58 protein-coding genes and 1 pseudogene (1 of these 59 running past the window's edge) are annotated in these 57,671 nt (G+C 34.0%); 19 read left to right on the top strand and 40 right to left on the bottom strand.

Translation table 11 applies throughout. The features are described from left to right. From WAX74_RS15150 to WAX74_RS15135, 4 genes are all read left to right on the top strand, one after another. On the top strand, positions 1-201 hold the 3' portion of the coding sequence (locus WAX74_RS15150) for a hypothetical protein (RefSeq protein ID WP_336498506.1). It extends 162 nt beyond the left edge of the window; the window shows 201 of its 363 coding nt (coding positions 163-363); its start codon lies off the left edge, out of view; the stop codon is at positions 199-201. A 36-nt stretch (positions 202-237) separates the two neighbouring features. Beyond that, positions 238-624, top strand: coding sequence for a hypothetical protein (locus WAX74_RS15145; RefSeq protein WP_336498505.1), 387 nt, complete (start codon positions 238-240; stop codon positions 622-624). A gap of 343 nt (positions 625-967) precedes the next feature. After that, positions 968-1,732, top strand: coding sequence for a hypothetical protein (locus WAX74_RS21050; protein ID WP_413788980.1), 765 nt, complete (start codon positions 968-970; stop codon positions 1,730-1,732). A gap of 259 nt (positions 1,733-1,991) precedes the next feature. Next, positions 1,992-2,399 (top strand): hypothetical protein, encoded by a 408-nt coding sequence (locus tag WAX74_RS15135; protein WP_336498504.1) that lies wholly within the window; start codon positions 1,992-1,994, stop codon positions 2,397-2,399. Between the two features lie 467 nt (positions 2,400-2,866). Here the strand turns inward: WAX74_RS15135 and WAX74_RS15130 are convergent, their stop codons facing one another. The 5 genes from WAX74_RS15130 to WAX74_RS15110 all read right to left on the bottom strand — a co-directional run bounded on the left by WAX74_RS15130 (position 2,867) and on the right by WAX74_RS15110 (position 6,615). Next, the gene (locus WAX74_RS15130) at positions 2,867-3,445 is read right to left on the bottom strand and encodes a histidine phosphatase family protein (protein WP_336498537.1); all 579 of its coding nucleotides are present in this window, start codon (positions 3,443-3,445) and stop codon (positions 2,867-2,869) included. A gap of 150 nt (positions 3,446-3,595) precedes the next feature. Continuing rightward, on the bottom strand, positions 3,596-4,096 hold the full coding sequence (locus tag WAX74_RS15125) for a fructose-bisphosphate aldolase (RefSeq protein WP_336498503.1): 501 nt from the start codon (positions 4,094-4,096) through the stop codon (positions 3,596-3,598). Positions 4,097-4,347: 251 nt separating this feature from the next. Beyond that, positions 4,348-4,776, bottom strand: a complete 429-nt coding sequence (locus WAX74_RS15120) for a hypothetical protein (RefSeq protein WP_336498501.1) — start codon at positions 4,774-4,776, stop codon at positions 4,348-4,350. 244 nt (positions 4,777-5,020) lie between these two features. After that, on the bottom strand, positions 5,021-5,521 hold the full coding sequence (locus WAX74_RS15115) for a hypothetical protein (protein WP_336498500.1): 501 nt from the start codon (positions 5,519-5,521) through the stop codon (positions 5,021-5,023). Positions 5,522-5,574: 53 nt separating this feature from the next. After that, positions 5,575-6,615, bottom strand: coding sequence for a leucine-rich repeat domain-containing protein (locus tag WAX74_RS15110; protein WP_336498499.1), 1,041 nt, complete (start codon positions 6,613-6,615; stop codon positions 5,575-5,577). Between the two features lie 483 nt (positions 6,616-7,098). On the opposite strand from WAX74_RS15110, the gene WAX74_RS15105 reads away from it, so the two are divergent. Continuing rightward, positions 7,099-8,652 carry an IS200/IS605 family accessory protein TnpB-related protein gene (locus tag WAX74_RS15105; RefSeq protein ID WP_336498498.1) on the top strand — a complete coding sequence of 518 codons (1,554 nt, stop codon included), beginning with the start codon at positions 7,099-7,101 and terminating at the stop codon, positions 8,650-8,652. A gap of 530 nt (positions 8,653-9,182) precedes the next feature. Further along, positions 9,183-9,650 (top strand): hypothetical protein, encoded by a 468-nt coding sequence (locus tag WAX74_RS15100; protein ID WP_336498497.1) that lies wholly within the window; start codon positions 9,183-9,185, stop codon positions 9,648-9,650. Between the two features lie 188 nt (positions 9,651-9,838). Here WAX74_RS15100 and WAX74_RS15095 read toward each other — a convergent pair whose 3' ends face one another. From WAX74_RS15095 to WAX74_RS15090, 3 genes are all read right to left on the bottom strand, one after another. Then, the gene (locus tag WAX74_RS15095) at positions 9,839-10,111 is read right to left on the bottom strand and encodes a hypothetical protein (protein WP_336498496.1); all 273 of its coding nucleotides are present in this window, start codon (positions 10,109-10,111) and stop codon (positions 9,839-9,841) included. 462 nt (positions 10,112-10,573) lie between these two features. Next, positions 10,574-10,861 carry a TIGR04104 family putative zinc finger protein gene (locus tag WAX74_RS21045; RefSeq protein WP_413788979.1) on the bottom strand — a complete coding sequence of 96 codons (288 nt, stop codon included), beginning with the start codon at positions 10,859-10,861 and terminating at the stop codon, positions 10,574-10,576. A gap of 79 nt (positions 10,862-10,940) precedes the next feature. Beyond that, positions 10,941-12,584: an SbcC/MukB-like Walker B domain-containing protein gene (locus WAX74_RS15090; RefSeq protein WP_336498495.1), complete on the bottom strand. Its 1,644-nt coding sequence runs from the start codon at positions 12,582-12,584 to the stop codon at positions 10,941-10,943. A gap of 604 nt (positions 12,585-13,188) precedes the next feature. Here WAX74_RS15090 and WAX74_RS15085 point away from each other — a divergent pair. Further along, entirely contained in the window at positions 13,189-14,079 is an 891-nt protein-coding gene (locus WAX74_RS15085) for a hypothetical protein (RefSeq protein ID WP_336498494.1), read from the top strand. 515 nt (positions 14,080-14,594) lie between these two features. Here WAX74_RS15085 and WAX74_RS15080 read toward each other — a convergent pair. From WAX74_RS15080 to comGA, 12 genes and pseudogenes are all read right to left on the bottom strand, one after another. Continuing rightward, a complete protein-coding gene (locus tag WAX74_RS15080) occupies positions 14,595-15,365 on the bottom strand; it encodes a VanZ family protein (RefSeq protein WP_336498493.1) in 771 nt (256 codons plus the stop codon). Continuing rightward, a complete protein-coding gene (locus WAX74_RS15075; protein WP_336498492.1) occupies positions 15,326-15,688 on the bottom strand; it encodes a PadR family transcriptional regulator in 363 nt (120 codons plus the stop codon). Before WAX74_RS15075 ends, WAX74_RS15080 begins: the two co-directional genes overlap by 40 nt. A 628-nt stretch (positions 15,689-16,316) precedes the next feature. After that, positions 16,317-17,150 (bottom strand): annotated as a pseudogene (locus WAX74_RS15070) (DUF4037 domain-containing protein). 179 nt (positions 17,151-17,329) lie between these two features. Then, on the bottom strand, positions 17,330-17,878 hold the full coding sequence (locus tag WAX74_RS15060) for an ATP-binding protein (protein WP_336498489.1): 549 nt from the start codon (positions 17,876-17,878) through the stop codon (positions 17,330-17,332). A gap of 380 nt (positions 17,879-18,258) precedes the next feature. Then, entirely contained in the window at positions 18,259-19,149 is an 891-nt protein-coding gene (locus WAX74_RS15055) for a hypothetical protein (protein WP_336498488.1), read from the bottom strand. 242 nt (positions 19,150-19,391) lie between these two features. After that, entirely contained in the window at positions 19,392-22,457 is a 3,066-nt protein-coding gene (locus WAX74_RS15050; protein WP_336498487.1) for a metallophosphoesterase, read from the bottom strand. A gap of 339 nt (positions 22,458-22,796) precedes the next feature. Further along, the gene (locus WAX74_RS15045; protein WP_336498485.1) at positions 22,797-23,153 is read right to left on the bottom strand and encodes a hypothetical protein; all 357 of its coding nucleotides are present in this window, start codon (positions 23,151-23,153) and stop codon (positions 22,797-22,799) included. A 590-nt stretch (positions 23,154-23,743) separates the two neighbouring features. After that, on the bottom strand, positions 23,744-24,562 hold the full coding sequence (locus tag WAX74_RS15040; protein ID WP_336498484.1) for an NYN domain-containing protein: 819 nt from the start codon (positions 24,560-24,562) through the stop codon (positions 23,744-23,746). 842 nt (positions 24,563-25,404) lie between these two features. Continuing rightward, positions 25,405-26,523, bottom strand: a complete 1,119-nt coding sequence (locus WAX74_RS15035) for an SAVED domain-containing protein (RefSeq protein ID WP_336498483.1) — start codon at positions 26,521-26,523, stop codon at positions 25,405-25,407. Positions 26,524-26,571: 48 nt separating this feature from the next. After that, positions 26,572-27,018: a hypothetical protein gene (locus WAX74_RS15030; protein ID WP_336498482.1), complete on the bottom strand. Its 447-nt coding sequence runs from the start codon at positions 27,016-27,018 to the stop codon at positions 26,572-26,574. Further along, entirely contained in the window at positions 26,993-28,135 is a 1,143-nt protein-coding gene (locus tag WAX74_RS15025) for a nucleotidyltransferase domain-containing protein (RefSeq protein ID WP_336498481.1), read from the bottom strand. The genes WAX74_RS15030 and WAX74_RS15025 overlap by 26 nt, the downstream gene beginning before the upstream one ends. A 644-nt stretch (positions 28,136-28,779) precedes the next feature. Further along, on the bottom strand, positions 28,780-29,706 hold the full coding sequence (gene comGA, locus WAX74_RS15020; RefSeq protein WP_413788978.1) for a competence type IV pilus ATPase ComGA: 927 nt from the start codon (positions 29,704-29,706) through the stop codon (positions 28,780-28,782). A gap of 211 nt (positions 29,707-29,917) precedes the next feature. Here comGA and WAX74_RS15015 point away from each other — a divergent pair, with 211 nt between their 5' ends. Beyond that, positions 29,918-30,595, top strand: coding sequence for a helix-turn-helix transcriptional regulator (locus WAX74_RS15015; protein ID WP_336498479.1), 678 nt, complete (start codon positions 29,918-29,920; stop codon positions 30,593-30,595). A gap of 187 nt (positions 30,596-30,782) precedes the next feature. Beyond that, positions 30,783-31,025 (top strand): DUF2626 domain-containing protein, encoded by a 243-nt coding sequence (locus WAX74_RS15010; protein ID WP_053588888.1) that lies wholly within the window; start codon positions 30,783-30,785, stop codon positions 31,023-31,025. 49 nt (positions 31,026-31,074) lie between these two features. On the opposite strand, the gene WAX74_RS15005 is transcribed toward WAX74_RS15010, so the two are convergent. Further along, the gene (locus WAX74_RS15005; RefSeq protein WP_336498536.1) at positions 31,075-31,713 is read right to left on the bottom strand and encodes an MBL fold metallo-hydrolase; all 639 of its coding nucleotides are present in this window, start codon (positions 31,711-31,713) and stop codon (positions 31,075-31,077) included. A 152-nt stretch (positions 31,714-31,865) separates the two neighbouring features. Here WAX74_RS15005 and WAX74_RS15000 point away from each other — a divergent pair, with 152 nt between their 5' ends. Next, positions 31,866-32,045, top strand: coding sequence for a DUF2759 domain-containing protein (locus WAX74_RS15000; protein ID WP_336498478.1), 180 nt, complete (start codon positions 31,866-31,868; stop codon positions 32,043-32,045). A gap of 46 nt (positions 32,046-32,091) precedes the next feature. Here the strand turns inward: WAX74_RS15000 and WAX74_RS14995 are convergent, their stop codons facing one another. From WAX74_RS14995 to rpmG, 5 genes are all read right to left on the bottom strand, one after another. Beyond that, positions 32,092-33,198, bottom strand: coding sequence for a YqgU-like beta propeller domain-containing protein (locus tag WAX74_RS14995; RefSeq protein ID WP_336498477.1), 1,107 nt, complete (start codon positions 33,196-33,198; stop codon positions 32,092-32,094). Positions 33,199-33,292: 94 nt separating this feature from the next. After that, positions 33,293-35,197 (bottom strand): LTA synthase family protein, encoded by a 1,905-nt coding sequence (locus WAX74_RS14990; RefSeq protein WP_336498475.1) that lies wholly within the window; start codon positions 35,195-35,197, stop codon positions 33,293-33,295. Positions 35,198-35,561: 364 nt separating this feature from the next. Beyond that, entirely contained in the window at positions 35,562-35,753 is a 192-nt protein-coding gene (locus WAX74_RS14985) for a YqgQ family protein (RefSeq protein ID WP_336498474.1), read from the bottom strand. A 2-nt stretch (positions 35,754-35,755) separates the two neighbouring features. Then, positions 35,756-36,343 carry a 5-formyltetrahydrofolate cyclo-ligase gene (locus WAX74_RS14980; protein ID WP_336498472.1) on the bottom strand — a complete coding sequence of 196 codons (588 nt, stop codon included), beginning with the start codon at positions 36,341-36,343 and terminating at the stop codon, positions 35,756-35,758. 64 nt (positions 36,344-36,407) lie between these two features. Further along, positions 36,408-36,557, bottom strand: a complete 150-nt coding sequence (gene rpmG / locus WAX74_RS14975; protein WP_053588882.1) for a 50S ribosomal protein L33 — start codon at positions 36,555-36,557, stop codon at positions 36,408-36,410. Positions 36,558-36,732: 175 nt separating this feature from the next. On the opposite strand from rpmG, the gene WAX74_RS14970 reads away from it, so the two are divergent. Next, positions 36,733-37,083: a hypothetical protein gene (locus WAX74_RS14970; RefSeq protein WP_336498471.1), complete on the top strand. Its 351-nt coding sequence runs from the start codon at positions 36,733-36,735 to the stop codon at positions 37,081-37,083. A gap of 1 nt (position 37,084) precedes the next feature. After that, positions 37,085-37,576, top strand: coding sequence for a hypothetical protein (locus WAX74_RS14965; protein ID WP_336498470.1), 492 nt, complete (start codon positions 37,085-37,087; stop codon positions 37,574-37,576). A gap of 63 nt (positions 37,577-37,639) precedes the next feature. Here WAX74_RS14965 and phoU read toward each other — a convergent pair whose 3' ends face one another. The 9 genes from phoU to WAX74_RS14920 all read right to left on the bottom strand — a co-directional run bounded on the left by phoU (position 37,640) and on the right by WAX74_RS14920 (position 47,519). After that, positions 37,640-38,299 (bottom strand): phosphate signaling complex protein PhoU, encoded by a 660-nt coding sequence (gene phoU, locus WAX74_RS14960; protein WP_336498469.1) that lies wholly within the window; start codon positions 38,297-38,299, stop codon positions 37,640-37,642. Positions 38,300-38,317: 18 nt separating this feature from the next. Beyond that, a complete protein-coding gene (gene pstB / locus WAX74_RS14955) occupies positions 38,318-39,121 on the bottom strand; it encodes a phosphate ABC transporter ATP-binding protein PstB (RefSeq protein WP_413788977.1) in 804 nt (267 codons plus the stop codon). A gap of 25 nt (positions 39,122-39,146) precedes the next feature. Then, a complete protein-coding gene (gene pstA / locus WAX74_RS14950; RefSeq protein ID WP_336498468.1) occupies positions 39,147-40,025 on the bottom strand; it encodes a phosphate ABC transporter permease PstA in 879 nt (292 codons plus the stop codon). A 1-nt stretch (position 40,026) separates the two neighbouring features. Next, positions 40,027-40,974, bottom strand: a complete 948-nt coding sequence (pstC, locus tag WAX74_RS14945) for a phosphate ABC transporter permease subunit PstC (protein ID WP_336498467.1) — start codon at positions 40,972-40,974, stop codon at positions 40,027-40,029. Positions 40,975-41,052: 78 nt separating this feature from the next. Next, a complete protein-coding gene (locus WAX74_RS14940; RefSeq protein ID WP_336498466.1) occupies positions 41,053-42,015 on the bottom strand; it encodes a PstS family phosphate ABC transporter substrate-binding protein in 963 nt (320 codons plus the stop codon). Between the two features lie 213 nt (positions 42,016-42,228). Beyond that, a complete protein-coding gene (locus WAX74_RS14935; RefSeq protein WP_336498465.1) occupies positions 42,229-44,439 on the bottom strand; it encodes a peptidoglycan D,D-transpeptidase FtsI family protein in 2,211 nt (736 codons plus the stop codon). Between the two features lie 244 nt (positions 44,440-44,683). Further along, positions 44,684-45,292, bottom strand: coding sequence for a superoxide dismutase (locus WAX74_RS14930; RefSeq protein ID WP_336498464.1), 609 nt, complete (start codon positions 45,290-45,292; stop codon positions 44,684-44,686). A 116-nt stretch (positions 45,293-45,408) separates the two neighbouring features. After that, positions 45,409-45,888 carry a DUF456 domain-containing protein gene (locus tag WAX74_RS14925; RefSeq protein ID WP_336498534.1) on the bottom strand — a complete coding sequence of 160 codons (480 nt, stop codon included), beginning with the start codon at positions 45,886-45,888 and terminating at the stop codon, positions 45,409-45,411. Continuing rightward, positions 45,888-47,519: a Na/Pi cotransporter family protein gene (locus WAX74_RS14920; protein ID WP_336498463.1), complete on the bottom strand. Its 1,632-nt coding sequence runs from the start codon at positions 47,517-47,519 to the stop codon at positions 45,888-45,890. Before WAX74_RS14920 ends, WAX74_RS14925 begins: the two co-directional genes overlap by 1 nt. Positions 47,520-48,010: 491 nt before the next feature. Here WAX74_RS14920 and WAX74_RS14915 point away from each other — a divergent pair, with 491 nt between their 5' ends. From WAX74_RS14915 to WAX74_RS14900, 4 genes are all read left to right on the top strand, one after another. Then, the gene (locus WAX74_RS14915) at positions 48,011-48,511 is read left to right on the top strand and encodes a DUF1189 family protein (RefSeq protein ID WP_336498462.1); all 501 of its coding nucleotides are present in this window, start codon (positions 48,011-48,013) and stop codon (positions 48,509-48,511) included. Between the two features lie 47 nt (positions 48,512-48,558). Next, positions 48,559-48,885 carry a hypothetical protein gene (locus WAX74_RS14910; protein WP_336498461.1) on the top strand — a complete coding sequence of 109 codons (327 nt, stop codon included), beginning with the start codon at positions 48,559-48,561 and terminating at the stop codon, positions 48,883-48,885. Positions 48,886-48,969: 84 nt separating this feature from the next. After that, complete coding sequence (ispG, locus tag WAX74_RS14905) at positions 48,970-50,091, top strand: flavodoxin-dependent (E)-4-hydroxy-3-methylbut-2-enyl-diphosphate synthase (protein WP_336498460.1); 1,122 nt, start codon at positions 48,970-48,972, stop codon at positions 50,089-50,091. A 13-nt stretch (positions 50,092-50,104) separates the two neighbouring features. Further along, positions 50,105-50,683 (top strand): 5' nucleotidase, NT5C type, encoded by a 579-nt coding sequence (locus tag WAX74_RS14900; RefSeq protein ID WP_336498459.1) that lies wholly within the window; start codon positions 50,105-50,107, stop codon positions 50,681-50,683. Between the two features lie 545 nt (positions 50,684-51,228). Here the strand turns inward: WAX74_RS14900 and WAX74_RS14895 are convergent. Genes WAX74_RS14895 through WAX74_RS14885 form a run of 3 tightly spaced genes read right to left on the bottom strand, consistent with a single transcriptional unit; the run spans position 51,229 to position 53,248 of the window. After that, positions 51,229-51,639 carry a Fur family transcriptional regulator gene (locus WAX74_RS14895; RefSeq protein ID WP_336498458.1) on the bottom strand — a complete coding sequence of 137 codons (411 nt, stop codon included), beginning with the start codon at positions 51,637-51,639 and terminating at the stop codon, positions 51,229-51,231. Next, complete coding sequence (locus WAX74_RS14890; protein ID WP_336498457.1) at positions 51,636-52,484, bottom strand: metal ABC transporter permease; 849 nt, start codon at positions 52,482-52,484, stop codon at positions 51,636-51,638. The genes WAX74_RS14895 and WAX74_RS14890 overlap by 4 nt, the downstream gene beginning before the upstream one ends. Further along, on the bottom strand, positions 52,481-53,248 hold the full coding sequence (locus tag WAX74_RS14885; RefSeq protein WP_336498456.1) for a metal ABC transporter ATP-binding protein: 768 nt from the start codon (positions 53,246-53,248) through the stop codon (positions 52,481-52,483). Before WAX74_RS14885 ends, WAX74_RS14890 begins: the two co-directional genes overlap by 4 nt. Before the next feature lie 103 nt (positions 53,249-53,351). On the opposite strand from WAX74_RS14885, the gene WAX74_RS14880 reads away from it, so the two are divergent. Further along, the gene (locus tag WAX74_RS14880; RefSeq protein WP_336498455.1) at positions 53,352-53,618 is read left to right on the top strand and encodes a hypothetical protein; all 267 of its coding nucleotides are present in this window, start codon (positions 53,352-53,354) and stop codon (positions 53,616-53,618) included. Between the two features lie 26 nt (positions 53,619-53,644). On the opposite strand, the gene WAX74_RS14875 is transcribed toward WAX74_RS14880, so the two are convergent. Together WAX74_RS14875 and WAX74_RS14870 are read right to left on the bottom strand one after the other, a co-directional pair. Further along, positions 53,645-54,529: a deoxyribonuclease IV gene (locus WAX74_RS14875; RefSeq protein ID WP_336498454.1), complete on the bottom strand. Its 885-nt coding sequence runs from the start codon at positions 54,527-54,529 to the stop codon at positions 53,645-53,647. A gap of 13 nt (positions 54,530-54,542) precedes the next feature. Then, positions 54,543-55,841 carry a DEAD/DEAH box helicase gene (locus tag WAX74_RS14870; RefSeq protein WP_336498453.1) on the bottom strand — a complete coding sequence of 433 codons (1,299 nt, stop codon included), beginning with the start codon at positions 55,839-55,841 and terminating at the stop codon, positions 54,543-54,545. Positions 55,842-55,943: 102 nt separating this feature from the next. Between WAX74_RS14870 and vrrA the strand changes: the two genes are divergently transcribed. Then, positions 55,944-56,495, top strand: a complete 552-nt coding sequence (vrrA, locus tag WAX74_RS14865) for a VrrA/YqfQ family protein (RefSeq protein WP_336498452.1) — start codon at positions 55,944-55,946, stop codon at positions 56,493-56,495. A gap of 69 nt (positions 56,496-56,564) precedes the next feature. Further along, on the top strand, positions 56,565-57,545 hold the full coding sequence (locus tag WAX74_RS14860) for a 4-hydroxy-3-methylbut-2-enyl diphosphate reductase (RefSeq protein WP_336498451.1): 981 nt from the start codon (positions 56,565-56,567) through the stop codon (positions 57,543-57,545). Positions 57,546-57,671: the final 126 nt, after the last annotated feature.

Here is a 57,671-nt window from a genome sequence, read left to right as displayed (position 1 = left end):
GGTGAAACTGGGAACATGGACAGTGTAATTGCGTATTTTTACTCAGTGAGTAAACCAGGCACACTAATTTTTAAAATTAAAGAGTCTTCCAACAGTTCGTGGAATTCAAGTGAAAAGTTGAATTTATCTTATTTAACAAAAACACAAAAAAATATGTTTATAAAAAAATATGAAGTACATGAAAGTTATGCTTTAGCTTAAGTTTACATCGCAAACCCAAAAGATGCAGCACTTGTCATGTTAACTACTCAAAATGGTGAGTATGGTCAAGATCCATTTGAGTATGAAGTGGTTTATGTGGAAGATAAAGACTTAACGAAAGAAACATCTCCTACAACTCAACCATCAGTTGCAAAGAAAATTTATTGGGATGGAATTGAACTACGTAAAGGTCAAATCGGTAAAATCAACGTAAATAAACCGATTAATGTATGGAAACGAGATGGCGGTAAGTTGGTTGTCGAACGTGTATTGAAAAAAGGTGAACAATATCGTGTATACACATATGATTCAGGTTACGGAGGACAATATGGATTAGGAGGCGGATTGTTTGTGACTAAAATGAGTTCTCATATTACTTATAAAACTCCACCAAAATCTAAGCTATTACAATTAAATAATTAAGTAAGGATACCTACTATACCATTCAGACGCTATCAGAACGGAAAAAGCTTTTATCTTTAATCGTCCCTTGTTAAAAAATTTTACCGTATGGACTTAGCCTCTTTTGAGTATTAATTAACATATGCACTTCAATTACGACGTTATCTCAAGAACCCAGAATATCGGTATTCTCCGATTTTCTGGGTTCTCATTTTGGTTCTATCCTTTAAAAATTTATATAGAATACCGATATAACTTCTGAGTAATTAAACTAAGAGCTAACACCGAATCCAAGTTTTATGTGGATTATATTGGTTGATAATGGTGTAAACACTCAAATAAATTTTCCAAGGGGCATAACCACATGTTTAAAAAATTTAGCATATCAGTATTAATAGTAACCTTTGTAATATTACCACTTAATTTTGCCAATAATTTGTTCGACACTACTGTACTTGTTGCGGAAGCCGCGGCCTCCGATTTTAATTCGGGGAAAAAGATTGATTATGTAGAAAAAGTTCGAACTGGAGAAACAGGAAATTACGATAGCGTTCAAGCGGATAGTTATTCTCAAAGTCAAGCAGGTACAGTAATATTCAAAATTAAACCATCCGAAAATTCGACTTGGAACTCAACAAAGAAATTAAATTTATATACGAGTTCATTTGTTGATAAGAAAACAGCAGTAGTTAAACAAGAACCGTTTGAAGGCTATGTATTAGCTTATGTGTATGTTCAAGATCCTAAAAAAGCTATGCTAGTACGATTATTTACTCAAGACGGTGAATATGGACAAGATCCATTTGATTACGAAGCAGCTTTTGTTTCGGGTAAAGATTTAACCAAGCCATCCAATACTAAGAAAGTATATTGGGATGGAATCGAATTACGTAAGGGACAAATCGGTAAAATCAACGTAAATAAACCGATTAATGTATGGAAACGAGATGACGGAAAATTAGTATTCGAACGTGTGTTGAAAAAAGGTGACCAATATCGTGTATACACGTATGATTCAGCATACGGAGGTCAATATGGTTTAGGCGGAGGATTATTTGTAACGAAAATGAGTTCTCATATTACTTATAAAACTCCACCAAAATCTAAGCTTTTAGAATTAAATAATTAAGAAAGCATACCTCCTATACCAAATAGGGGGTTTTCTCATGTCGAATATTCATTGTGAAATACAACGAGTTAAGAATCAATACCCATAGCGGTGATTTAATCAATGAAAAGCGCTCATCAACATTTTTTTTTACCCGTCAAAATAGATCGAGGTAGTTAAATGATGATGTACTATTTAATAAAGCTATTTACAACCTTATAATGAATTAAAGAAGTAATAGAATAATTAAAAATATAATTGATAAGACGGTGATGATATTTTGAGAGAGTTTTTAGTTATAGCTGCATTACTATTATTACTAGCAGGATGTCAAACGGATGAAGATGACCTCAATTTTAGCGGCTCGGGCGAAAACTGGTCAGTGGAACTAACTTTTAGTGTCATAAATGGATCTGACAATAACGAAATTGAAATTAAATATAATGGAAAAGATTTAGATTTAGTTGAACCCTTTAATTACTATGTTGAAAACACTAAAAGCGGGACAAATTTTGGAGCAGATAACCTTACCTTAAATAGAAATGGTATTTACACAAACGATGACTTGAGTTCCAATAGCCCCACAACCACGTCAGAAGATACGTTTGATTTTACAGTGGAGCGGAATGGAACTAGTGAAAGTTTTGTATTGAAAAAAAATGAATTCTTATTACCTCTTCATCATTAGTTCTTACTACGGACTAGATACAATCAATTATACTTTTAAATATGTCTTCGAGGGTGGTCACAATAAAGGTGAATACTTAAAAAAAGTATGGTTCAATCAGCCAAAAAACTGCTACAACACTAACTAAGTTTGAGCATAAGAACATTAGAGACGAAGACCTGGCTAAAGATAAATTTAACCAAAACATGAGCTGGGAAATGTATCTTCAAGCTCAATGTCTTTTGATGTCCTTTTTTTTACTAAAGCACCCGTTAGCCATCCATGCAGCACAAAATAGTGCTGCACCACAGAGAATGAAAATGGTTAGTGGAGCCAATACTAATAGTCTACCGAAAACATTAGACTTATTTATGTCCGCTATCCTCTTTTTTTTAACGATTAAGTAGGGGTCTTCTTAAGTATTGTCTTTTTTCTTTTCTTGAAGAAATTAATTTTCATGGTAGTTGAATAAAAAAAGCATCCCTGCTTTAAATGTACTTAGAAAGATGAGAAATTTGATTGAAGTCTTTTATTCGCCATTTATCTTGATGTAAGTAAATATTGCTGATACAAGCATTTATTAAATTGGTTTTCCCCGAACCTATCTTACCATTAGATAAAACAGCTAAAATTGCATTGATTACTGCACCATGTGCAACAAGCAATATTTTATTGTCTCCATACCTTTGATTTATCTTCTCGATGCCTTCTATTACCCTCTTATTAAGGGATGCTCTTTCTTCTTGATTCGGGTATATATTATCTGGAAACTTAGATATTCTTTCCTCGTATGTCATTCCCTCAGCATCCCCATAATCTCTTTCCAAAAACTCTTCCATCTCAACAACAGGTACAATGACATTTTTGTTTATAATTTTCGCTGTTTGTTTAGCTCTTTTTAGTGGGCTCGTTATGATTACATCCCATTGTGATGTTTTAAGGAACTCACTACATTCCTCAGCTTGTAGAATACCAGTCTCATTTAATGGGATATCAGTTCTTCCTTGAAGCTTTCCTATTACATTCCAATCAGTTTCTCCATGTCTAATCAAGCATATTATAGTAATTTTAATCCACCCCTTTAAGTTACATCTTTATTAAATTCTTTATAAGCATTTGAATTCCCTCTTAAAGTAAACTGCACCTTTAGTTGAACAAGAAAAAGGCTTTACTCCTTCTTGAAGTAAAGCACCCGTTAGTAGTTGTATAAGACCTTCTTATTCGTTACTAAACTCTATTAAATCTCCTATTTTGTACTGTTTTTCTATTTGTTCATTATCATTATCATTCCACGCCACTGTAATCTTTGAATTACTAAACGCTTTCTTAATATCCTCTTCAGATAATCCTTTTGCGTAAAAAACAATTTCTTGTTGATATTCAGCAAAATTTTCAGATGCATTATCTTGTGATGAAGCACTTCCATACCAATAACGGTCAATTTCATCTATGCTATTTAGCGTTTTTCTCCAATCTTCAAAAATCTCAATTTGTCGATTTGTTACAGCATCTGTGTGTTTCATATTAAATGTAAATTCAAGTACCTTAAAATCCTCTTGCATTGGTTCGGTTATATCTTTAGTGGCACCAACATTACTGTATTCATCATCACTGATTGAAGAAAATTTCACTTCAATTTCTATTAAAGGTTCTTCATTATTACAGGCTGTTAATAATAGAAAAAATAAACCTACTAATAACAAACTAAATTTTTTCATACCTACATCTCCTCCCTCGAATACATCTATTTGATTATAAGTTTATTTAACTATTCAACATAAAAAAACAATACCTTTATATACACTTTTTTTTAACTAACCTACTGCGCTAGTTTCACTCTTTCACAAACTTTTTATATTTCAACTTATATATTCAGTTTTTGTTTAGATATAAGGTAGTTGCCATAATATTATTTTAGAAAAAACAGCCTATACCTTTAATATAGGAATAAAAAATTGGAGTTTTTTTATTACTTCAACTTGCTTAAAATACCAAAAAAATCATTATCATTTTCCATTGTATAAGCTTCATCTGTATCAGTAATAAATAGTGATTTTTTTTCTGAATCAAGGAACATCGCATAGCCTGTATTTAGTGTAATCTTGATTCTGTAATCGTAATCAAGTGAGGGTAAATCTGTTATTTTTTTAAACTTTGCATTTTTAAAAGCCTTTATAAGTTCTTGTTGCGTTTCTTTTGGAATTTTAATTTCTGTAATTAGACCCTCTTTGTCATAATCGATGCTATGAATGCTTACAGATGGGTTTTCTGCACTAAAATTAACGTTTTCTAAAACATCTGATGCGGTATAAGTTGTTTCGTTAAATACATATAAATATATTCCAGCTAAAATGACTATAACAATGCTGATTGTTACCAAAACTTTTCGTTTACTCATAAACTCCCCCACTTTCTTCATGGCAATCCACTTTTGAACTAACCTGTCTTCCCAAGCCCCCCTATCCCCCAATTTTTCTCCAAAAAATCAACATATTGAACTAACCTATCCTCTTTAGCTTTATTAAGGTCAACATAAAAGTGTCAATCCTCCTTGGAATAATGCGGCCGTTAAGACGATTAGAAGTTAAACAATTATAAAATAAAAACACAGCGTATCTGACTTCCGATATGCTGCGTTCTATTTATTCACCACCAACAAATATGAATTCAAATTTCATGTCCTTATCAAATGACACATTAATTAAATGTCTTTTTTCATTCTCTAGATCATCAACAAAATAATTAATATCTGTTCCTTCAGGGAATTTAGATAAGCTTGCGATAAACATCGGATTCCCAGCTAACTCAATAGGAAAAGATGAATTGGATTCTGGTACGCCAAAATCGATTGCACCATCCTTTACTTCAAATTCGATATTGTATTCCTTCTTCAACTCGTCAAACTCACTTTCTGAAATAAAACGCATAATTCTCCTGGATTCGTAATCTGCTTGCTGTAAATTACTACTATAATCAGCATATTCCGTTTCAAGTTGTTTGATTTCTTTTTTCAATTCCTGGATTTCCTCTTGTTGATTTCCAATTTGACTTTCGTATTTAGCCATTAATACATTCATTTCATCTTTATTCGAACATCCTGCAAGACACAGCAAGATTAATATGAATGCCCAAATTTTCTTCACCTAATCACATCTTTCAAATTTGTTTTGAAATATTTACTTATCTCCCTAATTTTTTACTCCGCTAATATAACTGTTTCCGAAATACGTAAACCAGCTTTGTTTTCTAGCGACTTCCAATCCTTAACCTTATCTTTATTCAGTAGTAATATATGCAAACTCTCTAGTTCTCTCAGTGCTTTAATCGAGGTCACATTTGTATTGCGAATATCTAAATAGCTTAGACTCTTTAAATTTACTAGAGATGATAAATCAGATACCTCTGTATCACTAATTTGCAAACGCTCTAGTTTATTCAACTCTTGCACGAATTCAATCGAATCAATAGGTATTCCATTGATAGAAAGAAAAAGAAGAGAGCTCAATTTTCCAATTGGTGTAGCATCCTTAATCGGGTTATTGTCTAATGAAAGACTATGGAGATTCATAAGGTTTTCCAATGGCGAAAGTGATGTAATTTGATTGTTGGTGATATCAAGAACTTCAAGAGAAGTCAAATTTTCTATTGGAGCTAAATCTTGTACTTGATTATTAACTAAAGATAAACTTTCTAATTTTTTGAGCGTAGGAAACTCTTTCAAATCCTCAATCCCACTGTTTTGTATATCTAAAGTGTTTAATTGTTCATGTGATGTTAAAAAATCAAACTTTGTTATTGGATAGTTCATGTTCATGAGATACAAATATTTTAAGTTGTTCAATTCACTTATAGAACTAATATCAATAGGAGCAGACACGTAAAGGCTTTCTAAATTTTTCATTTCAGATAGAGCGGAGACATCATCATTATTTTGACTAGTAATATTTATAGATTTTACTTTTAACAAATCCCCCTCTGTAATGTCTTCAATCGGAACACTAATTTGCTGAGAAATTTCATTGAGAAGTGATGCAGGGATATTGGTATTTTCTGCTATTTCAACTTCTTCCTGAATGTCGCTTTGTGTTTGATCCTTATTCTGTTTGGAAACGTCCATTTCATTTTGACATCCTACTAATACAAAAGTAAGGAATAACAATAAGTAATTTTTTTTCATCATTAACCTCTTATCAGTGCTTATTTTTCTGAAGAATTCACACTCTTCAAGTTCTGCCAAACTTATTTAAGTTAATTAATTCTACATTTCTCAAAATATACCTTCTTACTCTACTAATTTGCACGGTTTTTTATAAACGCACCTTCTCTTCTGTACTCACTATGTTTCAAACTAAGTATCAAGAAAATAATATGTATAAATTTATGCCTTCAGCTCAAGTTAACAAGAAAGCGAAGGATAATAGTGTTCTACAATTGGCATATCACTACAATGAATCTGTATGACCTATCTTAATTTGTTTCTATTGCTAGCTAAGTAGATCGATACAATATGGTGTCAAATAGACCATCCGTCAGTCTGACTCCAAGGATCTCGGTACATCACACACTGTTGCGCCCTTTATCGGTGGTAATTACGGTTGATTAATCCTACTCACGCTAATAATTTGAACAGTACCATTGCATTTCCAGTTTTTCCAGGCTACACGGTTCGCGTAGTAAAAAAACAAAGAAGTACAAAAAAAGATCGAGGAGGCGATTATTGATGTTCCAAACGTATCAAACGAAACTGAAGAACGAGATGATCGTCCTTCCAAGTAAAAAAACAGCAACAGTCTTTACTTATTTGAATCATTACGCACAGTTTTTTGGCATGTTGGAGCGTAAATTATTTGTTGACCTTTATATACGGAAGAAAAACTCGAATGAGTTGAAGAAACGCTATTGTGCCGTTTATGAAATCACATCAAGGCAATATAACAGTATTAAAAATCAATTAGACGGACTTGTGAAATCTTTAGTAGGAAAAAGAAAGTTCGATATCGAGGAATTAAAAGACAAAATCAAGAGTACAGAAGAATTGATTCAAAAGAAAATGGTACCAAAAGAAAAGGCACACGCTTCTTTATTAAAAATGAAGGGCAACGAAGTAACATTTTTAAAGAAAGTAAAAAACTATCGAAGTCTACGGAATTATATTCATCAGAAGAAACGGAAACTCTACCGCATGCAGTTAAAATTAGAAAAACTTATGCAGGATGCATCGCATGGGATTATACGTTTATGTTTTGGCTCCAGCAAACTGTTTCATAAACAATTTCATTTAACCCAAAACAACCTAACTTTTGATCAATGGAAAATGCGATGGCGGGAAGCAAGAGCTTCTCAGTTCACATTCATCGGCTCAAAAGACGAGACATTCGGCAACCAAACCTGCACCTATGATACGAACAATAATTTACGGATCCGTGTGAGTGCCAAAGATGAAAAGGTATTTGGAAAATATGTCGTCATTTCACATGTATCGTTTCCTTACGGACAAGAAAAATTAGATATTGCAAAAATTCCTACTATCGGATACAGCAAAGGAAAAGGGAAAAAGACAACGTACTACCGAGCATTGACTTCTAAGTTTATACGCAAAGAGGGCAAGTGGTATTTATATATGACTGTGGATGTTGATATGCCTACTATTCAAACAGTAGGTAACAATGGGTATATCGGGGTCGATTTCAACGTAAATTTCTTGGCTGTCACAGAGGTAGACCGTTTCGGCAACTATCTTCACTCCTTCCATGTTCCGTTCCAGGCATATCATGTGTCGAGTGAACAAGCAAAGCAGAGTCTCAGCAATGCCCTTAAAGTCGTAGTGGATTATGCGCTTGCAAAACAAAAACCGATCGCACGCGAGGAGTTAAATTTCCAAAAGAAAAAACTCCAATTAAAACAACTATCGAAAAAACAAGCAAAAATGTTAAGTGGATTTCCTTATTCCAATTACAAAGAGATGCTCAATGCCAAATGCAAAAAAGCAGGTGTCGACATTAAAGCGATAAACCCTGCTTATACGAGTCAAATCGGGCAACATAAGTTCATGAAGATGTATGGTATAAGCTCTCATCAAAGTGCAGCGATGGTCATCGCAAGAAAAGCAATGCGTTTTAATAAGCTAGAAAAAGTTCCAGCAAGTCATCTCTTGACTGGGAACAAAAGAAAAATCGTGTCTAAAAAACGTTTTCTTCAATGGAAAGAAGTAACGAAACAATGGAAAAAGTACTCGTTTCATCAAAAAAATTATTTGTTATATAAAACATCTTAACCTGTTGCTTTGCGGTGGCAATGCCATACTGAACCTGCAAGGAAGAAAGTATGCCCATGAAATCGTAGCTTTTGGCAACAAATGATTTACCTTAGTTGGTGTTGGATCGCCCGTCAGGTAGGATAATTCTATCCTCAGAAGTTCCTAGACTCGTTTAGAGATGACTGTGTGATGTGCCTTTGCACACTTGATGTGAAAGTGAAATTCTTTCAAACGAATCGTAAGAGTTGTTCCGTTCTTGCTCTTACGTGAATGTACACGAATGTATACATTCGTTCGAAAGGTTTGTGTTTGATACTATAATAAGTAACTTCACACACCTTGGCAATAAGAACGACTCCCGTTTGGTTTACTCTTTTTTTTGAGTGTTGACCTTGGAGAAAATAGTCCCTTGGGTTTATCACTTCATTTTCCCCCTCGAATTTTATCATCCTTTTTTAAGAAATGCCCTACTCAAAAAATTATTGAGGATAAAGAAAATAAATAGGGCAAATATATGGCTAACTTACAAAATTGAGGTGAATTTAAAAATGAAAACGATGTTACTAACATTATTTATATTATCTAACTTTCTATATCAACCATCTCCACATTCTGAAACAAATCAAAGTGCCACTGCTACTGAAATCTCATCTCCCAAGTTAGAATATCCAGATAATCAAAGAAAATCTTTTGTTGAAGTAGATGCATTTTATAAAAAATTAGATAAAGATATCTATGAAGAGTATAAAAATGCTACTTTCAGTATGCGTAAAAAGGTTTCTTTTAAAGAAGTGCCAGATGTAGAACTCACGTTTAAGATAAAAACTAAACTTGACAATAAAAAAATGAATCCAATTGATTCCACTATCCATCCTAATCGGCAAGTATATTTTTTGGCATCTTTTCATCAAAATGAAAAGGAAGAATTTCATAAATATGTGGTCATAGATGCAGAGACAAAAACTGTGCTTCTGAAAGGAAATCATTATCACCTTTACGAGAATCCTTACAAATAAAGTAACTAAACCACCAACAAAATTGGTGGTTTTAGTTTAATCATCTTATTCCTTATACAATTCTTATCTTTTTGATTTTATTAATGAATACAAGTCCTGTGGCATTCTCCTCTATTATGGATATCCAAATCTCACTTAGTGTAGCTGTTCATTTTATAAAATGTTCTTCCAAATCTTCTTAGAACAGCTCATTCTGTCCCTAACAAGATTTCACGTTTGCTTTTAGTTGGGTTGAAATTATACACGTAATGTAGTGACGGGGACTTGTCTTTCGCGATGTAGTGTACAGCAACCCGTTCGGATGTCTGCAAAAATTCGTTTTCATCTTCCACAACCTCACCGAGCCTTCCACTAGTGGTATCTTTAACAAAGACCTTGACCCCTCTTTTATCTACTTCGATAATCTTGTGGCAAAGGTAAGCAGGAGCTATTTTATACGATGGAAATAATTTTTTTGTCATGAATTATTCTCCTCTTTGATATAATGGGTAACCAAATCTTACTCTTTGGTGTAACTTCAATCATTTAAATAAAAATGTTCTTCTATTAATTTAAATGGACTATCGAACCCTTCTTTCAATATAGCGCTTATCATTCTCCTTTCGTTTGAACTTCGCTATTATTTCTGCTATTCATTAATTCGTTCTTTATACATTATATTATCTTTTACAGAATATGGTATTTATTCTTATCTTTTAACAAGTGAAAGTAGTTTACTGTCAATGTTAGTTCTAGTGTTTATTTTTCCTCAGAAATTTAAGTAATGTTGATTTGGTGTTAATACCTAAAACTAATATAAAAAGGGCTCGTATCGACGATTTCTTCTCGTCAACCGAACCCGTTTCCCTATAAAAAATTTCTACTTTCACATAAACTCGCTCTCCACCTAAAGACCGTTAACATAAACTTTCATATGTACTGATTTAAGTTCTCTTAAACTTTACTAGAAAAGGAGTAAACAAAGAACCCATAAAAGCAACGCTGATACTTATCATTATTGTTGCAAAATCATTGTAGGATGACAAAATATACGCGACTATTAACATTGGTAAAATAGTTAAACCAACTACTATCGATCTAGATGGAAGAGTTACCAGATGTTCCGTACTACATTTATCACATTGAATAGGTTTATAACTTCTTACCAATGAGAAATAAATAACTTTCCATTTAAAATTAGTATTACAAAAATCACATTTTTGCAAACTCATCTTTACCCCCTTTTAATTATAGTCTTAAGTAAACCGCCCCTTAGTTGGATAGGTATTGCTTCTTCTTTTTGTTATTACATTACTCATAATCAGCACTAACTTTATCTTTTCTAATACGTTGTTTGCCGTTCCAATAATAGGGGATAACCATTACATGGTTTCGGTTACCTGGACGAGATAATTCGTAAATATCAAGAGAAGATACTGATTCAAAACAGCCCCACAGTGACTGCGAATTTAACATGTAATCAAAATCTAGTTTTTCAAAATAACGGAACAATACTTCCATGTCTTCTTCATCCACATGAGCAAATGCCTCATCAAGTGTAAAGAGTCTAAGTGAATCATCTCTATCCGTTTCAGTGTATTTAATGTGAAGAGCAGTTAAAACTGGCATAAGTATTGAAAGAACACGTTGCCCACTACAAAGCGTTCCATAGTTTTTACGGTTTAGCAGTTTTTCTGTTTCGCCTTTTTTCACATAATAGATTTTAAATTCAAACCACTGGCGATAATCAAAAACTTCTTCAATTACTTGTTGAAACCCTTTTCCGTTTTCTTTTCCGTCTTTATCTTTTCCACCATTATATAGCTTTTTCGCTTGATTTATTTTAGAGCGGAGATGGTTTACAAGTTTTTCCGTGTTTTCGTACGGAGGATTGCGGTTGATAGTTGCGATTAAATCTATTGTATCTTTCTCTTCTTCGCGTTCTATCTTTTTCTCTACCCACTCAATTCGGAATTTAATATTGTTTTCATGTTCCATTAATTTATTCATATTCTTTTCCCATTTACGTGCATTATAGATTTTACGGTTAATACTTTCACTTAGTTTATTTAGTAAAATACGTTCGTAGAGTTCTTTATCTTTTTCATCCAATTGTTCTTCTAATAGTTTAATATTCTCTTCTAGTTTCTCGATTGCAACAAATGAGGAAACCTTAGAAGAAAGTTCTGCCTTTGCTTTTGCAAGGTTTTTCTCGATAACAACAATACGAGCAATCGTATCCGCTGCATCGCTAAGTTCTTCAGGGGAAAGTTCTGGAAGGGAGTTAGTTAATACTTCGGCTAACGCTTCAGGTTTTATTTGGTCAAAAAGTTTTGGACCTCTAATTTGTAGAAGAAGTTTAATAAGTCCATCGTATTGTTCCATAGTTGGAAACCCAAAGAACTCCTTATTGACTGCTTCTGCGTAGTCGGTTCGGTTTAAATAAATGTCTCCTATCGCTGCTTTTTCAATTCTTTCTCGAAGTGTTAAAAGTTGAAGAGGAGAATCAGCCATTTTCCCATCCTCCATTTTCTTTTCAGTAAGAGAAAATTGACCATCACTATCCCCTACTTCACCGTTAATGATAAAATACAACGTATCAATATTTGTTTTTATACGGGATGCTTTAATCCCCATCCCGATAGTTTTAATTTCATTTCCCTTTCTAAGCTCAAGTGTGATATAACCAATTCGGTCAATTATATCAGGGAGAAGATCCACTTCTCCAAGAACCGTATCTTTAAAGGTACGCTGTCTTGAACCATATGGATTTAGACGCTCTGGATTTGAGTTTCCATCTAATAAAACGGTAATTATACTTTGTGTTGTAATGGATTTTCCGCTTCCGTTTGCTCCACGAATAGTCATATGCCCGTCTGTAAATTTAAGTTCCTGTTTTGTAAAATACCAAAAATTCAATAATAATGCTTTGCTTAGTTTCCATCTAAACAACATTTACTCTTCCCTCCCCTGGTGGTTAAAAGCTCCCAACAATACGAATAAACCATCTTTTAAACTAGCTTTCTTTGTCGCGTTTTTATCTTCTATTTTTTCACTGTTTTCCACTGAATTTTTATATCCTGAAAAAACCCAATAAAACTTTATGTTGTTAATAATAAAATTCCTTTTGTTCTGTAACCCCCCTAAAATCTTACCTTTATATTCTTTAATTTCTTCTTCAAATAAACCTGCTCCTTTAGCTTAATAACTTCAACATAAAAAGAAATTAAAATGAGAATTTAAGGGGGTGGATACGGAAGAGGGGCTTCTCGACAATGAAGCCTATCTAGAAAAGGTCGAGGCTATAAAAATACTAATAACTATCAGTGTTTATTTTCAGGCAAACTCTTCATGTTGAAACTCTAAAACAGTTTTAATCTATTTAATTTCACCATTTTTATCTAATCTCAATTTCTCTAATACCTTTCCAAGAACACTCTCTATCGAAGAATTTTCAATATAGTAATTTATTGAATACAAAGTATTGAGAATTTTGTTATAATATGTAGAAGAAATTGGTATTTATATTTCCGCTACTTAAAAGTCCAAGGAGAAAAAAATGAAACAATCAACTAAAATAATGAAATATTATGAGAAACCATTCATTTTAAGTCGTTCAAAACTTACCCGATTATGTGAAGTTATTGAGAAGAGATTTAATAAAGAAAGTTTGGAGTTTAGGAGAATCTTTAGTGTAACTTTAATAAATTCTAAAAATTTAATTTTAAATAATTTAAACGAGTTGTTTGAACTTGATAATGGACCGAAAAATGAAATAAAAAAATTAGAAATATTATATTCTTCAACAAATGGAGAATACGGAGTTGAAATTAGTTTTATTAAAAAGAGTGTTCCTCAAATTGAAATTATGTTATCTAGTCCAGATTATATGTGGTCAAATGAACTCGTTGCAGAAGTAGAGGAGCAAGTGGAAAGAACGCTTCAAAGTGGGTTCGTTTGGAACTTAGTTAGTTCGAGGAATTTTTCAATTTTTCTACCATTAATAGGATTTTTTATTGCATCAGTATTTATGACATTTTTTATTTCTGATGATAAATTCTTTACTCCCAATGAAGCAAGTATAAATCAGTTATTAGATATGGCAGAGGTTTCTAACACAACGGATAAAAAAATTGATTTTATTTATAATTACTTAAAAAACAGTTTACCAAAAGAAAATACACAATCCATCTCTTCTAACAAAGTTTCTTTTTTTATGGAATGGAAATTTTACCTTATCTTAGTTCCATTAATAGTAATGGTAAGTATTTTATTTTATCTATTTAAATATATGTATCCTAAAGCAATCTTTGAGTGGGGAGATATAGAGGAACACTATAAAACGATAGTTGATAGAAGAAAGTTTCTCTGGTCAGTAGTGCTTATATCTTTCATAGTTGGGGCATTTGCTAGTTTATTTGCAACAGGAGTTACTAGCTATATTTTATAGTTAAATATTTTATTCTATGTTATTAACCATGAACTTAGTAGATAGAAAATTACCTCTTATTACTCGGAAAGACAACGCCTATCCGAGCGGATTCTAGAGATGGAATTTCCATAATGCTTCGTACTTTTGTTGAATTTGCTGGTAAGGAGCAGAATAACGAACTTCTTTAAAGATTTAAACATTGGAACAAGCAGAAGTGGCGGTCAAGAGTTATTGGAGAGCGATCGAACAGCTGAATAATTGCTGATTGAACTATTTAATAGGCATCATCCAGTATTTTTTTCAATCGTAATGAATATAATGTTTCTAACAACTGTGAGGCTCACCTACCTAACCTCCACAACTTGCGTAACTCCAGTTGTAATTAAAAGACCTTCATGCGAAAGGTCTTTTTTAGTTTTGGGACACATTTAATCTCAAATGCGGCCTTTAATCTTTACTTCTCTAATTTAAACTGCCCCGTTGTTTGAATAAGAAATATCTTGATAAATTTAGTAAGTGTATATTTTACTTTATCAACTTCTCAATAATGTCGATTTCTGAACTATGTTCTGGAATCTGAAAATTAATTTTATGAATAAGAATCCTACTATGCTTCCTATGCCATTTAAAATCACATCATCTATATCGAATTGTCCTATTTGTAAAAGAAATTGGAGTGCCTCTATTGTAAAACTAACAATAATTGAAAAAGCGATTGCTTTGGAGAATGAACTATATCTCTTAAATAGAATAGGAAGAAAAATTCCTAAAGGTATGAAAATTAGAATGTTCCCAAACGTGTTATTGATGACAATATCCAGATTAAACTTTTCATTGTTAAATACATAATTGAATATGTTCTTGAATGGTATTAAATTAGCGTTTGTTTTCCAAGCGTCGAAATTAAAAGTAAAGAAACCTCCTTGCACTTCATTTGAAAAAAAGTAAGAATTAGAAGTGAAACCATTACTATAATTTATCACACGTTCCAGCATTCTTTGAAAGATTAATTTCCAAAGAACTACTAGAGAAAACAGTGAGAATAAAATCCAGTTACTAATCTTGAATAATTTGTAATATGGAGATATCGATTCTTTATAACCGTTTCTTAGCTGCTTTTCATCCCCAAAACTAACTAAGGCTTTACTTATAGCTTGTTCATCTGTGAAACCCTGTTCTATATACTCTTGTTTTAAAAGGTTTAAGTGGTCTCTAATTTCATCGGAAATCTCTTGTTTTTCTGCTTTATCACAGTCTAGCTCTTTTACGATTTGATCAATATAGGACTCAAATTTTTTATCCATGATAACCCCTCCGAAGTTATTTTTATTAAATCATTCACCTTACCCCACTCACCAAGTTTTCTACTGAGTTCCTTCCTGCCGCTCTCGACTATTCGATAGTATTTTCTTCTTCCACCTAACTCAGCATCTTCCCAATAGGATTCTATCCACTCATTTTTCTCTAATCGCTTTAAAGCAGGATAGAGTGTTCCTTCGCTCATGTTATACAGATCATTACTATTCTCTTTTAGACTTTTGACAATTCCATACCCATACATATCCTTTTTAGATAATAGGGAGAGAAGTAGAATATCAATACTGCCTTTCATTATCTCTTTATCCATAGTAAATCTCCTTTTGAAATTTTAGTTAATCACATTGTAATACATGGTACATCGAATTACAAGGTATAATAAAAAGTGTATTGGCACTGCAAGGTTACTCAAAATTTTTAACGGAACATCAATTTTTAATTTAAAAAAAGAAACCATTTGGAAGAAATATCGTTCAAAATGGGTTCTTTACTTATGATATGAAATATATTTTTAATAATAAAGCTAGATTCTTGGTTCATCTTTAACTAAAACACACTTTAGTGTATAAATGCTGACTTGTTGCTATTAGATAGTTTGAGTGAATTAATTCTAATATCGCTTCAGAAAATGCGATTGAATAAGAAAGATAGCAAGCAACTTTTGTTATTTGTTTTTCATCAAACATTGAAAAATGGACATTAACTTTGCCAGGGTTTGCATAGCCGTGCAAGTTTAAGAATTTAGGAAGTTCACTTGCGACATCTATGAGACTTGAATCTAACTGTAATATGTATCTTTTGGCTAGGATTACAATTGTTCTAGTGACATTTACAACTAAACCGTTCCTTTAATTGAATAAGAAAAAAGGGATGCCTATGACAACTCCAAGTCCTTTAACTAAAGCAGCTCTTGCTAAATATAATAAATTCGATTAAATTCAATTATTTTTTGGTCTTAAAAAAAGTGATTTATCGATAACTTCAGACAATTCTAATGATGGGTACTCTGTTCTTATTAGTTCATAAACCTCTTGTATAATTCCCTCTAATTCACTCACGCTTTCTTTGGGATGGCTTAACAAAATAGAGGTAAAGCGATTAAATGTGTTTGTTGGGACAATGTTCATCGCTTCTAAAGAATGTTGTTGCCATTTAAAAGCTGGATGATGTACATATAATCGATTTAAACCAAAGAGTATTCCCATCAGATTTGTTTGTACAGATACTATTACCTTATAAAGCATTAACCAATCTTCCCGTTTAAGTAAAGCCTCTCGGTTATTCCATCGGTTACCAAGATAAATGTTTTCCCTTATCATTCCTACACTCAATTCTTCTGGATAAACTTCAACTTTTTTCTTAAGTTTACTTAATATTTCTTCTCCGTGAAGTGGAATACCATCATATACTGTTGCTACAATGCATTGTTTATCTAGATCTGTATCAAATTCTACAATTACATTATTAATTATTTTATGAACCGTTGAAGTCAAAAAGTTGCTTATTTCTAATTTAACACCCTTAGTCACATATGTTTCTGACCATTCCTCTTCCTTCTAAGGATGAAAATCAATAATCCTTCCGTTAACCGAGTTAATGGAGACTTTCCTATCCTCTTCCGTTGGACATTCTTTCCAAAATACAAATAATTCAATGTCAGAAAACTCGTCACTCCAGTTACGAGAAACAGAACCTCCAAGTAATACCGCATCAACTTTTGGATTCTGAATATAAACATTAGAAATACTTGACGCTAAAAACTTTAAATTCACTATATCTCTCCTATTTTTCAAAGTTTTATATTTTAAGTTTGATATTAAGATTTGTTTCACTTTTTGCAAAGTAAGCTAATAATCTCTTGTTGAACCAACCTGATCCGTGGGTTCAATAAGAAAAAAGTTGCCATAGGCATCCCTACGATTTTCAACTAAAGTAACTATTAGTTCAATAACTACTTTGTTTGTAGGTTATCCGAACGCATATATTCTAAAGTAATTTCTACTCGTTCCTGTACCGAATAATCTCCTTCAATTCTCAACACTGGACATGTTAGGTGTTCCATCCAATGTTCGTGTAATGTTTTGCTTCTAACTTCCATACCCGCCACGTCATATAATGAAGCCCACTCAATAAACTCTTTATATTGTTCGTGTTTGCTTCCGCCAGCAAATATTTCATCACCATATCTTTGAAATTCTCTTTGGTGAAGCCTTTCCAGTCTAATATTTTGTGGTATCCATAAAAATATTACCAAATCAAAATATGATATAACGCTATCGCCCCAACCGCATAATGCCCCCGAAAGAATCGAATTTTCATATTTTAATAAGTCTTCCTTCAGCATTTTCTTTCTATCAGTTACTTCTCTTATGTCCGTGTATTTACTTCCCCAGAAATAATCATCTGTATCCAGATGAGAGTATAGCAGTTCATTTGATAATGAAGCTCCCAGTGTGGAAGTCCCCGATCCAGATGCACCGAAAATATGTACTTTTTTCATTTTTCTCCTATCAAACATAAATTATTTTTTGGTGGCTCTACCCTCCACAATTTTTTTAAAGCAGATATTTACGTCTAACATATTGTCCTTTTGTGCCAATTATTTAACAAGAAATTAAAACACGGATGATAAGAAGTATGCGGTTGACCAAGAATACTAAGCTTACTTGTAAATATATAATGAGTTCAATTACTTAGTTCTCTTTTTAACGATTCTTGTGGACTTTCACCTTTCTCACACCATCCACCAATATATCCCTATGTTCAATCATCTGTCCGACGTTATTTATCGACATTACTAATTCCAAGGTTGGAGAGGAAAGATGAACTATGGTGCCATTGAGTACATCCGCTAGTAATACTACATAGGTGGTCTAACTTTTATAATTCCACTGGAGGCAATACTCGATAAGTAATTGATAGGCGATCATCACAATCACCTAGACGGTGCCAATCGCGACCAATTGAGGTAATTTTGCAATAAACGGTAAAGTCCTCCCGTACATGGCTATTATCGAGAGTTAAGTTAAATTTTTTTCCCGATTTAGTTGGAGCAGGATTAACGCTTGTATAAATCCAATTAATTATATACTCCTCTTCCTTAAAGCTAGGATCTACTTCGATTTCAATCTGGAGGGTTTCTCCTGGATAAAGCTCATATCCTCGTTTCTGAAGATTTAAACCAGCACCCCCAGTACCGTTTCGGTTGTTGTCTATCTGTGAAGTATAGAATGTATTTCCTTTGGAATCTGTTAGTTGAATAAATGTTGGTACATTATACAATTGCATCATTCCTTTTTGCTCATAGTATTTTTTAAGTGAATCTATAATATCATTTGAATAACATATCACTTGCTCAACCTGCCGTATTGAAATTGAATTTGCATGTGATAAGTAATTCCTAGGTTCAATAATCCGACTAAAAAATGTTCTTGCTTCTTCAACACCATCAGGGAATGCACCAGTTAAGGCTTCCCGAAAATATTCTCTATAAAAAATCGGATGTAAAATAATATCAACTGCATCATCTAATAGCACTGCATCTATATCCCGTGGATATCGTTTTGGTTCATCTTCTCTTCTTTTTTTTACATTTTCACGTATGGATTTCTTAAAAAGAAAATTATTTTTTTTATCTTGATACCAAAGGTAATTATCACCTAAAGGATTTCTCAATTCCTCATCAATAAGCCTTCGAAGCCATTTTTCTAACGATTCAATAGTCGTTCGGCACATATCCCGCAAGGTATTAAACGGCAAATTGTAATACATAACACACTCTCCTTATTTGTGCTGAAATATATACATTTCAAAAATAAGTCATCATCCAGGTCTTTAGTTTCGTTATGGTCTCTAAGTTCCAATTTTATTGCGAATATGTTCAGTTATCTTTAAACGACCACAGTGCCACACATACTATCCACTTAATACGAGTAAAACCTTCTTTGACCCCTCATTAGTCCAATAATATTGGTACTTTTCCAAACCCAAAATATACTTTTCAGGAATTCAAACTAATTTTGTCTTGAATTTATTTGCAGAGTTTGTGACTTCTTTTGATTTATTGATAAGAGGGAAGAAAGTTTTTGCCTGTCTTTATAGCCTATTGGGAACATATACATGTGATCTACTGCTAAATTTCTAAGTATGTTTTCCGCAAAAATGTTCGAGTTGTTTTTTAATCCTTTTAAGAAATCTTCCATATCTTTAAATGGAATGGCATCGTCGTGATCTAGTTTAATTGCAATGTCAATCAGTCTAACCGCATTTGTAGCGTTGTTTATCAATATTTTTTGATATGTTTCTTCCAAATTCATCGTTCCTAGTGAATAGGAAACCTTTTTAACGAAAAATTTTGTTAAGGCAGTTATGATGTTTAGTAAAAAGTTACGGGCTGTGCTTGCTGCCCTATCTGGACTCGTAATATCCTTCTCCGTCAATATTTGTTCAATCTCTGAAATAATGGATTCCCTGTTTTCATCAAATGTTATTAGGAATGAATTTAGCGCACGCATGCTCAATAAATAAGCCTCCTGACCAAGCTGCAACTTCGCATCCGCGCGAGTGGATCCATAATAGTTTTTCAGGATTTGACCCATTATTTCTAAGGTTTTAGTAGCCCAATTGATTTTCGAAATAATATCAAATGCTTCGTAGTCTTCCTCTAAAGAGATGTCATGATTGGTGCTTGTAATCTCCTGTTTACTTAACTCCACCTCATCCAGGGCACGCCTTCTCTCTTTTCTTTGTTCCAATACGTCACGCTTATCATCCATTACGATTACAGGAATTTCAATTATCATTTTGTTTAGGAACTCTATCTCTTCCTCCAGCTTGGATGGGGCAAATTCGTTCAGAATGATTTTTGCATTCTCATAAACACCATTTAAAATAAATGGATGTTTAGAAAGATGAGATAAAAACATGACGATATTCGCATACTCCTCGATATATAGTTTAGAACACATCTCCCCTATTAAACTTTTTATAGCCTCTTGATTTGTTTGAAGCTCTTTTGATAGGTATCGGGCAGTAAAAAAATAGTACAGATACTTATACTTAAAACTATATATATTACTAGATTTGACAAGCATTTGAGCATCAATCATTTTTTTCTCGAATTCCCCAAACTCAACTTTGATATCGTATTCATTGCAATAGTCATGGTGAAATTGAATCATTTGACTTCTATTTATTTCAGTTTCCTTTTGGGTAAATAAAAAATAAGCTAATTGTGACAGATAGTTATAGTAAGTGTCCATGTCATCATTTTTTATTTTTAACCTATGCATTGACTGTGCGATTAGAAATTCATAATAGTAACCAAATGCGCTTTCAGACAAATTACTTTCCTTTGATTCTCTAGATTGTAATATGGTCAGAATGAAAAAGGGTAATGATGGAACAAAGTTCGTCCCGATGACCTTTCGTAACACTGTTTCACACTCGTCTATATCCTTGACTAATTCTGATTCGCTTGAGGTAGGAGATTCCCCTATCCGTATCCATCTCTCAATTATTTCTCCTCTGCGTTCATGACCAAATGCTTTAAGTTCAAGATGAAGGTAGTTGCTGAGATGCGGATTATTTTCCTCGCTCAATAGATGATTAAATTTTAGGACTTCTTTTCCTGTCATTAAAATGTTTGGAAATACATTGTTCAATTTTTCTAATAGAGTACTCTGATGTTTTGCCTGAAGCCGTGTACTATCAAAATCATCTATTATAAGTAAAACCTTATTCTTTGGGAGTTGTTCGAATTGATCTGGGTCATCTTTTACGTACTGCTTTAAAAACTCTCTGTTGATTGTTTTTAATGTTGTAGTTATATCCGTCTGATCTAACATTTTGCCAGTAAGATAAACAGGGATGTAACCTTTTGACCAAGCATTGTTGAAAATAATTTTACAAAACGAGGTTTTTCCATAGTTTTCATTCCCGATAAGCAATATTTTCTTATCGTCTTTCCACTCCAATATTTCCTTTAGATTAATAATATTTTTACCTTCATTTTCTTTTCGTGTTTCATAGTTAATAACCTGTGCATCTGGGAATACGTAAAATTCATCAAGTTTTATAGCAGAAGTGATTCTAGGATGCTTAAGAGGTATGCCCATGTCGCATAACCATTCAGAAAAATTATCGGTGATTTGAAATTGGTTCGACTTTGAAGTCTTTTTAAGCTGCACAACTGAAGAATTAATTTCTATGTTCTTTTTATAGTAATCCTCGTTCCACGTGTACCCTTCTTTCACAAGATTTTGATTACTAAGGTTTACCTTGAAAATGGAAAAACTACTTTCTTGCAAAGAATCTGTCTGTAATGCACCGCCCTCAAAATAAATGGTTGTGTTGCTTCTAAAATCATTGATACTTGTGTTAGTGCTAGTATGTTCATGCCCTGATAATATGAGGTCGCTGTTTTGGCGCAATATAGCCTCGACTTCTCTTCTATTATTTGGCTCCAACCAGTGTGTGGGATGATGTAACAATGTAATGGATATATCCGCGCTCTCTTTCAAAAATGGACCGTATTTATGTATAGGATAAAACATTTGGGCTGCTTGTTCATGTCGCTTGGAACACCATGCTGTATTGAGACAGTTGAAAATAATCTTATGGGAGTTAACCTGGAAAGAAAGTTGTTTAAACAAAACATCATTGTATCTAATAGATTCATCGGATAGAAATAGTTGTTCTAGCTCAAAATATTTTGTTAATGGTTTGCAGGCTATCTCAATAAATTCATCCTTAACGCTTTCAATTGACTGGGATAGAACCAAATCTCTCAATGGATCTTCCTTAGAGAAGTCACAGTCATGGTTTCCAGGGATGGTTATTATTTCTACATTATTTGGAATTGTATCTTCAATTACTTGGTGAACTTCATTTATGAGATCCAAACCATAATCAAACTGACCACTTTGTCCTGAAAAAGCAATATCCCCTGTAATGACAACAAATACTTTTTCAACATCATACAGCGTCGATTTTATTGCATTCAACAATTGTTCTTTTTTCTCTAACAAATAATTCTCGTGATCTTTAAAATGAATATCACTGAGATGGATAAAAGCCACATTCATACTACTCCTACTTCCTGTTATTTTATAATCTAATTGTAAATTATTACATTATATTTTAAAAGGAATTATTTATATTAATCGAAATGTTCAGTTATCATACAATAGAGCAAGAAGAATTTCCTATGATTTTAAGCACTTTTATAACTTTTAATCCTATTTTTTAAAGTAACCTAAAAAAACGCTAATGATGTGCACCAGCGTTTTTTTTATATAATAAATCGTGGAAGTTTTAATTACTTAGAATTTCCTCATAACTTTAATTAACTCACTTTGTTGGTTGAAGAATTTTTCTTTTTAGGCTGTCTAACAAAACATAACCAAATACAATACCAGCTATTGATGTAAATGAGTATCCCCTATCAGCAGATACGCTTTTGAAAATAACAAATTCGTTCCGTAAGAAGCAGCAAGAATTGGTATCATTGCGATATATAGAGACGGTATTCCAATTGTGAAGAGCTTAATCCAATCAAATGACCATTGCTTTTTATCCTTAATTTCTACAATTAGTTTAGGAAGCCGTAACAACAACCCAATAAATACAGGAAAAATACTCGCAAATATTATATAAGGCATTAAATTAAATGTTATCGCCGCTTTTTCCCTCAAACCCACTTGATAATCCATTCCTAGATAAAAAATCATTCCAATAACTACTGTGGAAAAGAAAATAAATAAAAATCTCTTCATTTGATTCCTCCTTCATGATTATCCCACTTACCCAGCTACGGAAAAGTTGATCTTCAATATTTGGTTGGACAACATTAACTACGCTCTGTTGTACAATACGATCTTCTATGGTCGGATTCCCAGCGTGCACTTCTTTTCATCTTTATAGCATAAAAAAAGAACTACCGCTCTTTCTTCTTATTGATTAACGTTAACATTTTTTCGTATACCTTTGAGAGAAATGCAGAGAATATAGATTATTACCTTACGAAATCCGCAATCCTAAGAGTTATTTTATTTATATGTATTTTATCTATAATAGTAAAAAAAGTTATAAATTGGTTCGAAGCACAAACACCCAAAAGCTGATCGAATCGATTCCTCAAGTGTTAGTTGTATTATTTGTAGGTTTGATCGGATGCGAAAAATAAATGGAAAAAGAAAAACGGACCCAAATGAATGAGTCCGTTTCTCGATAATGTCAAACTGTGTGTAAACCTTTGTGTATACCTGTGTGTAAATCTGTGTGTCTAACTGTGTGTAATTACTTTGTATACACATTATATTCAAAAATGTGCCATTTGTCAACGGTACGTTACTATTTTATGTTGTTACGCACTTTTTATACATACCTGTTCGGTTGCAGGATCTATAAACAACTCGATCATCCCTATGGAGTGTGCAATTTCGAAATAACGGATCACATCGTCTTTTAACTCGTTGATATGTTTTGCCACCAGGATCGCATATCCTTGAAGTTTCACAGGGCTGCTGTTGTCTTTTTCGTAGGTCCGCCAAAAGTTTGATTTATAAAGCATTTCCACCACGGTCTGTGCTTTTGATCTGTCTTCATCGGATATTGCGTCTACATTTATTTTTCCAGCTTTTTCGATGGATGTTCCTTCGATCAATGATTTTTCAGGGAAGGTGAAAATTGTTTCGAAATAAAGCACGAAGTCGGCATAGTTAGCGATAGTTTTGTTTATTCCTTTTTCAGAACAAGAGAGGATTGCCATCTTATCTTCTTTTTTTACTGCTCGGAGTAGCGGAATGAAATCACGGTCATTGGAGACAATAACAAATGCATCCACGGTTGGTTCTTTATATAGATCGACTAAGACATCGACTGTCATCTCTAAGTCTCCCGAGTTTTTCCCATCGCTAGAACAATGCTTCGTCAAGATCCCTTTATGGCGGAGTTGCGTCTGATGAGATACGTTAAACAGTTCCGATTTCTCAAAGTTGGCATACGCCACTATATCGCAGACATATAGACCTTCTTCTGTAAGTTTTGCTTTAATTGTTTCGAAGAAAGTTACTTGATTGATCGTAACACCAAGCGCAGAAAATCTTTCTAGCACATTATCATAATCTACATAGACTATGGTCTTTAGTTTCTTTTTTGCTTCAATCACATCTAGAATGGTCATTGGTTCCTCCTATCAATAAAGTCTTTCGAACTTAATGATTTGTATGTATTGGTAGATTCTACTATTAGTATACTCTTTTCCAAAAATGATGTCATTCTATTAATTAATTCATAAGGTGAAATAATTTGTTTAACTTTTTTAGCATTTGTATTTTTATCATTGTATTCAATTAAAAATTAGAACGTTATAGTTCATATATAACATTCACAAACAACTTTCAGGAACCCTTTTTTCTTTTTGATTGCTGTCAAGATAATGTTGCTGACTCAGGCTTCCCTCCCCACAAAAAATGAATTTATTACAAATTATCCTTCAGGTAATATACAATTACATAGTATCGTTAAAAAATACTTATTTAAAAACCAAAAAAGCCGCTAACAATTAGCAACTTTTTCTTGCTTAATGTTCTATTATAGTAGATGCTATCCAAATGCTTTCCGTTAATTATCGGACTTAATATCACCTATCAAAACGTATATGGAAACCCACCATTTTTTTATTTTCTTCGAATAACGAAAGTGCTAAATCTTCATTGGGCAACCATACTCGTCCTAATTCACATTATCAAAAAAAATGAGCTGTGAGTTTTCCTCAAAGCTCATTTTGTTCTTATAATAATACTTGTAAATTTGAATTATTAAACTTTACTGTAATAACGCAACCAATAATAAAACCTATATCACAGGGTTTTTGCAGTACCCAGTGATGTTTTAAAGTTGGCTGTTCGCAAAGGATAAAGAATGAGTTATTTTCCGATTAACCAAAAAAAGCAGAAGGATAAGCAACTAATAATTAACAGCTTCTCCCTATGCTTTATATCACCCTGTTGTATGAAAGATTTACTAAACTATCATCATATCGGACTTAATATCACCTATCGAAAACGTATATTGAAACCCACCAACTTTTTTATTTTCGTCGTATAACGAAAGTGGCAAATCAGCTTTCGGCATCCATACACGACCTAATTCAACTGCTGTTGAAACAGATGTAGCAGGGAAAACGTGAATAACACTATCTTCACCGTGTGTTAACTTAATTTTATTAAACAATTCTCTCATTAAAACACGAAACTTACTTAATTGGTTTTTTCCTTTTAAAAAATCTCTAGATGGTGAAGGGATGGTTATTGTCCAAATCGAGGTGTCCTCCCCAAGTACATTAGTAATACGACTGTTGTCAATCGTTGCACTTAGCGATAGATTTAATGCAACTTTTTCATGAATGGTTTCTGGTTCAATTACTATATAATCAAAATCGTCAGGTTCACCTTGCCATTTCCAATTTTGGGGTTCCCTGTGTAATTGGTAAACGTCAGTAGGATAAATATCTGATATTAATGTTCCTAAGAGAATAAGTAAAGGCTGTGGAGCAAATGCAAATACCGATAAATGATCTATATCGCCTAAAGCTATCCTTCTATTTACTTTGTCATTAAATTGATTTTTAAGATGATCGCTTTCTAATTTCCAATAGAATTCATTGCTATCGTAAAAAGAACTATTGCGTAAACCCAATTCAATCGCTGGCTTTTCTGCTGGATATCTGAGAGGCAACATTGCATCGGTTGTGTTGCTCCAATTAATCCGAGAAGAATGATTTCCGATATTAGCATCGTACAGAAGAACATGGCTTTTCATGTCTTCTTTTATAGAAGTTACCATTTCTATTCTAATTTCGTGTTTTCGCTTCATTTCTATTAAACGGTCAACTGGGTGACCTTTTTCATCTTCTATATCGATTAATCTATGGTGTTCATCACACATAAGCATTAAATTGGTTATATCTGATGCAAGTTGTTCAGAAAGTGTTTCATGTCCTCGTGGGCCCTTAGGTTTATCACCAATAATATGTGCGATATATGCTGTGTTAAACTCGAATTGAGTTAATGAGTCTAACCATAATGGTTCATTGCAGCCTTCATATTGACATCTACCGCCAGCTTTACCCCACAACCTCATTTTCACCTTACCTGGAATATATGATACCGACAGAGCAATCTCTCCTCTTTAAAAATATTTCTTCCCTTTTTTCTTATTCGGATGTTCTCCTCCACCAAGCCATTCCCCTGTTGCATGCCATAGTTCATAGTAATATAACCACAGTGAAGTCCAAGGAACAATTGTTTTTGAAATCAACTTTTCTTTTGTCCATTCTTTCTTTTTCGGTTGAAAAAGACACAGCTTGTTCCCTGGATACACATGGGGTATGCTTTCATCTCCCCTTTTTACAAGGACAGGAGAAAGTACCGTTACATCTGGTTGATCCATACCTAAAGAATAAACAATACGTACAGTGTATTTTTTGCTTAATTGTGTTGGTTGGAGGTTGCCTGTCCAAGTCACTACGTTTTTATTCCATTCTGCAATAAAATCAGGAAAATCATTTTCCATTGCAACAATTTGTTCAGCTAGTGGTAAAAACAACTTTTTATATGGAATCTTCTTTTTCGCCATAAAACGTGTTTCTCTCCATTGCAACTGCTTTTTTTGTTGTTGCTGCAACCAGTAAACCCGAACCAACTACTCCTAGTACTTTGTTATTTCTTGATTTTTCTAAATGTGCGGCCTGTTCTTTGAATGCTTGGTTCGTTACATTCTCACCGAACATTTGCTTTAACTTATCAGCTATTACATGCAGTCCCTGTAACTCGTTCAATTGCTCCCAGTTTATTTTAAAATCTTTGATGAATTTTATAAATGAATGATATAATTCAGGTTTTCCATCCCATCTTTCGCTCAAATCTTCCTTATCGTTTGACGGATTTAATACAACTAACCTTGTATCGCTTTTTGAAACCAGGACCTGAATTTGATCTAATACGTGTGTTATTGTCTCATTGACAGAAACTTGTCCTCCATATACTTGTCCAGCCAGAGTCGTTAAAACAATACTGATTGGTGCTGAATCGGGATCTTCTTCAAAATAAATATCTCGGTATCGCTTGATTAATTGAACAGCTCTTTTAAGCGGTGCTTTTCTTTCAACACCTTCATCGTTAGGTAGTGGTTCAATATCTGCTCGAGCTTCGAAGGATTTTTCCACTAAAATAGAACGGTTATTTAACCAAGCGGTATAACCTTTTGGGTTACTATCTTTCCAGTCCTCTGCTTTACGGTCAGGAACCTTTACACATGTATCAGCACCAGGGTTTGCAGGATGCGCTGGTAATATATCCAAATGGAATTCATTTGCGTAATTAAGGCGTATACAACGGTTTTTTCGTTCCACCTTATCCTTATAAATCTCGTTATCTTTTAATCTTTGTTCAATCCTATTTAACAACTCAATTGGATCCTTACCTTCACAGGACTCAGCAATTTCACATACCAAGTCAAGATCGTATTCTTGTTTTGATAGCGGTTTTACAGTTGTGCCAATACTTAGTGAACCTTGTGGGTAGATGTTTATCTCTGCTCCATTAAATAGATCTTCATCTTTCGAGAGCCAAGTTCCAACCGCTTTATAACGATCTTCGGCAAGTTCCCTTTGCGTTTTACTTATCTGTAACTTTTCACCAACACGTTGTAACAAATCATCCACTAAACCATTTTTTCCGAATGTTTCAATCATAAATTATTCCTTTCTATTTTAAATTTTTAAACAGGAATCAAAAGGGAAAGCATGTTCTTATACACATTATATTACACAACATATAGTAAAGTCAAAGAACATCAAACACAATATGTTGTAATTTAATTTCTCTTTTTCAACCCTTTGATAATTCTTTGTGACCAATTTTTAAAAAATGTTGGTAACTTTTTGTCTTATTGCCCCTTCCCTTAGTAGTCATCTCTATTAATAGGTATCTTCATAAAAAAATTGTGGAAAAAGAAAGGATTAATCCTCTTGTTTCAAATAATTCAAAAGAGCGGAAAGGTATACTTCGTAGTTCAGTATTTGAATGCATCGGTGAAAAGAATGTCTATATATATCACATATCCATTAGACGTTGTTATTATTTCACTTTGCAATATATTAATCAGAATTACTTTAATTTTTCGTCGTTTTGTGTTTTAATAACCCATGTTGGCTTTCTAATAACATAAAAGAATAAGTCGGCAGAGTATAAAGATTCTTTCAAAAAAAACGGGGCAACGTCAAGTATATTTGCTCAATTATTCTTCTGTCGCCATGAATCCTGCACAATTAGTCTTCTATCGCCAACCTTTGATTTGTGTGTCGCCTAGCATTCTGCACAATTAGTCTTCTGTCGCCTAACTTTGATTTGGTTTTTTTCTTCTATCTATATTGAAATTGCCTTCGCCTAACAATCTGATACAGAATCCAGGCATACCAAGGGATTCAAGAGATGTTTGTGCCAAGGAGTTGAACGATTTGCCAAGGATTATGAGCTTTCGCTTAGGATGGTGAAAAACAACACCAAGATCCATTAATCGATATAAAGAGCCTACTGCATTTTTTGCATGAATGGTGGAAACGACAAGGTGCCCGGTCAAAGCTGCTTGGATTGCAGCTTTAGCCGTATCTTCATCTCTTATCTCTCCAATCATAATAACGTCCGGTGAATGCCTTAATATAGCTTTTAATCCAGCAGCATATGTTACACCAGAGCGTTCATTTACTTGAATCTGTAATAAATGAGATTGACTATTTTCAACAGGGTCTTCAAGTGAGATAACATGTCGATTTAAATTTTCTGAACAATACTTAGTGAGTGAATACATGGTTGTGGATTTGCCAGAACCAGTAGGACCAACAAAAAGAACTAATCCTTGACGGTTAGAAGCAAGCTCCACTATTTTCTCAGAAGCATCTTGAAATAGGGATAAGGAATGTAATAGTTTTGCATTATCGTGTTGTTGAAGTCGTATAACTAATGACTCTCTTCCGAAAATAGATGGTAAGGTGGAAACACGAAATGAAAACTTTTGAGAGTTAAAAATTTGATGAAAGGAACCACTTTGTGGCTTTCTTTTTTCGCTGATATCAAGAGAGGATAAAAATTTGAAGAATGAAATAAACCGTTCGCCCATGTTCAGGGGAAGCTTCCCTGCTTCAAACATTTGAGAATTTTTCTTAAAGTAGTAAAAATAATTCTCTTCATTTGGAATCATGTGCAAATCTGAAGCACCAAAACTATGGGCTTTCTTTAGTAGCTGAAAACATTTTTGTTCAATCATATTTTCTAATTGTTGCATGCATCTTTCCTTTCTCCAGTATACAAGTTGTGACCGCAAACAGCTTGTACAAAACAAGTATACTTTGAAATATATTAAAAAGAAAGATATATTATAGAATTTTCTAATAATTAAATCAAAATGGTGAAACTCCTTTGGTAAATTCAAAATATTTATTATAATAATAGACAACAAGCAGAAAAGAGGGAAAAAGATGCCGAAAACATTACAGCTTACAAGTACATTAGCAGATGAAACAAGGTATTCTATTTATCAATATATTGTAAAAGAACGAAAAGTAGTTTCGGTACAAGATATTGCTGATCAATTTGGCATTCATCCAAACGTAGCAAGAATGCACCTTTCAAAACTAGATGATTCCAAACTATTGCGTTCCGAGTTGATTAAGAACAGAAAAGGAGGTAGACCCGCAAGAATCTATAACCTTGCAGAAAACCCGGTATATTTAAGCTTTCCAAAACAAGAGGATCATCTTCTCTTACAGTGGTTAATTGAACTTGTAAGCTCTCTTGGAGAGGAAGCGATCTTAAAAGGAAAAGAAATGGCATATGTACACGGTAAACGATTAATGAATAACTTCTCTTCTACATGTACCTTTGAAGAAAAAATAAATATTTTAACCGAGAATACTACATCCATCGGTTATTTACCTTCTATACAAGAAGAAAATCATAAAAAAGTGATTACGTTTAGCATTTATAATTGTCCGTACAAAAATCATATGAAAAATCACTCAGAACTTATCTGCGCTTTACATGAATCTTATTTAAGAGGCCAATTTGACGCATTATTTCCCACAAATGATTTTGTTCAATTAGATAGCATCCAAGATCAATGTCAAAATTGCTTATATCACATAGAAGTTTTATAATGGGAATTAATGTACGAGCATGTGACACTCAAAGTTTCTTCTTTTAAAAACTTATAAATGGAACATATTTGTGACAAAATAAAGTGGAATACAAAGAAGAAATATTTAATACGGTTTACATGCGCGAACACTTTCATTTATAATGAATATGAGAATATTTGTGTCGTTGCAAAAGGAGGGACTACAAATGGGCAATATGTATAAAGTAATGGCTTTCTGGACAGGGATTTTTGCAGTTATGTTTTATTTAGGTGATATGACAGAAGCTTCTTTACTATTTTTAGCAAATACGGGGATTTTCCTTCTTTTAGGGTTTTTAAACCTTTCTGAACGTATGTATATGTACATCTTTGGAGCTTACCTAATGTTCTTCTTCGCTGGTTTTACATACTATACAACGTTTATTCACGTACCAGGGGCTGGACATTAATATTTGTCCAGAAAAAAGCAGCTCATTTAATGAGCTGCTTTTATTATGGTCAAAAACCATTTAAAAATGGATTTGATTCCATTTCATCCTCTGGTGTAGTCTCAGGACCATGACCAGGATATAAAATTGTTGTTTCCGGCAAGGTTAATAATTTTGTATGAATGGACTTCATTAGTTCTGCGTTGTTTCCTCCTGGAAGATCCGTTCTTCCCACACTATTTTGAAAAAGTGTATCGCCTACGATTGCAAAAGAATCATTTTCAAAATAATACGTTAAACTACCTGGTGAATGGCCCGGCGTGTGAAAAACTTTAAAGGAAAAATCATCTATCTTTAAATTTGACTCGTTTGATAAAATCACATCTGCTTCTTTACAAGTAATAGATGGGATTTCAGCATATTTGCCAGAACCGTTTTTAGCGGGATCCATCAACCATTTCTTTTCGGCATTATGTATATACACAGGAATGGAAAATGTATCTCTTATTGGATCTACCGCACCTATATGATCAAAATGAGCGTGCGTTAACAAGATAGCGACCGGCTTTACATTCAGTCGTTTCAGTTCATTTATTAGCTTTTCTGGATCTCCACCAGGATCAAAGATTAAGGATCGTTTGGCAGCGTTTGATACGATATAACAGTTTGTTTGAATATACCCTAATGGATAAGATCTTACATTTAATATAACAATCACCTCTTCCCTATTTTAATCGTTTCTAAATCGTTGTTCAATGATTCGCCACTTTTTTCACTCGACAAAAAAGGGGAATACAATTACAATAGAAGAGGAATATGTATAGCGACATTCATTTTCTGATGTCGAGAGGAGTGTCTTTCATGAACTTATTAATGGTTATTTTCGGACTCGTTACAGTTTTAGCTGTAATCGGCACTATCCAAGCTTTCAAAGAAAAGAATGTGCTAGGAGTTCTATTTAACTTTGGTACATTTGCTGTTTTTGGCTTCTTTACTGTCATGACAATTGTGAACCAAGGTTTTCCACCAAGCCTACATTAAAACGTTATGAAAAAAGCTGTTGTACAAGTTGTACAGCAGCTTTTTTCTATTCCTTTAATTGTAACCAACGTTGTTCTTCGAAGGGCTTTATTTGAATCCAATGATCCTTCTCATATCCTGCAAGGCAGGTTTCTCTGTTTGGTGCGCAATCAATCGGTTGAGTCGATATTTCCCCTAACTCTTGCTCACCTTCCATTGAAAAAAATGAAAGAACTCCCTTTTGCTCAATCTCATCTATATTTCCGGCTTGGATTGGTTTAATAATAAATAATTCATCTGTATTTACAATTGAAATGGTTGGAATAACCCATTCAGAATAATTGCTAATAGCAGGGGAAGTCCACTCAATGAAATTTTCGAGCTTATCTTGCAAGCGATACTCATATATATTTTTAGGTTCATTTATTTGAATATACAACAAGCTTTCACCTAAATTTTGAACATCCACTAAATGAGTTATCCCTGTTTCTTTCAGGGACTTGTCTTGAATAGAATACAACATTAATTCATATCCATCTAGACTGCTCTCTGACCCTCTAAACACCATCAAATGTTCTTCATCATACCACTTAACGAATGGATTTTCTACTTCAATCGCTTGTAGCTTTTGAGTAGAACCATCATAAACAAATGTATTGAAGGTCCAATCCTCATAAAACGTCGTAAATACAATCAAATCTTGATTTGTTGGGTGCCAATCCATGTATAATTCATCTGATTCAAAAGTTAAACTTTGTACTAAATAACCATTCTTATGTATAATCTGCACTTCTGCTGAAGAAGAATTATTAGAGGTATGTAATAATATCAATTCTTTGTTAGGATGTATAGAAGCTTGAATAATGGGTAGGGATGAAGTGTAAATAACCTTCCAAGTATCATGAGAAACGGAATACGATTGAACCGTCCATTGTCCTTTATCCATTAGCACAAAAGCAATATCATCATTAGATAGCCAACCTATCACACTGTGAAAGCTTGAGGAAGCCATTGAAATGGAAGGTATTTCTTTAGTAAGTGATGGTGAAGTATTTTCTGGGACAGAAACTTCTTCCGTAATCGGTGTCTTTACTTGTTCCTTCACTGGTATTTTAGTCTCTGTACAAGCTTGAAGCAATAAAATAAAAACAATAAGTATACCAATTCTCTTCAATTGACTCCCCCCTTCACCGTTATACTATTAGACGCACGACAAGTACTTTTGTTTCATAAAAAAGCACAGACTTTGAAGTGTCTGTGCTTTGTTATTACTGCTCTTCTTTTTCAGCTTCATCAATTAAGAGGTTTCCGGTTTTGAGATCATAGAAACGAAGTAAATCACCATTAATAATCTGATCGGAATATCCTAGCTCTTGTGCTGCTCGCTCGATATACGGCTCACAACTTCCTATATCAATTTGCAATCCTGTTTCATTATCATAACAAGCGTTTCCAGCAAAAACCAATTTATCTGTTACAAAATCACCATTTCGGAAAACGACAAAATCCTCATGGTCCTCAGAAAATACATCTGCTCCTAATTGCATATCTTTAGCTGTTTCTATGCCAAGTAAGTGCAATACAGTTGGTCTAATATCAATTTGACCAGCAGTTTCTGTTACTTCTTTTCCAACTCCGCTATTAGGAATATGAACGAAAAATGGAACTCTTTGAAGTTTTGCAGATTCGTATGGTGTAATTTCTTTTCCTAAATATTGTGCCATTGCAGCATTGTGGTTCTCAGAAATGCCATAATGATCCCCATACATAACAATTATTGAATTATCATATAAGCCTTGTGCTTTTAAATCCTCAAAGAACGACTTTAATGCTTCATCCATATAACGTGCAGATTGGAAATACTTGTTCAATGTACGTGAATTTGAATTATATGGAGGGATAAGTTGATCCTCTTCGTCTAAATCAAATGGATGATGATTTGTTAAAGTAATTAGTCTTGAATAGAAAGGTTGTGGCATTTGGGCCATATGGTCAACGGATTGTTCAAAGAATGGAATATCCTTCATTCCCCAGTTAACTGCATCGCCTTCGTTTACAACATAACTATTGACATCATAGAACTTTTGAATAGAAAGTGCTTGATACATCATATCACGATTCCAGAAGCTTTTATTATTCGGATGCATTACGTTTGTGTAATAACCTTTTTCATTTAAGCTTTCAGCCATGGAATGAAACTTATTTCCTCCATGTGTAAAGAATACTGCTCCTCCACCAAGTCCGTAGAGTGAATTCTCCACAATAAACTCTGAGTCGGATGTTTTACCTAGACCTGTTTGATGATAAAAGTTAGAGAAGTAAAACGTATCTTTATCTTTAGTCAAAGAATTTAAGAATGGGGTAACTTCATATCCATTCATGTCATTATTAATAACAAAGTTTTGTAATGACTCCATAGAAACCACGATTAAATTACGACCATCTGCAAGCCCAAACATTTCAGCGTTAGGTTCAGCTTGGTTAGATCGTACATAGTTATTAACCTCTACAAGTTCACTACCATCAGCAAGTGCTCGCTGTGCATGAGACTTAGACTGAATATAAATGTCATACAGATGATAATTGTAAGGCCCTAAATTTTTTACTAACATTTCACGGTCAAAACTTCTTGTAAGAAGTTGTGGTCTTTCAATTTCAGCTAACCCTAAATTTAAAAATAACACGGCAGCAGCAAATACAAAGTATGCTCTTCTTGTCGTGGATTTTACAACCGATATTTTATCACCTATTTTTAACCATTTTAAAGCAATTATAAGGAATACTACATCTGTAAAGAAGAAAATATCCGTAAAGTAAATACTTTCCATAGCAGATGATCCTAAATCACCAAAATTGCTCGTTTGGAATAATACAGGCAACGTTATAAAGTCTGTAAAGAAACGGTAGAACACCGCATTAGCATATAGTATGATTGTAAGAACCGCATTTGTTATAACGATATATCTATTTCTTGCTTTTGGACTTTTAAAGAAAAGTGATAACCCATATACAAATAAAAGAAAGCTCAACGGGCTTATAAATAATATCACTTGTTGCATCATATTCTCGATTTTCAAATCAAAGCTTGTGTGGTAAACCACATATGTTTTAATCCAAGTTGCCACAATAGCTATAACAAGAATAGAATGTGTCGGCCAATTATTCTTTTTCATGCCTACATCCTCCCCTATTTTGTACTCTTAAGTAGGAATAAAAGTAACAAAATATATCTTAATCCTTTCTTAACAATAAATCAATATAAATGATATCTTCATTTGATATAATTTTACAGGTCCTTAATTTTGTTACCCTCTATTAAACGTGTTAAAACTAAAAAAGTTTCCTTTTTTAGCAAAAAGAATATAAAATGGGGATTAATTTATCATTTTATTGTTATAAATGAGCGTTCCCTAGGCATCATCCTCGGTAAGCTTCTGAAAACTTGAACTTCCCTATAAATATAAAGACTGTAAACAACTCGTTTTTTTCGAGTTGTCTACAGTCCGAAGTGATTAATTTGCCTATTAATCGCCATTATTACTTAAGATTATTTTTTTCTTGTCGAAGTATAAGCAATGCGAGTTGAAAGTCTTGAGCTTCAATCATTTGCATTTTATATAATTCTTTTATTTCATCTTCCATTAGTTCAAGATCCGCGATACGATCTTTTGTATAAATGTACGTACCGAATCGTTTTAAAAGCTGCATAACATCATATACTGTCTTCATATCTATCGCCGATCCTCGTTCCGGTATAAATGACATTTTATCATTTGCTTATCGGTAATGATCATGTCCACTGGGAGATCAAAACTCTCCTTTTCCAAGTCATCCCTTAATTGAAAATCAAATGCTAAAGAAATCTTATTTCCTTCGTAATTCATTAAAAACCGATCGTAATAACCGCCTCCGTATCCTATTCTATGACCAGATAAGCTATAAGCTATTCCAGGAACAACTAGAAGATCGATATCCTTCGGAGCTACTGCAGTCGTTACCAATGGATTTGGCTCTAATAAATGCATATACACTTTTTCTAATTGATTGTAGCTCTCTAGCTTATAAAAAGTCATTATCCGTTCTTTTGGCGAGCATTTGGGCACTACTACTGTTTTGCCCATTTCCCACAGCGTGCGGATAATTCCTTCAGTATCCACCTCCGGAAAATGGGAGATGGTTATACCTATAGTAGATGCTTGTTTTACACTTTGTAATGTAATAAAGCTACGCTCGATTTCTTTTGAAAAAATTTCATAGGAGGACTTCTTGAGTGAAGATAGTTGTTGTTTCATTTCTTCTCTTAACTCTTTCTTTTTCATGTCATTTCCCTCCGATTTTTACATAGAAAAAAACCAAAACCGAAGTTGGTTTTGGCTTAGGTTATTATTTAGTTTCTCTATGAAGAGTCATTTTCTTTTCACGTGAGCAATATTTTTTAAGTTCAAGACGTTCTGGATTGTTACGCTTGTTTTTCTTAGAAATATAGTTGCGCTCTCCGCAATCTGTACAAGCTAATGTAATATTAACGCGCATGGTTGTCCCTCCCACTCTTTTACAGGATGAAATATAAAATCTGAGCATGATTTATACGACTAACCCATTATAGCATATTATCCAAGAAAATCTACTATTTAATAAAAGAATTAATTCAAAGTTTTTTGGTATATGTTACTATTATAAAAGAAGTAATAATTTTGAGGTGAATAAAATGAGCTATGCAATTATTATCATGAGTATTGGAGTTTTACTAATCATTGTTTCCTTTTTTGTAAAGGACTCCACTAAAAAGATGGAGTCAGAAGTGGAGGAACTCTCCATTACATTATATCAAGAAACAAGTGCTATTAAACGAAGACTAAAAATTGTTGAAGAAGAATTATTATTAGAAGGCTCAAAAATAACTGTTCCCAAAAAGCAAAAAACAAAACCTGTTATACATGAAATTATTAAAAGCCAAGTACTAGCATTACATAAACAGGGCTTTTCATTACCGGAAATAAGCAAGAGGTCTTCCCTTTCTGTAGAAGAAGTAAAATACGTTATTGGCGGTGGAAAATGAGATGAAGAGGTCTTCCATCCGTTCTTTTGGTATCGGTTTGTTTTTAGCAGGGGCATTGCTCCAAATTCAACATTTTACTCAAGAGGATGAAATCATTTCAAAACGATCTATCACTGAAGAAGCGTACGAAAAGTCACAAGCAGAATTAAAAACCGTAAAACAACAATTAGCTCAGCTTCAATTAGATTTGGAAAATGCACGAAAGGGACAACCTGTTGGTGACGAATCGAATGAAACTGAATCAGGAAAAGAGGAAGCATCCACAGCGGATTCGAATGAAGGAAGTACTAAATATACTTTAGTGATTTCTTCAGGAATGAACTCAAAAGAAATTAGTTCTATTTTAGAGGATGTTGGAATTGTTCAAAACAAGCAAGATATAGAAGATTATTTGGTCTCTCAAAATTTAGCTGGACGTATTCAAATAGGTGAGTATGAATTGGATTCATCCATGACACTAAAACAAATTGCAGAAAAGATAACAGGCAAATAATGTGATAAAGATTAGGTTAAAAGAGGCCACCAAAAGAAAATACTTTTGGATGACCTCTTTTTTTTAATTATTTAGTTCGTAGTGCTTTCCTTTTAGTAAAAACAATAAACGCTCCGCCATATTTGTTGCATGGTCAGCAGATCTTTCTAAATATCTACAAACAAATGATAGTTGTGTTACTTGACTTAGTTGTTCTGGTTGCTCCACACCAACAGAGAGAAGTGTTCTAATAGCATGACCATACAATTCATCTACTTCATCATCTAGTTTTGCAATCTTTTTAGCTTCCTCAATATCTTCATTCAAGAATGCATCGATTATTGACTTTAGCATGATTATTGTTTTCTCACGCATTTCGTCTAATAATTGTATTGGAGCAATATGCTCGTCTTTACCAATGCGTATTGTTTCTTTTGCTATATTAACCGCATAATCTCCGATTCTTTCCATATCAGCTGCAATTTTCACTAATACCATTAATCTACGTAAGTCTTTAGCAACTGGCTGCTGTTTCGCAATTAGTAAAATAACACGGTCATTAATTTCTTCTTCCATACGGTTAATGTGAATATCATCATTGATAATCGTAAGTGCACCTTCAATATTATTATTAAGCAGATGGTCCATCGCAGCATTAAGTGTATTAATAGCTGTGTTACTCAATTCAATCATTAAATTCTGAACTTGTTGTAATTCCGCATCAAATTTCTCTCTTCCTACCATCACTAATTACCCCTTTCATCATCCGAAACGCCCGGAAATATAATCTTCTGTACGCTTATCTTCTGGAGTTGAAAAAATCACATCCGTATTATCAAACTCTACCACTTCTCCGTTTAAGAAGAAAGCAGTTTTGTCAGAAATACGAGCTGCTTGTTGCATATTATGTGTAACAATGATGATAGAATAATCACTTTTCAATTCCTGAATTAGTTCCTCTACTTTTAATGTAGAGATTGGGTCTAATGCCGAAGTAGGCTCATCCATTAAAATAACATCAGGTTCAATTGCAAGACAGCGAGCTATACAAATACGTTGTTGCTGACCACCTGAGAGGCTATACGCATTTGTTGATAAGCGATCTTTTACTTCGTCCCAAATAGCTGCACCGCGTAAACTTTTTTCTACTATTTCATCAAGAATTTTCTTATTTTTTATCCCATGGATTCTTGGACCATATGCAATATTATCATAAATGGATTTTGGAAATGGATTTGGTTTTTGGAAAACCATTCCTACTTTTGTACGCAATTCTTCCACACCGTATTCTGTATCAAAAATATTACGATCACGATACAAAATTTTACCGGAAGTTTTTACTGATGGAACTAATTCTACCATTCGATTTAAAGTTTTGATATACGTAGATTTACCGCAACCAGAAGGTCCAATAATTGCTGTTACTTCATTTTCTTTAATTTGAAGATCGATATTTTTTAAAGCATGATGATTACCATACCATAAGTTTAATTGTTGAGTGTTGTATACAATATTAGAAGTTGAATTATTTAGTGATGTTTCGTTATTTAAAGATTTTACCATCATTACTTCCCCCTATTCACAAATTAGCTTAGTACCTTTTCTGAAATTTATTTCGAATAAATATAGCGATGGAATTCATGATCAATAAGAATGCCATGAGAACTAGAATTCCTGCTGACGCGACATATTGGAATTCCGCCTGTGGTCTTTTAGCCCAATCGTAGATTTGCATTGGTAGTGCAGTAAACTGACTTAGTAAATTTTCAGGTAAAAACTGAATAATTACTGGAACACCAATTACTACTAATGGTGCCGTTTCACCGACTGCACGAGAAAGAGCTAAAATTGCACCAGTAAGAATACCAGGAATAGCTGAGGGTAGGACAACTTTAACAATTGTTTGCCACTTTGTCGCTCCCATTCCATATGAAGCTTCTCGAACATCTTGAGGTACTGCACGAATTGCTTCCTGAGAACCAACGATAATAACAGGTAATATTAACAAACTCATCGTAAATCCTGCAGCCAAAACACTATTTCCTAAAGCTAAAGCCCGAACAAAAATTGTTAAACCTAGCAAACCAAATACTACCGAAGGAACACCTGCTAGGTTGGAAATGTTCATTCGAATAAAATCATTTAATTTATTTTTTTTAGCATATTCTTCTAAATAAATTGCAGTACCTACTCCTAAAATTAACGAAATAGGAGCAACTACACACATTAACCAAATTGAACCTATTAACGCAGCCTTTATTCCGGCTTTAGCAGGGAAACGGGATCCATAGTTTTGGAAAAATTCTGGTGTAATATATCCAACACCTTGAGTAATGATTCGATAAAACAAGATTCCAAGAGCAACTAAAGCAAACAATGTAGCAAAAAGGAATATCACTTTAAAAACACGATTTACATTTAATCGACTATTCATTTTTTTTAGAACTGATTCTTGATTAACATATTTCATATTAATATTCCTCCCGGAACTTTTTCGAAATCGCGTGAGCAATAAAATTCATCAATAATGTAAATAGGAATAAAGTAAATCCTACTGCATAGATGGAATAATAAATCGTTGTTCCATATCCCGCATCACCTGATGAAACTTGTACAATATATGCAGTCATAGTTTGAATAGAGCCAGTTACATCTAAATCGAATTTAGGAGTAGATCCTCCTGCTAAAGAAACTATCATCGTTTCTCCAATTGCACGAGACAGTGCTAGTACTACTGACGCAATAATTCCTGAAAGTGCAGCGGGTAGTACAACCTTGATAGCTACTTCCAATTTTGTTGAACCCATAGCTAGGGCACCTTCACGTATTGAATTCGGTACAGAGCCCATTGCATCTTCTGATAAAGATGCAATCATTGGTAATATCATAATACCTACAACAATACCTGGGCTCAATGCATTAAAGATTTTCAAGTCAGGAATAAATTGTTGTAAAAGCGGTGTTACAAATGTCAATGCAAAGAAACCATAAACAATTGTTGGTATACCTGCTAAAACCTCTAATACAGGTTTAATAATTCTACGAGCGTTATCACTTGCATATTCACTTAAGAATATAGCAGAACCAATACCAAATGGAACTGCAACAATTGCAGCTATAAAAGTTACTTTTAATGTACCCGCTATTAAAGGAAGAATTCCATATAACTGTTCTGTATTAGCAAATGGAAACCATTCGGTTCCGAATAAAAAATCTAATATCGGTACACGAGTGAAAAATATTACTGTTTCTATAATAAGGGTAAAGACAATACCCAAAGTAGTTAATACTGAAACACAAGCAATAAGTAGGAGAATAATTGGAATTATTTTTTCTACTACTTTTTTTTGTTTCTTGCTATTTGATTTTGCAATTAGCTCTTGTACTGATGGATGACCAGTCGCATTCTTTTGAGCCATAGTGAATCCCCCTTTTACCAAACGCAAGAAAAGAGTAGCAAGCCCTGCTACTCGTCTCTTACTTTTTAGATTGACCTATTATTTTAATGCTTCTAAATCAGCTAAACCTTTGTCGTAATCTTCTTGTGGAAGACTTACATATCCAACTGCTTCAGCCATTTCTCCTGCATTTTCAAGTGTATATTTCATGAAATCATAAAATGCTGGATTTTCTTTAAGTGCACTATTTTTTGCATATACGAACAATGGACGAGAAAGTGGTGAATAATCACCTGATTCAATTGTTTCGTTTGTAGGTTCTACACCGTTAATTTTAACAACTTTTAAAGTATCTTGGTTAGCTAAATAGTATGCATAACCGAAGAAAGCTATTGCATTTTTATCGCCTTGTACACCTTGTACTAATACGTTATCATCTTCAGAAAGAGTTGCTGATTTTACTAAGTCAGCTTCATCAAGAATTACTTCATCAAAATAGTCATATGTTCCAGAATCAGTACCTGGTGAGTAGAATACGATTTCTTCTGCTGGCCATTCCGGATTAATATCAGACCATTTTTTAGCTGTGCCATCTTCAATCCACATTTTCTTAAGATCTTCAACAGTTAAATCTTCTACCCAGTCATTATCTTTATTAACTACTACTGATAAACCATCATTAGCTATTTGGAATTCAGTATAGTCAATTCCAGCTTCTTCAAGTTTTGTTTTTTCTTCGTCTTTAATTGGACGAGATGCATTAGAAAAATCTGTTTCACCCGCGATGAATTTTTCAAATCCGCCACCTGTACCAGACACACCAACTGATACTTTTACTTTATTTTGAACGCCTGCATATTCTTCAACAAGTGCTTCCGTAATAGGAGCAACTGTACTAGATCCATCTCCAGCAACTTGACCTTCTAGAACTGCCTCATCTTGTGTATCGCCAGCAGTTTCAGTTTCTTCTTTTGGTTCTGAACTTGTATCGTTTCCACAAGCTCCAAGTACTAATGCTGATCCTACCATTGTTGTCATTAAAAAGTACTTCCAGTTCTTCATCAGGTAAATCCCCCTAAAGTTATGTTTTCTATTTTTCTTACAATGCTTACTATAAAGGCTCCATGTTGAGTCGATATGAATGTATTGTAAAGCTTTTGTAAAGTAAGTTTCGAAATGCATTCAATTTGGTTAAAAGTTAATGAGACCATTAAAGTTACATTAAATAAAAAAATAGGCCACCCTAATTACATTATTAGGATGACCTGTTTTTATTTAATTATCCGTTTCTTCTTCATCGATTTTTTCATTTGTAAAAGCGGGTTTTATTGTTGGATATAAAGAAGCATCCTCATTTTCCTTTAAAGTACTATTCTTAAGTTGTATTTCAAAATATTTATCAACTAACTCTTTAGCAATAGGAGTAGAAAAATTCGTTTTGTAACTGGACTCTAATGATGCTTGAGGAATTACAAGTGCATATGCAATTTCTGGATTATCAAATGGTGCAAAGCCTATATGCGTTAAGTTTACTGTACTAACATTGCGTTGTGATTTTGGCAATGCGAAATCATGAAAGAAAGATTGAGCAGTCCCAGTTTTTCCTGCACCTTGGTAAGGAGCTGTACCGAACGCAGAACGAGCTGTTCCTTTTGAACCGGAATATACTAGTTTCATTCCTTCACGCATACGATTTATTTCCTCTTGTGTATTATCAACAACATTCAATACATTTGGTGTAAACTCTTTCACTACTTTTCCCATTTGCACACCATCAACTGAAGGTTCTCTAATTTCTTTCACTACTCGAGGCTGTATACGTTTACCACCATTTGCAAGGGTGGAAACAAATTGTGCAAGTTGTAAAGGAGTATACGTATCATATTGTCCAATACTCAAGTCTAAGAGTTGACCATCTTCTACTCCCCCAATGAACCCAGTAACCTCTCCCGGTAAATCTATGCCAGTATATACACCCAATCCTAACTGTGCATATCCATTTCGCATTTTTTGAAATGCCTCCGGTCCAAAATTAATACCTTGATTCTCTACATATGTTCTGCCAGCTAATCCAAAAGCAGTTTTAAACATATATACATTGGAAGAACGTTCAATCGCTTCTAGATCATTTATACGTACTCTACCGGAACGATTAAACACCGAGCTTTTTGGTTTAGACCCTTTAATCCGTATAGGCTCATCTACCAAAATGTCTCCTGGAGATATCACATTTTCACGATATCCTGTTAATATTGTACCAGGTTTTATTGTAGAACCCACTTCATATGCAGTTGTAAAAGCCCCAAATGCATAATCATCTATTTTATACTTTCCTGTTTTAGAATCTTTTACTACTCTTTTTCCAACTAAAGATAATACTTCTCCAGTATATGGATCCATCATAATGAAAAATGCTTTGTCTAAATATTTTGCTGCAGCACCATTTTTAGTTTTTGCTTCAAGAAGCTTTTGTCCCAAAATTTCCTCTTGAGCAAGCTGCACTTCACTATCTATTGCCAAAACTAAATCTTTCCCTGGTTCACCTTCATAAACAGTTTGAATATCTATTACTCGCCCTTTTCCATCTGTAATATTCTTCACAACGCTTTTTTGACCTTGTAAAACATCCTCATATTGCTGTTCAATATAACTCTTACCTACACGGTCATTTCTTGAATAATCTCTAGATAGGAAATAATCTAATCGATCATTTGGAATACCCTCTTTCGGCAACGATGCATTGCCCAATATTGCTAGAGATGAAGTTTTTACTCTACGCCAATCGGTTGTTGTATTAACGCCAGTTAAATTCCCTAATCTTTCGGAAACTCTAGCAAATTCCTCATCTGTAACACCCTCCCCTTTAATAATTTGAGGAGACAATGCATATCCAGCTGCCATTTCACGATAGATCGCAATAATCTCTAGTTCCTCCGGAGAGAATGACTCTAATTCCTTCTCTGGAATCCGACTTCGAGTTAGTCGGTTAATTTGAGCATTTTTTTCTTTTGTTTCTAAATCTTCATTTATCTCTATTTTGTTTCGTTCTTCTTCAGTGACTAACTTTAGAGCTTCATCTGGATATTTGCGAAGCCAAAAATCTTGCAAATCACTTTTAGTAATTCCATCTGTTTCTTTTTCAATTAGTAAACTAAGCTCTTGAGCAATTTTAAACATTTCTTCTGATTTGGTCGTCTGCATTTTAGTATAGGTAATGGCAAGCTGCGGCTCATTGTCCACCATTATTCGTCCTTGACTATCAAAAATACGACCACGAGGTACACTTGTATTTACAGGAACTTCTTCTGTTCGTTCTATAGCCCTTGTATAATCTTCACCTTTGACAATCTGTAGATAGCCTAATCGTAAGATTAATAATGTAAAGAGAATGAAAATAGAAAAGAAAAGAATGTTCATGCGAAATGTAATATTGGCTCTCTGCTTAGCCTTTACACTTTGTGCACGTTTATTAGGAATTTTTCGCATGAGTTTCACCTACTTTTATCAAATTCGCCTTAGCGTTTTATAGCCAAAATTTTGCGTCTGCATTTCCGGATCAATTCCTATACAAAATTTGTAGCTTACACTGAAGGCTTTAGCTTAAAGTTTAAAAATATATCTACATATTAGTGTAACATAAAAAGCACACACTTTTAGACGAAAAAGTGTGTGCCAGGTTTCTTTTTTTATAAAATCTTTTAATGATGCAAAAAGCTAGTAGCAGACTAAATTATTTTGCCGCAGCGTAGCGTTTTGATACTTCATCCCAGTTTACTACGTTCCAGAAAGAACCGATGTAGTCTGGACGACGATTTTGGTAGTTTAAGTAGTAAGCATGCTCCCAAACGTCTAACCCTAATATTGGAGTTTTACCTTCCATGATTGGAGAGTCTTGGTTAGCTGTTGAAGAAATTTCTAATTCTCCATTTGCTACTGATAACCAAGCCCAACCAGAACCAAAGCGTGTTGTTGCTGCTTTAGCGAATTCTTCTTTGAATGCGTCAAAGCTTCCAAATTTAGAATCGATTGCTGTTGCTAATTCACCAGATGGATTTCCTCCACCGTTAGGAGAAAGAAGTTGCCAAAATAATGAGTGGTTAGCATGTCCACCACCATTATTGCGAACTGCAGTTTTGATATCTTCTGGTAATGCATCTAAGTTTGCAATTAACTCTTCAACCGATTTGTTTTCTAAGTCAGCTTTTCCTGAAACCGCATTGTTCAAATTAGTAACGTACGTATTGTGATGTTTAGTGTGATGAATATTCATCGTTTCTTTGTCGATGTGTGGTTCTAGTGCGTCATACGCGTAAGGTAATTCTGGTAATTCATAAGCCATTCTTGTTTCCTCCTAAAGAATATTTTAGAAAATTCTTTCCACGTATTAGCGTATCAAATTAATGAAAAACGTTCAATTAAAAACGCCTCAAATACTTTTCATACTTTTGACTGAGGTTATACGAAAACAATAAAAATGACTAGCATTACAACAAGAATAATTAGTTTAACTATGGATGAAGTAAGGAAACCTATTAAAGAACCGATCCCTGATTTAATTGCTTGTTTTATCCCTTTTCTTGTAACGATTAGCTCTGCTAACACTGCTCCAAGAAAAGGTCCTACTAATATTCCAGCCACGGGAATAACAAACGGACCAACTATTAAACCAATAGTACTTCCCCATAATCCAGCTTTAGTTCCACCAAACCTTTTCACACCAAATGCGTTTGCCACCATATCAGCGCTAAATAATAAAACGACAAATAATAATTGAATGACCCAAAACAACCACGTTAACTCTGAAAACGAGAAAAATAATCCATAAATAATATATCCTAAGATCATAAATACAACGGAAGGAATAATAGGATAAAAAGTTCCTATAAAAGCAATAATAAAACTAGCTATTATTAAAATCCATCCAATAATTTCAATCATATACGTTTACCTAATATGGCATCTGCAATATTTACTGCATGATCGCCAACCCTTTCTAGATTACTTAACATATCAACAAAAATTACGCCTGCATGACCTGTACATAGTCCTTCGTTCAATCTTAGAAAATGATTTTTTCGAAATTGACGCTCCATTCGGTCTATTACATTCTCTTGTTCAGTAACCTCTCTAGCTAATTGATCACTATTTAAATCTAAAGCTTCTATTGCTTTTTTAACCGTATTCATCGTTAGCTCAAACATTTCTGATATGTCCTCCAAAGCGTCCTCTGTTAATTGGAAATGATGTTCGTCTTGATAATCGATCAACTCGATAATATTTTCAAAATGATCACCTATTCTCTCTATATCTCGAACAGTTGCCATTAACATTAAATGCCTATTAGAATCCTGACTGGAAAGCGGTTGGCTTGAAATTTTAATCAAATAATTAATAATCTTTGTATCTAAATGATTTATTGCATCTTCTATTTGATTTGCCTCATCTGCATCATTCTTATTTCTATCTTTTAGATAAGAAAATGTTTTCTCTAGACCTTGTACACTTAGATCACCCATACGAAGAATTTCTTCTTTTGCTTGCCCAATTGCTATGGATGGGGATTCTTCTATGAAATCCTCTTCTAGGTGCTTCGGTTTATACTTAGTATTAAAATCTTCCCCAGGAATTATTTTTGTTAATATAAAGACCCATGCTCCTATAAGCGGAAATTGAAGAACCACATTTACCACATTAAAAGTTCCATGCGCTACCGCAATTTGCATTTTATTTTCGATCGAAAGAGCTTCAGAAATCCATTCAATGTATAAAGTAAATGGCGTTAATAAGATGAGGAAGACTATAGTTCCTACGACATTAAATAATACATGCGATACAGCTGCTCTTTTAGCACTAGCGGATGCACCTAGCGAAGCAAGAATTGCAGTAATAGTTGTCCCGATATTATCCCCATACAAAACTGGTAATGCACCTTTTAAAGTAATTAAATGTTCTGCATAAAATCCCTGTAAAATTGCTACAGCAGCACTAGAACTTTGCAATAATAAAGTCATTACCATTCCCGCTATGACTCCTAATAGAGGATGATTACTTACACTTAATGTAAAATCCGTAAATGAGGAAAGTTGTTGCAATGGACTCATACCACTCATCATTAAATCAAGACCTAAAAATAATCCTCCAAATCCAAAAAGGACTTCTCCAACATTTTGCATCATTTTACGTTTGAAAAAAAAGATTAAGAATGCCCCTGCTCCCATAATAGGTAGCGCATAATCACCAATTTCAATTCCTATAATAAATGCTTTAATCGTAGTACCAATATTAGCACCCATAATAACACCAATTGACTGGCGTAGTGTCATAAATCCTGCACTTATTAAGCCAATGATGATAACAATTGTGCCTGCACTTGATTGGATTAATACAGTAAATAATATTCCAGCTAATACACCCATAAGTGGATTTGTTGTATAACGATCCAGTAAATCTCTTAATCTATCCCCGGCCGTTTTTTGTAAGCCATCCCCCATATATTTAATGGCGAATAAAAATATTCCTAGTCCGCCAAAAAATTCGAACAGCATTTCTTGCCAATTGAGATTCACCTTAATAGTCAACTCCTATTTCGACATATTTCACTTATCTATTATGGTGAATTTATAAAGGAATTGTAAAGAGAATAAAAATATTCTTTCTTTTTTTTATGTTTTTTAACATTCATTGTTGTTTTTCAATGAAAAAATCTATTCATTTAGTGTAATGCCAACCTCACGGACGTGCGCTTGCCGCACGCTACGCATGAGCGAGCCACCGCAGGATAAGTCGGTCGTTTCACTCACTCCTACATCCTGATGACACTAACTGATATAGTTCGTATTCAGTTCATATCAGCAATGATTATAGAATCACGTTTTTGAAACTTTATACTTTTTACTAGTAGATATCTTCGGACAGCGCGAATCCATATGTATGGCATTAACCTGGCTTAGGGATAACAACAGTATCATTTAAAAATGTCTTTTTTTAATTTTATCTGCTGATTATTTTGTTTTTCTGTCTAATGAGGTGATAAAATGTAGAAGAAAGGGTGAATTTGATGAATTTGTTTCAGTTATTTAAAGCAAGCTTGCTTAGTCCTAAAAAAATTGCTGCGTTTCGACTTATTCCAATCGGAAAGGTTATGCAATACATATTTATATACATATTAATCATTACATCGATATCGTTTGTCCAATTTATCAATGGAATGTCGGTTCAACAAGCTAATATGGAAGGCTTATTAGAGTATTTTCAAGAGATAAGATGGTTACTCTATCCTTTTTCTTTTGTTTTTTTATTTGTCTTAAATACATTACTAATTTTTGTACGTATTAGTATTTTAGCTTATGTGGGAGTGATTATCCTCTCTCTTCTAAAAAGAAAAGGTGAATATAGGCACTTGTGGAGAAGTACACTGTTTGCAAGCACTATTCCAATGCTTCTTTCAATTGTGGTCGCGCTTTTTAATATATCAAATGGTTACATTCAATTAGTAATCTATGTGATTACTTTCATTTATCTATTTTTAGCTTGTAAGAATTATCCTATTAAACGTTAATCATAATCTCTCCTTACTCGCATATAGTGGGACAAGGAGGGTTATATATGAAAATATTCTTAGCAACGATCACCATTCTTGTCACACTATATATCATTAAAGTAGATATGTTTGAAGGTACGATTCCTCTTGCATTTTATCCACCAGAAGAATGCGTAGAAACGATGGATTATGTAGCTGTAAAAAAATACCCAGGGGATACTTTATATACGCTTTTTTCTATGTATCCAACTGAAATGGAAATTTCGTTTTCTGAAAGAGAAATGGACTTTTATGAACTGAATCCTCATCTGATCAATCAAACAATTAAAGACGGTGAACTCATTTTTTTACCAATCTATACCCCATCTGAATCTTGCAAAAATGAAAAATAGAGGGTTCTTTCTTGTCTTTTCATTCCTTTCACTGATAAAATGAATGATAGTTATGGCATAAAGCCTCAAGAAGGAGAGAATTTCATGAGTGAATTAATTCATCGTTCCAAAACTCGCCCCGTTCGAGTTGGAAACTTAACAATAGGTGGAAGTAACGAGCTTTTCATCCAAAGTATGACTACAACCAAAACACATGATGTCGAAGCAACAGTTGCCGAGATTCTACGACTCGAAGAAGCAGGTTGCCAAATTGTACGGGTTGCATGTCCAGATGAACGAGCGGCTTATTCAATCGGTGAAATAAAAAAACGTATTAATATCCCACTTGTTGTGGATATACATTTTGATTATAAGCTTGCTCTTATTGCAATTGAGCAAGGTGCAGATAAAATTCGTATTAACCCAGGTAATATTGGACGTAAAGAAAAAGTAGAAGCTGTAGTTAACGCCGCAAAAGCAAAAGGTATTCCAATTCGTATTGGTGTCAACGCTGGTTCGCTTGAAAAGAAAATACTTGAGAAATATGGTTATCCAACTGCGGATGGTATGGTAGAAAGTGCTTTACATCATATTAAAATTCTCGAAGATTTAGATTTTCACGACATCATTGTTTCTATGAAAGCTTCCGATGTTAATTTAGCAATTGAAGCTTATACAAAAGCTTCTCAAGCATTTGACTATCCCCTTCATTTAGGTATCACAGAATCAGGTACCCTATTTGCAGGTTCAATTAAAAGTGCAGCAGGACTTGGTACTTTACTAAGTATGGGTATTGGAAATACATTGCGCGTATCGCTAAGTGCAGATCCAGTTGAAGAGATTAAAGTTGCGCGTGAATTGTTAAAAGTATTTGGTCTTTCATCCAATGCTGCAACGCTTATCTCTTGTCCAACATGTGGACGAATTGAAATTGATTTGATTTCAATCGCAAATGAAGTAGAAGAATACATTTCTCATATTAAAGCACCGATTAAAGTAGCAGTATTAGGCTGTGCAGTTAACGGACCTGGTGAAGCTCGTGAAGCAGATATCGGAATTGCTGGAGCACGAGGAGAAGGTCTGCTATTTAGAAAAGGTAAAACTGTGCGAAAAGTTCCAGAAGAAACAATGGTCGAGGAACTTAAAATTGAAATTGATAAAATTGCAGCTGAATACTTTGAAAAACAAGAATTAGAGAAACAAGAAATAGAAAAACAAGAAGTGTAAGGAGTTAAGCAACATGGTAATCGCTAGATTCGGAATTGATATTGACGGGACAGTAACATGCCCAACTTCTTTACTTCCACATATTAATAATGCCTTTAATTGTAACCTGCAACTGGATGATATAAAAGAATATGACTTAACAAAAGCTTTTCCTGTAGATGAGAAAGAATTTTATGATTGGTTTAAAAAAACAGAATCTATCATTTATGCATCATCTCCGATTCAACCAGATGCACATGCTGTATTGTCTGCTTGGAAAGAAAAATACGAGCTATATTTTATTTCTGCCCGTGGGGAAAATGTGATGGATGTTACACTTAATTGGTTTAAAGAACAAGAATTACTGTACGATCATATTGAATTGATTGGGACACATAACAAAATTGAAACCGCCAGAAAACATGGAGTTCATGCTTTTTTCGAAGATAAGCATGACAACGCCGTAGCAATTCATGAAGAGCTAGATATCCCTGTACTTTTGTTTAACACACCTTACAATCAACAACCAGCTCCAAAAGGAGTTATTCGTGTAAACAATTGGATTGAAGCAAACAACTGGATTGAAAAAGAGTTTGCATTGCAACGAACGTGAAGATTATTCTTCACGTTTTTCTTTTTGAATAAAAGAAAGCATCTCAAAAAATCGAGATGCTAAGACTGTGGACAAACTCTAAGGATTTTTAGTATATCTAGAGTCTTTTTTCTTTTAAAATAAAAATTAGAATAAATAGTATTGGGATTTCCGCTCCAGGGTTTCAGCTTGACCACAAAAGTATTTTTATAAAACGGTTATGAGTAATAATAAATATTCTTAAAGATGTTGCTTTATCCAATTAAAAGTAAAGATAGTGGATATCTATAAGGAATTGTTAATAAGGCAAGGACCACCACGAAGACTCCTGTGGGAACAGCTTGAGCAGAAGACCCCGCAGTTGAGGGGAAGGCAATCTAAGTTCGCCGCATCCTGCGGCAACGATTGCATGACCAACATCCTGTTGGCCTAGGAGGCTGAAGTCAAGCCCACGGAAAGCGAAGTGGTGGTCCTTGCTGGATTTTAATATACAAAAACTTTATGCACCCAAAATTGAGTTTGTCTACAGTCTGAAATCCCGCCAAATATTTATTTGGCAGGATTTATTAATGACATTCTGGACATTTACCGTAGATTTCAAATTTATGGCTTTCAATTTGATAAGCTGGAATAGCATTTTGAAGTACTTCCATTGGACAATAATTTATTTCTTTTATGTTACCACATGACATACATATAAAATGATGATGATGGTGATCCATTTCACATTGCATACGAAAGTTTTTTTCACCACTTAACTCTGTTTCTTCTAAGATTCCAAGGTCCACAAAAGTGCTCAAGTTTCGATAAATTGTATCATAACTCATCCCTGGATGCTCCACCATCATGACATTCAAAATATCCCTCGCTGTAATATACTTCTCTGTTTTCGAGAAAATATCTAATATCTGCTCTCGTTTATCTGTTTTTTTATATCCCTCTTTTTTGAGAATATCCCATGCTCTTTCAATGTTCATTGTGATATTACTCCCTTCGTCGATATCTTTTTCAATGTAATAGTAAGAAGTAGGATGAATATTGACGTAACAACTATAGTACCTCCTGGAGCAATATTTAAATAAAATGCACTTACCAATCCAACGATGACTGCAAGTTCTCCAAATAGTACTGAAAGTATTATTGCTTGCTTAAAACCTTTCGCTATTCTCATAGCAGCAGCCACAGGCAATGTCATAAGGGATGAGACTAAGAGAATACCTACAATTCGCATAGAACCAGCAATAACTAATGCCGTGACAATCATAAACAATACATGAATCCATTTTGCAGGTAACCCAGAGGCTTTGGCATACTCCTCATCAAATGATAGAACAAATAATTCCTTGTAAAATAAAGTTAAAAATACAATAACAACTATTGCAATACTTATAACGATATAAAGATCCTGACTACTAACAGCTGAAACAGAACCAAACAAATAACTGAAAAGATCGGAACTAAATCCTTCAGCAAGAGATATAAAAATAGCACTAAAACCTAGTCCAGCTGACATAATAATGGGAATCGCTAGTTCTTCGTAATGCTTGTACAATCTTCTAAGTCTCTCAATGAAGAGGGAACCTGTCACTGAAGCCACAATACCAAGATATAGGGGGTTAAGTAACGCCAGAGCACCTATCGATTGGCTTAAATAAAGACTTCCGGCTATACCTGCCAAAGTTACATGACTAAGAGCATCTGCTATTAAAGAAAGCCTTCTAACAACAATAAACACTCCTAGCAATGGAGCAATAATTCCTATAATTAAACCGGAAGTAAAGGCATTTTGTAAAAATTGATATTGGAATAATGATTCAATCATATTTGACCCTCGTTTCGGTGGTTCACTTTTCGTACTGAATGGCCATACCAGGCCTCCAATTGCTCATCACTCATCGAATCCATTTCATTTTGATATCCATGAAAATGAATTGTTTGATTGAGACATGCAACATGGCTAATGCTCTTCGAAACAGCATCCACATCATGTGTAACTAAAACTATCGTAATTTGGTGTTCCCGATTTAAATGAGATAACATATGATAAAATGAGCGAACATTTTTACTATCCACTCCTACAGTTGGTTCATCTAAAATCAAGATTTTTGGATCGCTAACTAAAGCTCTAGCTATAAAAACACGTTGTTGCTGCCCACCGGATAAATCTCCAATATTTTTTTTTGAAAACTTTTCCATACCTACCGAAGTAAGAGCTTCCTTAACCTTACTCTGCGTATTTTTAGGGTAAGAACGAAATATTCCAGCTTTTTTAACTAACCCGCTTTGTACCACTTCTTCTACTGTCGCTGGAAAACCAGTATTAAAAGCGTTTGACTTTTGAGAAACATATCCTATTAATTCTTTTTCTTTAAACAAAGGAACCGGCTTACCAAAAAGTAATACCTCCCCTTTTGTAGGCTTTAAAAGGCCAAGAATAATTTTAAGAAGAGTTGACTTTCCAGATCCATTAGGGCCAATAATAGCTAAAAAGTCTCCTTCTTCAATTTTTAAAGAAATATTTTTTAAAGCTTCAGTTTGTTCATATTGATAAAAAACATTTTGTAACTGAATTAAGGGATTACTCATCTTTTTTCCTCTATTCTAATTAATAATCATTACGATTTACAAAGTTAAAGTATAGAGGAAAATAGAGAAAGTGTAAATAATTTTATCTTGAGAGGATGTTTGAATGGATATTGCAAGGTTTATTAATGAATTGCAAACTAGTTCGATAAAAGATTTTAAAAAAATACTTAAGGGATTTGACATTCAGTTATCAGATAAAGAGATCAAAGAAGTATATCCACTTCTTCAGGAAATCTCATTAAGCTGGCTCTTACTCGGAGTCCCTATGACTACTCAACAAAAGTTAATCAGTATATTAGGTGAGCAAAGAGCTATTGACTTATTTTATCAATTAAAAGAAAAAGCCCCCTCATTTTTACGTGAAAATTGAGGGCGCTACTTTTTTAGTGAAATATTTTATCTTAAAGCATCGATTGCATCTGGGGTAAAAGCCTTTGAACGAAGCATATCAATTTCAACTTTATATGGTGCTTGTTTTGATTTTGCATCTACTCCTACAAATGGAGTTTCTAGTATTTTAGGTAAATGCATCAATTGAGGATGGTGCACAATGTACTGTAGTGCCTCGAACCCAATTTCACCAAAACCTATGTTTTCGTGTCTATCTTTTGCAGCACCACGAACATTTTTACTATCATTGATATGAAGTACTTTTAGACGGTCTAGTCCAATAATTTTATCGAATTCATTTAACACACCATCAAAATCATTCACAATATCGTAACCTGCATCATGAATATGGCAAGTGTCTAAACAAATTGAAATTCGGTGATTGTTAACAACACCATCAATAATTTGAGCTAATTCTTCAAAAGTCCGACCGCACTCTGATCCTTTTCCTGCCATTGTTTCGAGTGCAATTTGTACCGATTCTTCTTGAGTCAATACCTCGTTTAAACCCTCTACGATTTTAGCAATGCCAGCATCTGCTCCTGCTCCCACATGAGCCCCAGGGTGCAATACAATTTGTGTTGCACCAATTGCAGCTGTTCTCGTCACTTCTTTTTGTAGAAACTCTACACCTAATGCAAATGTTTCAGGTTTTGTCGTATTACCTAAATTAATAATATATGGAGCATGTACAACAATATTAGATATGTCATTCTCGTTCATATGTTGTAACCCTGCTTCAATATTCAATTCCTCAATTGGTTTTCGGCGAGTATTTTGTGGTGCACCTGTGTAAATCATAAATGTATTTGCACCGTATGAAGCTGCTTCTTTGCTTGAAGCAAGAAGCATTTCTTTACCACTCATGGAAACATGTGAACCTAAAAGCAACGGAAAAGCCCCCTTATTTTTTACGATTTTTTATACGTCTTTCTTTCTTTTTAATTTTATCCATTTCCCATTTCATATTTCGTTTATAGCCGGGTTTCACCTTTTTAGGCTTGCGAACCATTGCCTTTGCTTTTGCATCAATCTCATTTTCATTTTTCGTACGGTTTTTACGAGCATGTCTTTCCTTTAAATCTGACCATTCCCCGTTAATAACATCCTTGTGCACTAAAGGTATGCCCATTTTTTCAATACGGACTAATGCATCTTCATCCGAAGGTTCATATAATGTTATTGCGATACCAGTTAAGCCTGCACGTGCAGTTCTTCCTACACGGTGGACGAAAAACTCTAGATCATCTGGTATCTCATAGTTAATAACATGACTTACACCAGGTATATCGATTCCACGGGCAGCAAGATCTGTTGCAACGATATATTGATACTCTAGATCGTGTATCTGTTTCATCACTCGCTTACGATCACGTGGTGAAATATCACCATGAATAACTCCTACCTTTACACCGTGGCCTTGAAGATAATTTGCAACCTCGTCCGCATTTTGCTTCGTGTTAGCGAATATAATAGCTAGGTAAGGATTTATGCCTTCCAAAACATCCAGTAATCGTTTCTTTCTAGATTTACTTCGTACCGGTGTAACGATAAAATCAATACCCTCTGCTACTGGTCGCTTATCACCAATTTTTATATGGATCGGTGAATCCATATATTTTTTCAAAAACGGTTGTAATTTTTCAGGTATAGTAGCTGAAAAAACAAACATCTCCAGTTGTTCTGGCATACGTGAAGCAAATTGATCAATTTCATTGATGAAACCTAAATCAAATGCTAAATCCGCTTCATCTACTACTAAAATGTTTGCAGTATGAACTAGCAATGCCTGTTCAACAGTTAGATCACGTATTCGACCAGGTGTACCAACGACAATATGTGGTTGTGTTTTTAATTTTTCAATAGAACGAGCTTTATCTGTTCCACCTATAAATAATTTTGTTTGGATTTCAGTTCCGTCAACCAGCTTATTTAACTCATTATAAATTTGTGTTGCAAGCTCTCTTGTCGGAGATGTAATAATTGCTTGTACTTCGTGTTTACTAGCATCTATTTTTTCAACAATTGGAATCAAAAAACTATGGGTTTTACCTGTTCCTGTGTGTGCTTGACCAATAGCACTTTTCCCTTTTAAAACTAAAGGAATAATTTCTTTTTGAATTGGCGTTGGTTCTTGAAAGCCTAGTTTTTCAATTGCATTTTGTAAAAAAGGCTGAAAATTATAATCTGTATATTTGGACATTTGAGTCCCTCCCTCACATTTCTTTATTGTACCACGATTGTACATAAAACGTATAATTTGCATAGAATAGAAGGACTCACTTTGATGAAAGGAGATGATTAAATGCGCTATGAGTCTTTTTATCCGTTTTCACAAAACAGAGCAAATAATTTTTTTAATTTTAATAGTCCACCACCTGCAAATTCTCCTACTCCAACACAAAATGCTTTTGGTTTTGGAATGCCTGCCAATCAACCAGGAACACAGCCAAACAATTTCTTACAAGGAGTACTCGGAAGCTTACAGCAAAGAGGTTCAGGAGGACCAGGGGGATTTGGAGGACGGGGCAATTTAGGTGGCCAAGGTGGATTTCCACAAGGACCTCCTGGAAATAGAACAACGTCTTACTTACAAACTGCAGATAAATTTTTATCAACAGCTCAACAGCTTACGCCTATGGTAAGACAATATGCGCCGATGCTTCAAAATGTGCCTGCTCTTTGGAGACTTTATCGAGGAATCCAATCGGCTCCTAACGCCACCGCTACAGCAACAAATGTAAGTGCTGCTAGTGCCCCTTCCGTTGCTGGTGCAGCTCGGGCTGCCACTTCCGCTACTACAAATGCAAATACAACTGGAGCTTCTTTACCTAGAATATTCCAGCCGCCAATTTAATGTTTTGAATTCATGTAAGAGCTCCGCTATAATATGAGTATGCTCGTATTGAAGGGAGTTCTTTCAAAAATGATTGTACAAAAAATTTCGCCAAGAGGATATTGTTATGGGGTAGTTGATGCAATGGTTATCGCACGGAATGCAGCGTTAGATACATCCCTTCCTCGGCCAATATATATTTTAGGAATGATTGTTCATAACAAACATGTAACAGACGCTTTTGAACAAGACGGTATTATTACCTTAGATGGGGAAAATCGTTTAGATATTCTCTCTAAAGTGGATAAAGGAACTGTTATCTTTACCGCTCATGGTGTATCACCGGAAGTAAAAGAGCTTGCACGAAAAAAAGGATTGGTTTCGATTGATGCAACTTGTCCAGATGTAACTGTTACTCATGATCTAATTAGAGAAAAAACGGCTGAAGGCTATGACATTATTTATATTGGTAAAAAAGGTCATCCTGAGCCAGAAGGGGCTATTGGTGTAGCACCTACACGTGTACATCTTGTGCAAACTTTAGAGGATATCGAAAATTTACAAATAAAAACGGATAAATTGCTTGTAACCAACCAAACAACAATGTCTCAATGGGATGTTGTACATTTGATGGAAAAATTAGAAGACAAATTTCCACATATTGAGATTCATAAAGAAATTTGCCTTGCTACACAAGTGAGACAAGAAGCAGTTGCGGAACAAGCGGGAGAAGCAGAGTTATTAATAGTTGTTGGTGATCCAATGAGTAATAACTCTAATAGATTGACACAAGTTTCGGAGGAAATTGCAGGTACTCCTTCTTATCGTATTGGAGATGTATCGGATCTGAAGCTTGAATGGTTAGAGAATATTAATCACGTTGCAGTGACAGCTGGTGCTTCCACTCCTACTCCAATTGTTAAAGAAGTTATTCAGTTTTTAGAAAAATATGATCCAAACGATCCTTCTACTCATGATACAACAAAGAATGTATTACCAGGGAAAATTCTACCGAAGATTAAAGTTCCTAAACCAGTGGATCGTATTGAGCCGTACCCAATATCTGAGTAAATCGAGTAGAGGGAGAATAAGTTAACTTATTTTCGCCCCTCTCACAACACCGTACGTACGGTTCTCGTATACGGCGTTTCAATTTATATTACAGTGTGTACTTCTAAGTAACGTTCTAAAGCAGAG

It is taken from the genome of Psychrobacillus mangrovi, from assembly GCF_037104765.1.
In the GTDB taxonomy this organism is placed as follows: Bacteria; Bacillota; Bacilli; order Bacillales_A; family Planococcaceae; genus Psychrobacillus; species Psychrobacillus mangrovi.
Note: the sequence above shows the minus strand (reverse complement) of the source record. Positions and strands in the feature narration are given on the sequence as shown.

Excerpts from the sequence above, each read along its gene's own strand:
- WAX74_RS15145 (WP_336498505.1), top strand. The coding sequence starts at position 238 with ATGTTAACTACTCAAAATGGTGAGTATGGTCAAGATCCATTTGAGTAT.
- WAX74_RS21050 (WP_413788980.1), top strand. The coding sequence starts at position 968 with ATGTTTAAAAAATTTAGCATATCAGTATTAATAGTAACCTTTGTAATA.
- WAX74_RS15125 (WP_336498503.1), bottom strand. The coding sequence starts at position 4,096 with ATGAAAAAATTTAGTTTGTTATTAGTAGGTTTATTTTTTCTATTATTA.
- WAX74_RS15120 (WP_336498501.1), bottom strand. The coding sequence starts at position 4,776 with ATGAGTAAACGAAAAGTTTTGGTAACAATCAGCATTGTTATAGTCATT.
- WAX74_RS15105 (WP_336498498.1), top strand. The coding sequence starts at position 7,099 with ATGTTCCAAACGTATCAAACGAAACTGAAGAACGAGATGATCGTCCTT.
- WAX74_RS15100 (WP_336498497.1), top strand. The coding sequence starts at position 9,183 with ATGAAAACGATGTTACTAACATTATTTATATTATCTAACTTTCTATAT.
- WAX74_RS15095 (WP_336498496.1), bottom strand. The coding sequence starts at position 10,111 with ATGACAAAAAAATTATTTCCATCGTATAAAATAGCTCCTGCTTACCTT.
- WAX74_RS21045 (WP_413788979.1), bottom strand. The coding sequence starts at position 10,861 with ATGAGTTTGCAAAAATGTGATTTTTGTAATACTAATTTTAAATGGAAA.
- WAX74_RS15090 (WP_336498495.1), bottom strand. The coding sequence starts at position 12,584 with ATGTTGTTTAGATGGAAACTAAGCAAAGCATTATTATTGAATTTTTGG.
- WAX74_RS15085 (WP_336498494.1), top strand. The coding sequence starts at position 13,189 with ATGAAACAATCAACTAAAATAATGAAATATTATGAGAAACCATTCATT.
- WAX74_RS15080 (WP_336498493.1), bottom strand. The coding sequence starts at position 15,365 with ATGGATAAAAAATTTGAGTCCTATATTGATCAAATCGTAAAAGAGCTA.
- WAX74_RS15075 (WP_336498492.1), bottom strand. The coding sequence starts at position 15,688 with ATGGATAAAGAGATAATGAAAGGCAGTATTGATATTCTACTTCTCTCC.
- WAX74_RS15060 (WP_336498489.1), bottom strand. The coding sequence starts at position 17,878 with ATGAAAAAAGTACATATTTTCGGTGCATCTGGATCGGGGACTTCCACA.
- WAX74_RS15055 (WP_336498488.1), bottom strand. The coding sequence starts at position 19,149 with ATGTATTACAATTTGCCGTTTAATACCTTGCGGGATATGTGCCGAACG.
- WAX74_RS15045 (WP_336498485.1), bottom strand. The coding sequence starts at position 23,153 with ATGAAGAGATTTTTATTTATTTTCTTTTCCACAGTAGTTATTGGAATG.
- WAX74_RS15040 (WP_336498484.1), bottom strand. The coding sequence starts at position 24,562 with ATGACCATTCTAGATGTGATTGAAGCAAAAAAGAAACTAAAGACCATA.
- WAX74_RS15035 (WP_336498483.1), bottom strand. The coding sequence starts at position 26,523 with ATGAGGTTGTGGGGTAAAGCTGGCGGTAGATGTCAATATGAAGGCTGC.
- WAX74_RS15030 (WP_336498482.1), bottom strand. The coding sequence starts at position 27,018 with ATGGCGAAAAAGAAGATTCCATATAAAAAGTTGTTTTTACCACTAGCT.
- WAX74_RS15025 (WP_336498481.1), bottom strand. The coding sequence starts at position 28,135 with ATGATTGAAACATTCGGAAAAAATGGTTTAGTGGATGATTTGTTACAA.
- comGA (WP_413788978.1), bottom strand. The coding sequence starts at position 29,706 with ATGATTGAACAAAAATGTTTTCAGCTACTAAAGAAAGCCCATAGTTTT.
- WAX74_RS15015 (WP_336498479.1), top strand. The coding sequence starts at position 29,918 with ATGCCGAAAACATTACAGCTTACAAGTACATTAGCAGATGAAACAAGG.
- WAX74_RS15010 (WP_053588888.1), top strand. The coding sequence starts at position 30,783 with ATGGGCAATATGTATAAAGTAATGGCTTTCTGGACAGGGATTTTTGCA.
- WAX74_RS15000 (WP_336498478.1), top strand. The coding sequence starts at position 31,866 with ATGAACTTATTAATGGTTATTTTCGGACTCGTTACAGTTTTAGCTGTA.
- WAX74_RS14990 (WP_336498475.1), bottom strand. The coding sequence starts at position 35,197 with ATGAAAAAGAATAATTGGCCGACACATTCTATTCTTGTTATAGCTATT.
- WAX74_RS14985 (WP_336498474.1), bottom strand. The coding sequence starts at position 35,753 with ATGAAGACAGTATATGATGTTATGCAGCTTTTAAAACGATTCGGTACG.
- WAX74_RS14980 (WP_336498472.1), bottom strand. The coding sequence starts at position 36,343 with ATGAAAAAGAAAGAGTTAAGAGAAGAAATGAAACAACAACTATCTTCA.
- rpmG (WP_053588882.1), bottom strand. The coding sequence starts at position 36,557 with ATGCGCGTTAATATTACATTAGCTTGTACAGATTGCGGAGAGCGCAAC.
- WAX74_RS14970 (WP_336498471.1), top strand. The coding sequence starts at position 36,733 with ATGAGCTATGCAATTATTATCATGAGTATTGGAGTTTTACTAATCATT.
- WAX74_RS14965 (WP_336498470.1), top strand. The coding sequence starts at position 37,085 with ATGAAGAGGTCTTCCATCCGTTCTTTTGGTATCGGTTTGTTTTTAGCA.
- phoU (WP_336498469.1), bottom strand. The coding sequence starts at position 38,299 with ATGGTAGGAAGAGAGAAATTTGATGCGGAATTACAACAAGTTCAGAAT.
- pstB (WP_413788977.1), bottom strand. The coding sequence starts at position 39,121 with ATGATGGTAAAATCTTTAAATAACGAAACATCACTAAATAATTCAACT.
- pstA (WP_336498468.1), bottom strand. The coding sequence starts at position 40,025 with ATGAAATATGTTAATCAAGAATCAGTTCTAAAAAAAATGAATAGTCGA.
- pstC (WP_336498467.1), bottom strand. The coding sequence starts at position 40,974 with ATGGCTCAAAAGAATGCGACTGGTCATCCATCAGTACAAGAGCTAATT.
- WAX74_RS14940 (WP_336498466.1), bottom strand. The coding sequence starts at position 42,015 with ATGAAGAACTGGAAGTACTTTTTAATGACAACAATGGTAGGATCAGCA.
- WAX74_RS14935 (WP_336498465.1), bottom strand. The coding sequence starts at position 44,439 with ATGCGAAAAATTCCTAATAAACGTGCACAAAGTGTAAAGGCTAAGCAG.
- WAX74_RS14930 (WP_336498464.1), bottom strand. The coding sequence starts at position 45,292 with ATGGCTTATGAATTACCAGAATTACCTTACGCGTATGACGCACTAGAA.
- WAX74_RS14915 (WP_336498462.1), top strand. The coding sequence starts at position 48,011 with ATGAATTTGTTTCAGTTATTTAAAGCAAGCTTGCTTAGTCCTAAAAAA.
- WAX74_RS14910 (WP_336498461.1), top strand. The coding sequence starts at position 48,559 with ATGAAAATATTCTTAGCAACGATCACCATTCTTGTCACACTATATATC.
- ispG (WP_336498460.1), top strand. The coding sequence starts at position 48,970 with ATGAGTGAATTAATTCATCGTTCCAAAACTCGCCCCGTTCGAGTTGGA.
- WAX74_RS14900 (WP_336498459.1), top strand. The coding sequence starts at position 50,105 with ATGGTAATCGCTAGATTCGGAATTGATATTGACGGGACAGTAACATGC.
- WAX74_RS14895 (WP_336498458.1), bottom strand. The coding sequence starts at position 51,639 with ATGAACATTGAAAGAGCATGGGATATTCTCAAAAAAGAGGGATATAAA.
- WAX74_RS14890 (WP_336498457.1), bottom strand. The coding sequence starts at position 52,484 with ATGATTGAATCATTATTCCAATATCAATTTTTACAAAATGCCTTTACT.
- WAX74_RS14885 (WP_336498456.1), bottom strand. The coding sequence starts at position 53,248 with ATGAGTAATCCCTTAATTCAGTTACAAAATGTTTTTTATCAATATGAA.
- WAX74_RS14880 (WP_336498455.1), top strand. The coding sequence starts at position 53,352 with ATGGATATTGCAAGGTTTATTAATGAATTGCAAACTAGTTCGATAAAA.
- WAX74_RS14870 (WP_336498453.1), bottom strand. The coding sequence starts at position 55,841 with ATGTCCAAATATACAGATTATAATTTTCAGCCTTTTTTACAAAATGCA.
- vrrA (WP_336498452.1), top strand. The coding sequence starts at position 55,944 with ATGCGCTATGAGTCTTTTTATCCGTTTTCACAAAACAGAGCAAATAAT.
- WAX74_RS14860 (WP_336498451.1), top strand. The coding sequence starts at position 56,565 with ATGATTGTACAAAAAATTTCGCCAAGAGGATATTGTTATGGGGTAGTT.